Below are 54,969 nucleotides of genomic sequence, written 5' to 3' on the forward strand. Positions count from 1 at the left end.
GGATGACCACAGCACCCCTGCCGCCCCGGCCACCATCGCAGCCGTAAACGCGCCACCCGCGCTGAGTTTCAGAAAGTTGCGGCGCTCTGCCGAGGCCAGTTCGGTTTTGTCGTCGTTCATCAATTGCCCTCCCAAGCAAAAAAGTCAGCTGTCGCTTTCTGCGTCGCGGTCAGCTTCCCTTTTCAGAATTGCGACAACGAACAGGATCGACGCCGCGAACAGGACCAACATCTCACCTACGTCCCCAAGAAATGCGCTGCCCGCAAAGGCACCCATGGCGACATTCGCAAAGTAGATAACGAACACGATGATGGATGCAGTCAGATACATTTCCCGGACTCCCTGTAGATTCGGCCCAAATCCATTTGTAAGCGCTTACATGAAAAATGCAAGCGCTTACATAATTGCTTCCCTAAACCTGTTCTTGCGTTTAAACTTATTGGGAAAACTGAATTGCGGGTTTTAAAATGTCGAAACTGGGATCGGCGCCAACATTGGATGATGTGGCCAAGCTGGCGGGGGTTTCGACAGCGACCGTATCGCGTTGCCTGAACAACCCCGACCGGGTGGTCGAAGCAACACGCTCGCGTGTTCTGTCGGCTGTGGATGCGCTGGGGTACACGCCGAATTTCGCCGCGCGGGTTATGGCGGCCAAGCGGACCTCGACCATTGGTGCGATTATTCCCACGATGGAGAACGCAATCTTTGCGCGCGGGTTGCAAGCTTTTCAGGAAGAGCTTCACCAACACGGTTATACGCTGCTGGTCTCAAGTTCGGCCTACAAACCTGACATCGAGGAAGAACAGATCAGAACTCTGGTCGCGCGCGGGGCGGATGGGCTACTGCTGATCGGACATGACCGTGACCCAAAGATCTATGACTATCTTGAGCAGCGCAAAATTCCGGTTCTGGTCGCGTGGTCCTTTGTGGAAAGCGCAAAACTGCCGTCCATCGGCTTTGACAACCGCGCCGCAATGGCGGAACTGGCGAACCATGTGGTCGGGCTGGGTCACACGCGGATTGGGGTAATTTCAGGCATCAGCACAGGCAACGACCGAGCCCGCCTGAGGATCGAAGGCGTCCGGGACGCTCTGCGTTGCAACGATTTGCCCCCATCGAACCTAACCATCATCGAAACATCGTATGAGATCGAAAACGGGGCCGAAGCGTTTTCCCGGCTTATGTCGCAGGACGTGCCGCCCACTGCGGTATTGTGCGGCAACGACGTCTTGGCTGTAGGGGCGCTGCATCGGGCGCGTGAGACGGGGTTACAAGTGCCTGGCGATGTCTCAATCACCGGGTTTGACGATATCGAGCTGGCCCGGATCGCCTCACCGGCCCTGACGACGGTACATGTTCCGCACCGAGAGATGGGGCGCCGGGCCGCGCTGGAATTGGTCGGGATGCTGGAGAACAAAGCAGAAGGCTCGGGTCTGCGCCTCGATACGCGTATTGTTGAGCGCCAATCCCTCGCGCCACCCGCGACCGGTTAAGCGAAACTTCGAATCTACTTTCTTTTCGCAATGTCACTCCACCACGACCACGTCGACATCATTTGCGGACAACATGTCCCGGATGTCTTTCGCCGGTTGCGTGTCGGTGAATAGAAGGTTGATCCGGTCCGCCTCTTCCAAAGTCACCGGAGCGCGTTTTCCCAACTTCTCACTGTCGGCCACGACAATACGAACCTGCGCCCGATCCATGGCGATATGGGCCAGATTGGCCTCTTGCAAATCATGCAACATGAACCCCTGCTCTGCATTGACCGCCCCAACAGACAGGATCGCAAAACGCACGTTCAGCCGACGGATCAAGTTTTGCGCCTCAACGCCAAAAGCGCCGCCATCATGAGGGCGCAGCTCGCCCCCTGCCATGAACAACTTATTGTTGTTCCGCGTAGCCAGGGTGTGGGCCACAAAGATCGAGTTGGTCACAACAAATAGATCACTGTGATCGCGCAAGGCTTGCGCGACATAGGCTGTTGTCGAGCCGATATCCAAAAACACTGAATCGCCATTGCTGATAGTCTCTGCCACCGCCTTCGCCAGCTTTTCTTTGGCGTCTACCTTCTTGTCCAGACGGCTTTCCAGCGGCGGCTCAAGGATGTCTTCCAGCAGGTGAACACCCCCATGCACCTTGCGCACGATACCGCGCTTTTCAAGCGTGCGCACGTTGCGACGGATGGTTTCCAGCGTGACGCCTAACTCATTGGCAAGAAAGCTGACCCGACAGGACCCTCCGGTTTTGAACAGCGTGCGTACAATCTCTTCTTCGCGCTGGTTGGTTGTCCTTAGGTTCATTTCTTCACTTTACTTTCAGACCCGACAAACTGCCAATAACGGATACCACAATACCCACAAAAAGCAACGCGGCGCAAAACTTAAGCGCCTTCCTGGCTCGCCACATAAGGTATATGTGGTCAAACGTGGTTTTTATTGACACAAAACCCCACAATGTGCTGCACTTTCCGCAATACCACCGATTCACCAAGAAAAACCACGACAGGGAGATGGTATGATGAACCTCAAATTGGGACTCAGTGCGTTAGCTTTAACAGTCGCAACCACGTCGGCCTGGGCCGTTGAATCCACGGACCCGATCAAGCTGACACTGCATGACTGGTCCGGGCAGCTGATCAACACAAAGATCATGGGCTCGATCCTGCAAGAGGCGGGATATAACGTTGAATACCTTCAAGCAGATTACATTGCGCAATTCGCGGGCCTGAAAACCGGCGATCTGCATCTGGCGATGGAAATCTGGGAAACCACCGGGCGCGAAGCGCTGGATGAGGCAACCGCCACCGGCAATGTCGTCAATGTCGGCGAAACCGGCCTGATGGCGATCGAGGAATGGTGGTATCCGTCCTATATGAAGGACCGCTGCCCCGGCCTGCCCAACTGGGAAGCGCTGAAAGACTGCGCCGAGGAATTCGCCACCGCCGAAACCTCTCCGAACGGGCGCTATGTGGGTGGACCGGTAACGTGGGGCGGCTTTGACGAAGAAAGAGTCGAAGCGCTGGAGCTGGAGTTCGAGGTCGTCCACGCGGGTACCGACGCGGCCCTGTTTGCGGAACTGGAGTCCGCCTATCAGCGCGAAGACCCGATCATGCTTTGGGTTTATGTCCCTCACTGGGCGCCTGCGAAATATGACGGCGAGTTTGTGGAGTTCCCCGCATACACGCCCGAATGCTATGCCGACCCATCCGTAGGCGTAAACCCAAGCCTTGCTTATGACTGTGGTAAGCCGCGTGGCCCGATCTGGAAAGCTGCATGGTCCGGCTTGCAGGAAAAGTGGCCCGGCGCTTACGACATCATCGAAGCCTACAACATCAACAATGATGAGATGAGCGCGATGGTCGGCAAAGCTGATCTTGAGGGCGTCGAAATCGACACCGTTGTTGCGGATTGGATGGATGCCAACAAAGACCGCTGGTCGGCCTGGATATCCAAATAATCTGCCCAGCCGGAGCGAGCCCCCCCCTCCTCTCCCGCTCGCTCCGGCATTTTCGATTGCAACACCGGACCCGCCTGATGTCTCCAAAGATCAAACTATCCTGCCGCAATGTGTGGAAACTATATGGGCCCGGCGCCGAAGCTCTGCTGAGTCACAACCCGACCCCATCCGCAGATACCATCCGCAATGCAGGTATCATCGGCGCGGTTCGCAATGCCAATATCGACATCGCAGAGGGTGAGATTTTCATCATCATGGGCCTGTCCGGCTCAGGCAAGTCGACGTTGGTCCGGTGTCTGTCGCGTTTGATTGAACCCACGGGTGGAGAGGTTCTGTTCGACGGCAGTGACCTGCTGCGCGCGAATGACAAGGAACTGATCGAAATTCGCCGCCACAAGATGGGCATGGTGTTCCAACATTTTGCCTTGTTGCCGCACCTGACCGTTTTGCAGAACGTAATGTTCCCGCTGACCATTCAGGCCACGCCAAAGGCGGAAGCCGAAGCCAAGGCCCGCGAAGTGGTGGAACTGGTCGGGCTGAAAGGGCGCGAAGACTACTATCCGCGTGAGCTGTCCGGCGGTCAGCAGCAGCGTGTTGGCATCGCCCGCTCGCTGGTAACAGAGCCTGACCTTTGGTTTCTGGATGAACCGTTCTCGGCCCTCGACCCGCTGATCCGGCGCGAAATGCAGGATGAGTTCCTGCGTCTTCAGGAACGGCTGCACAAAACCATCGTCTTCATCACCCACGACTTTGAAGAAGCCGTGCGTCTGGCCGACCGCATAGCCATCATGAAAGATGGCGAGGTGATCCAGGTCGCCACCCCGGAAGAGCTGGTGATGAACCCGGCCACCGACTATGTCTCTGAATTCACAAAACATATCCCCCGCTCGAAGGTTCTGACCGTCGGCGGTGTCATGACCCCCGGCGCCGCAGGTGAAGGTGAGCCAATTACCCAATCCGCCCGCGTGTCGGACGTGGCTGAACGCATCATTGCCGCTGATGAACCGATCCCTGTTGTGGATGCAGAGGGGCAGATTATCGGCGCAGTTGACCGTAAGGCCATCGCGCATGTGCTGTTCGGAGAAGGGGACGCAGCATGATCCGGCCGAACCGGACTCAGGCCATTGGGCTGACGCTGGTTCTGATCACCATCGTGCTGGGTTACTATGGCCGTGATCTGGGCAAGGCTCTGGATGCGCGCTGGCTGACCAAGTTCCCCTCGGCCTGGGTGATCCCGTTCAAGACCTATATCTCCTCGGCGATGACATGGCTGATCGAGGATGCCGCTATCGGTCCGGTCTCGTTCACTGATGTGACCCGCGCCATCGCGTGGCTGATCGAGCAGCCGTATAATCTGGTTCTGGCCCTGCTGGCCGACGGGTTTGTCAGCGGTCAGGGCAATGACGCGCAGGTCATTCTACCCCCGATTAGCTGGATCGTTGTGATTACCGCCGTGATCGCCTTGGGGCAGTATTGCCGCGATTGGGGTCTGGCCGCGCTGGTCGGGGCCTGTTTCATCTATCTGGCCGTCTTCGGGCAATGGGACAGCGCGATGGTCACGCTCGCCTCGGTCTTGATCGCGGTGCCGATTGGCGCGGGTGGAGGGTTGTTGCTGGGTATTCTCGCCTATCGCCATCCGCTGTTCGAAAAGATCATCTCGCCCATTCTGGACCTGATGCAGACGATCCCGATCTTTGCCTATCTGGTGCCGATCTTGTTCATGTTTGGCTTTGGGCCGATCTCGGCCTTGGTCGCCACGATCATCTACGCCACCCCGCCGATGGTGCGGATCACGACGCTGGCGTTGAAAGGCGTGGACCCCGAGATTCTGGATTTCGGCCGCATGGCGGGCACGACCCAGCGACAGTTGATGTGGCGCGTGCTGGTGCCGTCGGCCAGCCACAGCCTGATGGTCGGGGTCAATCAGGTGATCATGCTGACGCTGAACATGGTCATCATCGCCTCAATGATCGGGGCTGGGGGGCTGGGCTTTGACGTCCTCGCCGCGCTGCGCCGCCTGGACATTGGTGCGGGGTTCGAGGCCGGGATTGCCATCGTGGTTCTTGCCATCGCCGTCGACCGGCTGAGTCAGGCTTTCGCCGAACGCATGGGGCAGGTGCATCACGAACAGCCGGGCTCGTGGATCGCGCGTCATCGCCGCACGATTTTGGTTCTGATCCTGCTGGTCCTGACATGGGTGCTGGGGCAGTTCTCACCGCTGCTGCTGGAGTATCCCGAAGGTCAAACCATCACCACCGGCGCGTTCTGGGACAACACGGTCGAATATCTGAACGTCAATTATTTCGACACGTTCGAGGCGATCAAGGTCTTCTTCCTGACCTGGTTCATGATCCCGATCAAGACGGTCCTGCTGGGCATCCCATGGCCCTGGGCGATTGCGATGCTGACCCTGCTTGGCTGGCACGCAGGCGGCTGGCGGCTGGCGCTGCTGTGCGGCGGCATGGCTTCGCTGATCCTTGTGTCGGGCCTGTGGTCCAAGGCGATGGTGACGGTCTATCTGTGTGGTGCATCGGTGATTTTGGCGACGCTGATCGGGGTGCCTCTGGGCGTGTTTGCTGCGCTGAACAAGCGCGCCGGAACAGTCATCAACCTGCTGATCGACACGCTGCAAACTCTGCCCAGCTTTGTTTATCTGATCCCCGTTGTGATGCTGTTCCGGGTCGGCGATTTCACCGCCCTGATCGCCATCGTCCTGTATGCGCTGGCCCCGGCGGTGCGCTATGCGGCCCACGGCGTGCGGTCCGTCAGTGAGGAATTGATCGAGGCCGGGCTGGTCTCGGGCTGCACCCGCACACAACTGCTGCGCCATATCCGCCTGCCGATGGCGCTCCCCGAGATTCTGTTGGGCATCAACCAGACCATCATGCTGGCCCTGTCGATGCTGGTGATCACGGCCCTCGTCGGCACCCGCGATCTGGGGCAGGAGGTCTATATCGCGCTGACCAAGGCCGACACGGGCCGGGGTTTGGTGGCCGGTCTGTCCATCGCCTTCATTGCCATCATCGCCGACCGACTGATCAACGCCAGCGCCCGTCAGGCCCGCATCCGCTTTGGACTGGAGAATTAACATGAGCCAATCCGATCTGATGACCCGCATCCGCGCTCTGCCGCTCTGGCAGGGAGAAATCGAGGCCACGCCACTGACTGGCGGCATCACCAATGTGAATTACAAAGTCACGGATGGCACCGGGTCATACGTGGTACGAGTAGGCGACGACATCCCATTGCACCAAGTGATGCGGTTCAACGAGCTGGCCGCCAGCAAGGCGGCTCACGCGGCGGGCTTATCGCCTGCGGTGGTGCATTCTTCGGGCGACCTGACAGTGTTGGAGTTCATCGAAAGCCGCACGCTCACCGAAGGAGATATCCGCCACCCCGACATGCTGCCCCGCGTGCTGGATCTAATAAAGCGATGCCATATCGAGGTGCCAAAGCACCTGCGTGGCCCGTCGCTGGTGTTCTGGGTGTTCCACGTCATCCGCGACTATGCCGCCACGCTTGCGGAACGCGGCAGCGCCCACGCGGCCCTGATCCCGGAATTGGTGCAAACAGGAAGCGGTCTGGAAACCGAGGCCGGACCCTATGACATGGTGTTTGGCCACAACGACCTGCTCTGCGGCAACTTTCTGGACGATGGCAACCGCCTCTGGCTGATCGACTTCGACTATGCCGGGTTCAATTCGCCGCTGTTTGATTTGGGGGGGTTGGCCTCGAACAACGGCCTGTCACCCGAACAGGAAGACTGGGTGCTTGAGACCTATTTCGAAACCCCCGTCACCGACGGCCTGCGCCATCGCTATACGGCAATGAAATGCGCCTCGCTGCTGCGCGAAACGATGTGGAGCATGGTGTCCGAGATTACCTCGGATATCGACTTTGATTATGCGGCCTACACGGCTGAAAACCTCGCGCGGTTCCGCGCGGCCCTGACCGATTTCAAAAATACCTGAGGACAGACATGACCGACCTTCCGAAAACAGCCAAAGCCGTCATTATCGGCGGCGGGATCATCGGCTGCTCGACCGCCTATCACCTGGCCAAGCTGGGCTGGACCGACACGGTGCTGCTGGAACGTAAAAAGCTGACCTCGGGCACCACCTTTCACGCCGCGGGTCTGGTGGGGCAGTTGCGCTCGAACGCGAATATCACCCAATTGCTGGGATATTCGGTCGATCTGTATAACAAAATTGAAGAGGAAACCGGCCTCGGTACCGGCTGGAAGATGAATGGCGGTCTGCGTCTGGCCTGCAACGAGGAACGCTGGACCGAGGTCAAACGACAGGCCACCACAGCGCATTCCTTTGGTCTGGACATGCAGCTGCTGACACCGTCCGAGGCGCAGGAGTTGTGGCCGTTGATGGATGTCTCGGACGTGATCGGCGCCGCTTATCTGCCGACCGATGGTCAGGCCAACCCCTCGGACATCACGCAGGCGCTGGCCAAGGGCGCGCGCATGGCTGGGGCAAAGATATTCGAGGACACCAAGGTCACCGATATCGAGATCGAAGATGGCAAGATCCGCGCGGTGATCACCGAACATGGCCGGATCGAGTGCGAAAAGGTGATCTGCTGTGCCGGTCAGTGGACACGCAGCTTTGCCGGGCGCTTTGGCGTGAACGTGCCGCTGGTGCCGATGGAGCATCAGTATATGGTCACCGAACCCTTCGATGTGCCCTCGAACTTGCCCACATTACGCGACCCCGATCGCCTGACCTATTACAAGGAAGAGGTCGGCGGGCTGGTGATGGGCGGGTATGAACCGAACCCGATCCCATGGGCAACGAAGGGCATCCCGCAGGGTTTCCACTACACGCTGCTCGACAGCAATTTCGACCATTTCGAACAGTTGATGGAACTAGCTCTGGGTCGTGTGCCTGCTTTGGAAAACGCAGGCGTCAAAACGCTGACCAACGGGCCCGAGAGTTTTACACCGGATGGCAACTTCATCATCGGTGAAGCGCCCGAACTGAACAACTTCTTCGTCGGCGCTGGCTTCAACGCCTTCGGCATCGCCGCAGGCGGCGGCGCGGGCATGGCGCTGGCGGAATGGGTGCATAAGGGAGAACCGCCGTTCGATCTGTGGTCCGCCGATATCCGCCGCTTTGGCCGACCGCATTTCGACACCGATTGGGTCCGTACCCGTACGGTCGAGGCCTATGGCAAGCACTACACAATGGGCTGGCCGCATGAGGAGCATGACTCGGGGCGTCCTTGCCGCAAGTCGCCGCTCTATGACACCCTGAAATCGCAAGGCGCATGTTTTGGCGAAAAACTGGGCTGGGAGCGTCCGAACTGGTACGCGGATGCCTCGCTGGGTGAGACCGCCAAAGACGAATACAGCTTTGGCCGTCAAAACTGGTTCGATGCGGTGGGTCGCGAACATAAGGCCGCGCGTGAGGCGGCGGTGCTGTTCGATCAGACTTCGTTTGCCAAATTCGCCCTGAAAGGTCCCGATGCCTTGGCAGCGATGAATTGGATTTGCGCCAATGACGTGGAAAAACCCGTGGGTGCGCTGACTTACACTCAGATGCTGAACGATAAGGGCGGGATCGAGTGTGACCTGACCATAGGCCGCGTCGCGCACGATGAGTTCTACATCGTCACTGGCACCGGTTTTGCCACCCATGATTTCGACTGGATCAGCCGTAACATCCCCGAAGGGATGAATTGCCAGCTGTTCGACATCACCTCGTCCAACGCCGTGCTGTCGCTGATGGGTCCAAAAGCGCGGGATATACTGGCGGAAGTCACCCGCGACGATGTCTCGAACGACGGGTTCAAATTCGGCACGATCCGAACCATTGGCATCGCCGGTTGCCCAGTCAAAGCGCTGCGCGTGACCTATGTGGGAGAGCTGGGATGGGAACTGCACCTGCCAGTCGAATATGCCCAAACCGTATATGCCGCGCTGATGGAGGCTGGCCAGCCGCATGGTCTGGTCAACGCAGGCTACCGCGCCATTGAATCATTGCGTCTGGAAAAGGGTTATCGCGCCTGGGGGGCGGATATCGGGCCGGATCACACGCCATATGAAAGCGGGTTGGGCTGGGCCGTGAAGCTGCGCAAGGACGTGGACTTCAAAGGCCGTGCCGCGTCGGAAAAGCAAAAAACCGAAGGCGTAACAAAAATGCTGGCCTGTTTCACCGTCGCCCCGGATGTCGTGCTGCTAGGGCGCGAAACGATTTATCGCGACGGCAAGCGCGTCGGCTGGCTCAGTTCGGGCGGGTATGGCTATACCGTTGGCAAATCCATCGGCTTGGGTTTCGTGCGCAATTCCGACGGGGTCGATGCGGAGTATGTTACCTCGGGCGAGTATGAGCTTGAGGTGGCGACACAGCGCGTTCCTTGCAAGGTGACTCTGAAACCGCTCTACGACCCGCAAATGGAACGGATCAAGGCATAAGGTCACACCATGCTGGACGCGACAACACTTGAGGTGCACGCAAAGGCAATCGCAGACATCGCATCGCAGGTCGCGATGCGGTATTTCCGGGGCAGTCTGGGCATCGAGTTCAAACAGGATGAAAGCCCGGTCACACAGGCCGACAAAGCGGTTGAATCCGAGGTGCGCAGATATCTGCGCCAACACTTCCCCGACCATGGTGTGTTTGGAGAAGAAGAAGGTCAGGATACCGGCGACGGTCGCCACATGTGGGTGATCGACCCGATCGACGGGACGCGGTCATTCCTGTCCGGGCATCCGCTGTTCGGCTTTTTGCTGGCGCATCTTTGCGATGGCCAGACGCAACTGGGTGTTGTCACCATGCCTGCCCTGCAAGAAACCTTTGTCGGGGTGCGTGGAAAAGGGGCGAGCCTGAACGGCAAACCAATTCAGGTTTCAGACGTGTCGCGTCTGGATGAGGCCATCCTCTATGTAAACGAAGGCGACAAAATCCATCGCGACCACGCGCAGGTTTTTAATCGCCTGATGCAGGCAGGGCAAACCCGCCGGTTCGCCTATGACTGCTATCCCCATGCGTTGCTGGCTGCGGGCTATGTGGACGCGGTCGTGGACTATGATTTGCAGCCATATGACTACCTTGCCCTGCACCCCCTGATCGAAGCGGCAGGAGGGGTGATAACAGACTGGAAAGGCCACCCGCTGACCTTACAGTCCGACGGAGCCGTCGTATCAGCCGCAACCCCCGAGCTACACGCCCAAGTATTGGAACTGCTGGCCATCTGAACCACCAAAGATCTCCTCGGAATGACTTTTGAGAACCGGAAGGGCGCATGGGGTTTGACGATATCAAACCCGCTGAAGTTTAAGTGGCCTCGGTCTCCATGGTGCGGAAATCGTTGTTCAGCCAGGAATGGGCCTCACACATCGGATCGGTAAAATGTTGCCGGATCAGCTTTACCATCACCTTTTGGATCAGCTTCGAGGTCGTCTCGGGATAGACCTCGGTCGTGAACAGGGACACCGTGCGCACGAAGTTGCGCCCAGGGAAGGGAAGCGCCCGGACGCTGTTGTGGAACCTTTGTGCGCGGTGGAAACAGGCGGCGGTGGTAATCGCCCAACCGCTGCCCTCGGCAACCAGACCAATGATCGAGTGGTTGCACTCCAGTTCGAACCGATTGGGCAGGCTGTACTTGCTGCGGGTTAGCTGAATTTCGATCTGCTTGCCAATAATGAAGTCACGCGAATAGCGCAGCAGCGGCAAGTCCGCATCCGGCTTCAGCAGGTCTTCGGGTTCACCGCTGAACGTGTTCGGCAGGATCACGATGAACGGATCGCGCATCAGCGGGTATTCGATTAGCCCTTCGGTGCGTTCCGAAGGACGGGTGGCGACTCCGGCGTCCAACTTGTGCTCTTGCAGGTTGGTGATGATCTCGTGGCTGGGGCGCGTGTAGTGGCGAAAACTACAGCGTGGCAAGGCCTGCGCCAGAAACCGAAACAGGTCTGGCGCGATCTGATTGTCGAAATCGTCGATCAGGGCCAGCCTCAGATCAGTTGCGTGTTTCCAGTTACCCGAGCGGATTTCGGTTTCGCCTCGTTTCAACACCGTAAGCCCGTCACGAACATAGCGCGCAAACACCTCTCCCGCCGGGGTCAACCCCATGGGACGCCGCCCATGATCAACCAGATCAACGCCCAGCGCGCTTTCAAGGCTGCGCAGATGGTTCGAGACAGTGCTGATCGACAGCCCGGTTTCTGACGCGACCTGCTGAATAGATCCCGATTTAGCGACCAAACGGAAGACTTCCAGCCAGCGAAGGCTCAGAGTTTTAGACACCACACACCCGTTGTTTCGATTTCTTCGAAACAATCGAAGCAAAGATTGACGCAGGCGGCAATGGTGAAGTTGGCCGGGAGGTCAAGATCTCATGCGTTCGAACCCCGGGTCATAAGGGGACCTAGGGATAACCGTCGCGCGCACGCGATGGCCACAGGAATCCAACTCCATCTCGGCTCCAATACCGGCCAATTCTGGATGCACGAAGCCATGTGCCAGATTCAGGCCGGTACGATGCCCCCAATCACCTGAAGTTATTGTGCCCACAACTTGTTCTCCCTGCATCAACGACGCCCCCGGATGGGCCGGTTGCTGTGTTGCGTGGATTTGCAAAGCAACCAGCTTTTTGCGAGGCCCTTCGGCCTTCTGCCTCAGCACGGCATCCCGCCCGACAAAATCACTCTTGCCCAGTTTCACAAAGCGATCCAAGCCGGTTTCAAACGGGCCAAATTCGGTGATCAGGTCGGCCTTCCAATGCAAAAAGCTCTTCTCCATGCGCATGGACTCCACCGCGCGCGCGCCGAACAGTTTCAGGCCGTGGGCCTCTCCGGCCCGACGCACCGCAAGATAGGCCGCATAAAGCGAGCTGTTGGGGACATGAATTTCATAGGCCAATTCACCCGAGAAACTCACGCCCATCACCGTCGCCGGGGCGATCCCAATGAAACACTCGCGCACACTAAGCCAAGGGAAGGCTTCGGTGGACCAGTCTCCGCGCGCGCAGGCAGACAGGACATCGCGCGCCTTGGGGCCAGCCAGAACCAGAATGGTCTGATCGTTCGTGAGGCTACGCAGTTGGACGTCTTCGTCGGCTCGCTGATGTTGGGTCAGCCAGTCCATGTCGTGGAATTCGCTGGCCGCGGCGGACCCGTACCACAGCCGCTCCGGCCCCCGGTCGGTTGCGGGCAGGTTGGCTATGGTCGCCTCGGCTTTTATCATCCCATGATGGTTCAGCAGATAACCCAACCCAACCCGGCCCTCCCGCCGGGTAACGGCACCGCAGAACATACGATCCAGAAAAGCGTGCCGGTCCGCGCCCGTGATCTCGATTCGATTGAACCCGTTTACCTCGGCCAGCCCGACGCCGTTTTGCACATTTGCCACCTCTGCTGCGACCAAATCGAATGTTTCGTCAAAATCGAAACTGAGTGTCGGTGAAAAATCAGAGACTGGCTTGAGGTATTCGACCCTCTCCCACCCGTTTACTACTGTAAATTCTGCGCCTTCTGCGGCCAGAATGGGGGTCAGAGGCGTTGTCTTCGCCGGTCGCCCGGCGGGTCGGTGTTCGTGCGGGAAGTGAAAACGGAATTCGTTCTGATAATCCTCAATGGCCTTCAGCGCCGTCAATTCTACATTCGCATGACCGGTGAACCGCCGCGGGTCCAGGCACCACGTGTCGAAACAAGCTTCGCCGTGCACAATCTGCTGGGCCAGCAGCCAGCCATGGCCGCCACCTTCGCCCAACCCGGCGCGCAGGCCGATAATGCAAAAGGCGTTGCGCTTGCCCGGGATCGGCCCGACCAGTGGTGCACCGTCGATCGTATATGTGATCGGACCGTTGACGACCGTATGCACCCCGACCTCCATCAGGGCCGGCATCCTCGCAAATGCGCCCTCTAACACGTCGGTCACGCGGTCCAGATCATCAGGACACAGGGCATTGACGAAGTTGGGGTCGATCCCGTCCATGCCCCATGTTTTGCATTCCTGCTCATAGAACCCCAACAGCAACCCGTTCTTTTCCTGTCGGCAATAATAGTCACTGATCGGACACCGCAGCAGAGGCATCCTATGACCCGCATCCCGGATGGCAGGGATTTCTTCGGTCAGAAAGTACTGATGCTCCATGGACGAGACCGGATGATGCACCCCCATCATCGCGCCGACCTCGTTCACGCGGTAGCCGCAGGCATTGACCACGATATCGCAGTCGATATCGCCCTGTTCGGTGTGAACGGTCCAGGTGTCATCACTGTGCTGGGTCAACCCGACGACCGGTGTGTTTCGGTACACCTCAGCCCCGGCCTTGCGCGCCCGACGCGCCAACGCCTGACACAGCTGCGCCGGGTCGATGTCGCCATCCATCGGGTCCCACAAACCGCCGATCAGGTTCTCGGTCGAGATCAGCGGGTGACGGCGGGCGCATTCCTCGGCGTCGATCACCTCGAAATGCACATCCATCCCACGCGCCATCGAGGCGAAATGGCGATAACCCTGCATCTGCGCTTCAGTATTGGCCAAGCGGATACCGCCGTCCCCGTGGTGGTAGTTGATCGGATAGTCCGGGTCGTCAGCCAGTTCCCTGTACAGCCGGATCGAGTGCGATTTCAGTCCAACCATCGTCTGGTTCATGCCGAAATTCGTCACCTGCGCCGCAGAATGCCACGTGGTACCAGACGTAAGCTCGTTGCGTTCGACCAAAACCACATCCGTCCACCCCTCTTGCGTCAGGTGATACAGCGTTGAACAACCGGCGATCCCGCCCCCGATCACAACAACTTTGGTGCGTGACTTCATCGACTTTGCTCCCTCTGATCCGGAACAAGTTGTGCGGAAGAATGGACCGAGCCGACAACAAGGGCGGTGACTGTATTAAAAAATCGAAACAGCGATTGAGGATTCTGATATTCGCCGTTCCTCTTTGCGGCGGGGCAGAGTTGCCGCTTAGTGTGCCGACAGGGCAGCGGGAAAGGAGCGCAATGACATCAGAGGCCAGCAAACGGAGTGGCCGTCGCGCCCGGCACGCGCAGCGGGCTGCAAAACCTGCGTTTGACCCCTGCCCACCCGGTCAGAAAGGGGGCGCGTTCAAACCGCTGACACCGCTCGAGATTGAGCAGATTTATGACACAGCCTTGCGCCTTTTAGAGACACTGGGCATGGGGAACGTGCCGGACAGGCTGGCCGCTGACTTGCGGGCGGCGGGCGCGCAATCCGGAGAACAGGATCGGCTGATCTTCCCACGCGAAATGGTAGAGCGATTGATCAACTCAGCCGCCAAGACATTCACCCTCCACGGTCGGGACAAAAGCCGCTCGATCGGAGTTGGTGGTGATCGCGTATTCTTTGGCACCGGGGGCGCGGCCGTGCAGACACTGGATCTGGACAGCGGACTTTACCGCCCGTCCACACTGGCAGACCTGCACGATTTCACCCGGTTGCAGGATACACTGGCCAATGTCAGCTGGTTCACCCGTTGTTGCGTGGCAACCGACGTCCCCGACATACTTGATCTCGATATCAACACAGCCTACGCGCTGGTGCGCAACACGACCAAACCGGTGGCTACCTCATTTACGCTGGCCGAAAACGTCGCACCGATTGTTGAGATGCTGGACATCGTCGCCGGTGGTTCTGGAGAATTTGCTAAACGCCCCTTTCTGAAGGCCCATATTAGTCCGGTGATTTCTCCATTGCGTTTCGGAGAGGACGCAGTGGATGTGGTTTATGAATGCGCCGCCCACAACATACCTATGTCCTGTATCACCGCCGCGCAGGCCGGCGCGACGGCCCCTGCTACTCTGGCCGGATTTCTGACCCAGTCGCTGGCCGAAACACTGGCCAGCCTTGTCATGGTCAATGCGATCCGGCCGGGTTTTCCGATGGTGTTTTCCAACTGGCCGTTCATCGTGGACCTGCGCACCGGGTCTTTCGCTGGCGGCAGTGGGGAAACCGCCATCCTGAATGCCGCATCGGCACAAATCACCAACTGGCTGGGACTGCCCTCGGGCGTCGCCGCATCAATGACCGACGCCAAGGCGATAGACGCGCAATATGGGGCGGAAAAGGCGATGACCTCTCTGGCCGCCGCGCTGGCCGGGGGTAATCTGATCTACGAAAGCTCGGGCATGACGGCATCACTGCTGGGCGCAAGCTTCGAGGCGTTCATTCTGGACGATGAAATGCACTCGCACACCTATCGGACATTGCGCGGCATCGAGGTGACCGAGGAAAACCTGGGGTTTGACGCCATCTGTCAGTCTGTTTTGGGCGACGGCCACTTTCTTGGCAGCACCCATACCTATCAGGCGATGGAGCGGGACTACTTCTACCCGTCTCTCGCTGACCGGAACGAGCCGCGCACGTGGGAAGAGGAGGGCGCCACCGACGCATGGTCTGCCGCGCGGACGAAGGCCAAAGAGGTTCTGGCCACCCATCACCCGCAATACCTGAGCGACACGCAGGACGCTGAAATCCGCAAACGCTTTCGCATCCTGATCTGAGCGCACCACCCCATTCCCAATTCATGCCCCTGCCGCTAGGTTCGCAGCGGAACCAGTGAGAGGAAGCACATGACCAACTCGTTTTTTCAGCCCGTCTCGGCAATGGAACTTGCCCGGTTCGCTGGTATCCCTACCTTCATGCGCCTGCCCAGCATGACGCTGGACCATGAACGCATTGCCGAGGTTGAACTGGGTCTGGTTGGAATCCCATGGGATGGCGGCACCACCAACCGCCCCGGAGCCCGGCACGGGCCACGACAGCTGCGGGATTATTCAACGATGATCCGCGCTATGAACCCGGTGACCGGGGTTGCGCCTTTTTCGATGGTCAAATGCGCCGATCTGGGAGACGTCGCACCGAACCCGGTGGATATCGAGGATACGCTGGATCGCGTGACCAGCTTTTATGCTGATCTGACCGCGCGCGGCATCACCCCTCTGACCGCCGGAGGGGATCATCTGACCACCCTGCCCGTCCTGCGCGCGCTGGCCAAATCCGGCCCACTGGGCCTTATCCAGTTCGACAGCCATACCGATCTGTTTGACACCTATTTCGGTGGCCACAAATTCACCCACGGCACCCCGTTCCGCCGCGCGGTCGAGGAAGGGCTGGTCGACCCCAAACGCTTTGTGCAGGTCGGCATTCGTGGCACCGCCTATAACACCGAAGACATCGAATGGGGCGAGGCACAGGGCATCCGCATCATCCGTATTGAGGAGTTGTTCGACCGGGGCATCAACGACGTCATGGTCGAAGTGCGCAGCATCGTTGGAACTGCGCCCACCTATTGCACCTATGACATCGACTTTGTCGACCCAACCTATGCCCCCGGCACAGGTACGCCGGAAATTGGCGGCCCCAACAGCTTTCAGGCGCAGCAGGTCATACGTCAGATGGCGGGCGTCAATCTGGTTGGTGCCGATCTGGTCGAGGTCGCGCCGCCCTTTGATCCCGAAGGCGGCACGGCGTGGCTGGGTATCTCGCTGATGTTCGAACTGCTTTGCGTGTTGGCTCAGGCGGTGGATGCGCGGGGCTAACCGACGTTTTCCGCGATCATCGAGATCATCTCGAACATCACCGCCGCTGCGGTCAGGGCGGTGATGTTGTTCGGGCTGTCTTTGGTCGGCATCATGCAGACGACGTCTCCGCCGACGATATTCAACCCGCGCGCGGCACGCAGAATGCCGACAGCCTCATCAATGTCGAACCCTTTTTCACCGGGTTCCAGATTGGATACGGCCGGCGCAACCGTCGGGTCGAGGCAGTCCAAATCGAAGGTGATATAGACTGGACGATCACCCAGAACCTCGCGCGTCTGCGCCACAACATCCTCAAGCCCGCGCTGCCGAAATTCACGCATGGTGACGATGTTGTAGCCATAGTCATAGGACGGTTGCAGCCAATCCAGACTGCGCGGATGCCCCCTCAGCCCGATCTGCATCGACCGTGTCGGATCGACCTGCCCCTGATCGGCCAGATAAGCGCCCCAATGGGCCGCCGATTTCTTGGCGCCCAGAAAATGGTCAACCTTGGTAAACACATCCGTGTGCGCGTCCAAATGCAGAAAGCTGACAGGCCCGCCGCCCGCCAGCTTGCCGTTGCCCAGCGCCTGCACAATCCCACCGGTGATCGAATGATCGCCTCCGACCGAGACAGGCCGCGCGCCCGCCGCATCTATGTCCTTATAAAAGGCCGTAATTTGCTCAATGCAGTCCTCATTGTCATTCGCACGCGGAAACGGCACGTCGCCCACATCGGCAATCCGCGCGCTGTTCCATGGATCAATGCCGAACACCGAATGCACCCTGCGCTGCACAGCCGAGACATGGCGCAGAGCGCGTGGGCCAAGGTGTTGATCCCGCTCGGTCGTGCCATTGCCGGTCGAATGCGGCACGCCCACCAGCGCAATATCTTGTCCCTCGGGGCCTTCATTTGGGCAGCGGAACAACGTCGGCACGCCCCACCAATAGAGATTGTCCATCATGGACTGTTCATAGCGATCGGCCATTATCTTCCCCAATCAAAGAGAAACGCCCCCGGCGACAACCGGGGGCGTGAGCGTTCAGATTTTCTCGTCTTCTCGCCGGAAGGCCCCCTGCACGATCCGGTCGATGACCATCGCACAGAACAGGATGGCAAAACCACCAAGCAGGCCCGGTCCCTTGGCGGCGTATTGCAGCGCCTCGAGGATCTCTTTGCCCAGACCGCCGCCGCCGATCAACGAGATGATCACCACCATCGACAGACACATCAGAATGGTCTGGTTCACGCCGGTCATGATAGACGGCAAGGCCAGCGGGATTTCCACATCCTTCAGCAACTGCCATTTCGAGGCGCCAAATGCGACTGCCGCCTCTTTGATGCTTTCCGGCACGCCCCGCATTCCCAGCGCAGTAAGTCGGATCACTGGCGGCATACCAAAGATGATCGTCGCCAGAATGCCCGGCGGATTCCCTGTACCAAAGAAGGCAATGATCGGGATCAGATAAACGAAGGCCGGAAGCGTTTGCATCAGGTCCAGCACCGGTTCCGCCGCGCGATAGGCGCGCTTGGATTTGCCGAACCAGATTCCCAGCGGGATGCCGAACACCACACACAGCAACACCGCCGCACCGACCAGCGCGACCGTCTCCATTGCCACATCCCAATAGCCCAGCAGAGCGATATAAGCGAGCGATGACGCGGTGAATATCGCCACACGCGGACCCGCCGCACGCCATGCGGTCACGCAAATAACAAGCATGACAACCGGCCACGGCGACCCGATCAGAGCAATCGTCAAAGCATCCAGAACCGAGCGAACTCCGGCGACGATCCCGTCAAAGACATCGCCCCCTGCCGCCGCGGCTGCGTCGATCTGCGCCTCCATCCAACTGGCAACGGCGGAGAACAACGTGCCGTTGTCTTCACCCAGAATGAGTGCGGACACTTCCTTTTCGGGAAAGGCATCCAGCATCGCCAGCGAGGCATTCACGGTAAACTTGTAGACGATAAGCGGCCCGATCGCCGCGATCAGTATGGCGCCCAGAACTGTGTTACGCGTGGAACGCCCGCTTTCGGTGCTGTCAGGGTCAATCCGCCATCTGGAGTATTGTCTTTCGTAGATACGGTCTGCGTAAAACCCCTGAACCAGTTTGAACACCAGTAGCATCAGCAGGCCGGTGATCAGAATGCCCGCCGCCTCGGACTGTGCAGCCGCCGCCCGTTCCAAACTGGTATCCGCTGCTTTTTGTATGTTCTCCGCCAGTTTAGTGAAACGGTCGATGTCTGCCTTTTCCGTGGCTTCCGCCGCACGCGCCAGTAACTCGGCGGCGCGTTCCTGCTGGCGCGCTGCCCGCTCGGCGAAATCCGACCCTGGGTTGCCCCAAGCTCCGCGTCCGATCTGGACCCATGCGATGATTTCAAGGATCAGGAACGCCCAGAACATCCCCCAGATCGCACGAGAGGCTGACCAGAACGGCCCCAACACCGCCGCCCACAGGTTGAACGTGTTCGGCACGGCGCTGGTCGCGTCATGGATTTTGTGGAACGCGTTGACGTAGTAGTCCCCGTTCGGACCCGCAAATTCCTGAATGGAACGGTCCAGAGCGTCGCGGTCCACCTCAATGTCAGAGGCGGCGGTGACCTTCAGTTCTGTCGCTGCATCAGTCATTTTTGCCCCCCTGAATACCACGCAGCAGGCGCGGTTTTGTCACAACACCCACATCGCTACCAGAATCCGTGATGATGACCGGCAGGTCCGTGTTGACCGCCAGATCGATCAACTGATCCAGATCAGCCCCTTCATCGGCGCGTGGAGCGCCCTCGGTCGGGCCGGAGTAGCTGCTAAGGGGCTCCATGATCGAATGGGCCTTTACCAGCTTCAGCTTGGAAATGCCCTGCACAAACTCGCGCACGTAGTCATCCGCCGGGTTCATAACGATGTCTTCTGGCGTACCGATCTGCACGATCACGCCGTCCTTCATGATGGCGATGCGATGGCCGATGCGTATGGCCTCATCCAGATCGTGAGTAATAAACAGCGTCGTCTTTTGCAGCTGCGCCACCAGCGCCTTGAACTGGTCCTGCAACTGTAGTCGGATCAGCGGGTCTAGTGCCGAGAACGGCTCATCCATCAACAGGATTTCCGGGTCCGACGCCAGCGCACGGGCAATCCCGACCCGCTGCTGCATTCCTCCGGACAGTTCCTTGGGCAGGCGATCTTCATACCCAGTCAGGTCAACCAGCCCCAGAGCGTGATCAGACACCGCCCAGCGCTTGGATTTGGACACTTTGCGGATTTCCAGCGGATAAGCCACGTTATCCCGGACTGAGCGGTGCGGCATCAGTGCCATATGCTGGAACACCATCCCGATCTGTTGCGCCCGGATGCGGCGCAGTTCAGACTCGGAAATTTTTGATACGTCATGACCGAGAATCTCGATCTTGCCCGCCGTGGGTTCAATCAGACGGTTCACATGCCGCACCAGAGTAGACTTGCCCGACCCCGAAAGGCCCATGATGCAAAATATCTCACCCCTCGGGACTTCGAAGGTCGCCCCCTGCACGCCGACGACACAGTTGAATCTCTCCAGAACTTCGGGCTTGCCGATGCCCTCGCTCCGGACTGCTGCCATAGCCTCTTCGGCCCGTGCGCCGAAAATCTTCCAGACATTATCAAGTTTTACGACAGGTTCGTCCATTTGCCCCCCATAAGGCGTAGTTTCGCCCGGCAGATATGAAAAAGGCCGCCGCGTTGTGTCGCGACGGCCCCCGGATGCGCAATTTAGTTGGTCAGCCAGCCGACAACGGTGTCTTCGTTATCGTCCACCCATTGCCGAGCAAAATCAGCTGCTTCGACGTTATCCACGGCCAGCGCCTTGCCCATCGCGCTCAGATCGTCGCCCTGCATCTGGTAGTTGCGGAACAGGGCGGCAACCTCGGGGTAGTTGTCTTCCAGTTCCTTGGCGTAGTGCAGGTGAAGAGTTGCGCCATTCCAGGCCGTCGAAGCCTCGGATTTGGACAGCCAGTCCGGGTCATCAGTGGGCTGCACGATGGTCCAGGTGGCCGGATCATGCGCGGGCTCTTCCAGAACGGTCAGGTCTTGCGTCACAAAGATGTAATGCGGGCTATAACAGAAACCGATCCATGGCTCATTGGCCTTGGTGGCATTGGCCAGATTGGCATAGGCGATCGTTTCCTCATACTCGGTCATGTCGAAGATCTGATCGTAGCCGTAGGACTTGGCGCGGATCTTCTCGACTACGGTCGAAGCCCAGCCGGGCGCGCCGATCCAAACTTCCGGGGTGCCATTTCCATCCGTATCAAAGATCGCCACCTTGTCGGGATCGCTCAGATCATCGATGGATTTGATGTTGTGCTCTTCCGCGATATAGGTCGGAACGCACATGCCCTGCTCGGCCTGCACCGGGTTTTCGTTCATGACGACAGTGCCGTTGTCCTTAACATAGGTGTCGTGCAGGTTCTGCTGGTTCGGCATCCAGACCTCGGGATGGACATGCATCGATCCGCTGTCCATCGCCTCGAACACAATCGGGTTCGTGCCGTTTTGCAGTTCGACATCAAGGCCCAGGTTTTCTTCGATAATCAGTTCCAGAATATGCGCCGTGGCATTCACTGAGGCCCAGTTCGGTACACCGATCACGATATCTGCCGCCATTACTGGTCCGGCGACCGCTGTCGATACACCTCCCAATAGCATCGCTAGTTTCTTCATTTGAGATCTCCATGTTGGTCACTTGTTATGCTTGTTTTTTGCGTCTTTATCAGACGTTGGCGAACCTTGCGGACAGTTGCGGGAAGTCACCGCGTCCGGGTCTTCTTGGCCAGCGGCTTGTAGCACCGGATTGGCCAAAAAATTGAACCATGCCAACGCGCCATCCTTCAAGAGCTACGCGCAACAATCTTATCCCTGCGATATTATCGTAAATTAGTTTTGAGTTTTTGCAAATTAACCGCCACTTTACTCGGGTCGGTGCTGATAATGTTCAGGTTTAAAATAACAGTTCGGCAACTGTCGTGTTATCTCACTGAAACCGACCTCAACCAACATCAGCGATGCGACTTACCGCCTGGCAGATCAGTGATGCCCTGAGGAAGCACTCATATCAGCCCACTACGGCTTTCAGCTGATGGCACAGCACGACAGTCGGAAACAGAACACCCAAACAGAGGGTTCCGTTATTTCACAATTAAACGAAGAGAAAACTACCGTCCGTCGGGCTTATCACGGGCTGCTTTTCCACGAAATCCGCATTGATCAGAAGGTAGACCCTAAATGGTGCCCGGGGGCGGCCATGAATACTTGTGCCATGGCGGTTCGCGAAATACCTTAATATTATGATTTTATTATAATTACTAGAAAATACTTGTATCAAAGTGCCCCATCTTAGGTCATAGTAATCCACATATTGTGGGTGGACAGAAAGGTGGATAGATACCACGGACTATCAACCGCCTTACTTCGCTGACCGTAAATGCAGCCAAGCCTGGAAAGTACAATGATGGCGCTGGCTTGTGGTTGCACAAGCGGCCTGACGGTGGAGGACAATGGTTCTTGCGGTTCACCCACCATGGCCGTCGTCGTGAGATGGGACTAGGGGCGCTCCAGCATGTCACCTTGAAGGAGGCACGGGAGGCTGCTGACCAAGCGCAGTCTCTGGTGCGACAGGGTATCGACCCTATCAAAGAAAGACAAAACCGGGAGCGTGAGGCGATCAAGAACCTGCACTGCCTACGCGACGTGGCACTTGATGCATTGGAAAGCCGCAAAGCAGAACTCAAAGATGAGGGAAAGGCGGGCCGGTGGCTTGTCTGACGTCAGCGCCAATGGGACAGTTTAGGTTGATTTGATAAGAGAGGGTTTCTGGCTCATCGTAACCGCCAAGGAGTGGAGATGAGAAAGAAACCCGGAACTAAGCAGAGCCACGGTGAGAAGGTCGTAAAGGACATTCGCCGTGCGACCCGCAAACAGTATTCCGCAGAAGAAAAGATTAGGATCGTTCTGGACGGCCTCAAGGGCGAGGACAGCATTGCGGAGCTCTGCCGCCGTGAAGGCATTGCACAGAGCCTCTACTACAGCTGGTCCAAAGAGTTCCTGGAAGCCGGCAAGAAACGTCTGGCCGGCGACACGGCACGTGCCGCGACATCGACCGAGGTCAAAGACCTGCGCCGTGAAGCCCGCGATCTGAAAGAAGTTGTGGCAGAACAGGCCCTGGAACTGCGGCTTCTCAAAAAAAGCATGATCGCGGATGGGGACGACGAGGAATGAGATATCCTGCATCCGAAAAACTGGAAATCATCCGCTTGGTTGAGCAATCGCATCTGCCGACCAAACGCACTTTGGAAAAGCTGGGCATTCCGAAGACCACCTTCTATCGCTGGTACGACCGATATCTTGTCGGTGGCCCCGAGGCGCTTGAAGATCGTAGACCCACGCCGTCACGGGTCTGGAACCGCATTCCCACACCAGTGCGCGAGAAGATCAAGGATCTGGCCCTGAAGGAAAGCGAGCTGTCTCCGCGTGAGTTGGCTGTCCGCTTCACCGACACGGAAAAGTATTTTGTGTCAGAGGCTTCCGTCTATCGCATCCTCAAATCGTACGACCTGATCACCAGCCCGGCTTATGTGGTTTTGTCCGCAGCGGATGAGTTTCAAGACAAAACGACACGACCGAACCAGCTTTGGCAGACCGACTTTACCTATCTGAAAGTGATCGGCTGGGGGTGGTTCTATCTCAGTACGATCCTGGATGACTTCAGCCGTTACGTCATCGCCTGGAAGCTTTGCACGACGATGAAGACCGAGGATGTGACCGACACTCTGGACCTCGCCTTGCAAAGCTCAGGCTGTGATCAGGCATGCTCCGCAACAAGGCCGGGAAATACGCGACATACACAATCGGCATCTACCCGAACGTTTCACTCAAGACCGCTCGCGCCACAGCCAACCAGCTTCGAACGGAGGTGCAATTTCTCGGGATGGAAAAACCGTCTGCGCCCGCCGTCGCCAAATTCGACAATATAACCCTCCGGGAACTTCTGGACGAAGTGCAGCCAGTATTCGCCAAGACCAAGAAAAGCTGGAGACCCCGTGGCGGGGCTGAATCGTCCGCCTACACACGGAACGCGATTGAGCGGGTCTTTGCCCCGCTACTGGATAAAACCGTCGAGGCGCTGACCGCTGAAGAAATAGCCGTGGTGGCCAATGGCTATAAACCAGTTCGCCCTTTGAAAGGGAAGACCAGTGCGAACGGTCAAGTGTCCCGCGCTTTGTCATACCTTTCTCCGGTGCTCGACTGGGCCGCGCACCGGGGTCGCAAATTCGGTAAGATTGGTGCGGGCCGCCCTACTCGCCTTGATGTGGCCGAGCTTCGCCGCATCCATGATCCCGCGAGCGATGATCCAACAATCAAGGGCAAGCGTGAACGCGTGCTGACAGCCGAAGAACTCGCAGCAATTGTCCCGTTGCTGCGATACCCGGCACCGGAAAAAATCCGCCGTCGGAACATGCTGCCAAAGAACGACTATGGCCCCGCCGCCATGCGTTTTCTCCTGCTGACCTTGGCACGGCGCGAAGAGGTCGCCAATGCCCGCTGGCGGGATTTTGACTTCCTGAATGGCGTCTGGACCAAACCCGAGGTGAAAGACACCAAAGGTGAAGGCCGTAGCCAGCGCCTGCCGCTGTCGCAAGCAGCTTTGGACCTGCTCAAAGTGCTTCCTGGCTACTCGAAGGAGGATGGCTCTGCTTTCGTGTTCCCGAACCGGGATGGTGGCAAGCTCGACAACTGGAACCGGATCGCCGAGCACATCCAGAAGGGCAGCAAAACCTGTGACTGGACACGCCATGACTTGCGCCGCACTGGTGCTACTTTGCTGAACGAATTGCAGGTGCCGATCCAGACTGTCGAGGAAATCCTCGATCACACGGACCGCTCTGCCAAGACCGGCGCAAGTGGATCAGCGGGTCATTACATGGTGGTGACCCGGATCATGAACGATACGGAAGACCCGAAGGTCGTTGCGCTGACCAAATTGAGCACCGCACTGGACCACATCGTTGCGACCGTGAAGCCCTCGAATCCTGCGTAGGACACCGGACGGGCGGACGCCCCTCTTTAGAGGGTGCGTCCGCCCGTCCGGAAAAATGCAGGTTTCTTTGCCGCATTTTCACCATCGGCACAATATCACGCTTGGCTTCCGATTTCCCCCCGCGAAGCCCGCAGAAATCAACCAATCATATGAGGTAAACAGTAGTGAAAGACATCAACGAAACCAAACCGATGGCCACCAAGGAAGCCCCAACATTCAAGGGCCATTCGACGGTTTCCGCCAACAAGTATAAGATCAACCCGAACCGCCCATACATCGTGAAAAATCTGCTGTTGGCAGGTCAGGTTGGTATGATCGCAGGTGAATCCAACTTGGGAAAATCCGCCGTCATGTCCAGCATCGCGTCCAGCGTCGCAATGGAACAAGACATGGGATACCTGAAGGTGAAACAAGCCGCCGTTCTGTATGTTGCCGTGGAAGACCCAGAGGGCATTCTGGAAAGGGCGTATCCGTTCATGCAGACAGCGCCGGACGACGCGGCGGCGTTTGAAGTGTTGGACGAAGGCCCGGACCTGAGCGATCTCAACGAAGTTGTCGCCTTCCGCGACTACGCCCAAGAATTCCAGAAATACCACTACTGCGAAAAACTGTTGATTGTCTTCGATACGCTTAATCTGAGTATCGGCGATGCCGACGAAAACTCTGCGAAAGATATGAGTAGAGTATTCAAAAATGCCCAATTCATTGCGAAAACGACTGGCGCACATGTTCTTTTCATCCACCATGTCGGCACCGGAGACAAAGGCAGGCCGCGTGGCTCGTCGGCTATGAAAGCGACACTCGACACATTGCTTACACTCGAAAAGGCAGAAGACGATACCGGGCGCGCATCGATGCTTCTGCAAAAGAAACAAAAGCGTATTCCGGTCGGGAAAACATGGTTTTTATCCACGCCAAGCCTATCATGCAAACAACGGTGAGCGCGCGATTTGGAAGAAGAAATGGCGAGCAGATGGTCTACAGGACTTACGCGACTGGACCGGTCTAAGGAAGGCGGTGAACCGTCAGGGGCGCACAAGGTGGATAGAGGAAGAATTTTCCAACCGATCCAAAGTGCCGCCACTGTTGTCTCGGGTAGAGTTTGATTACATCCCCGCCATTCGTGGGAAGGACTACCTTCGCAATTTGCGTGGGCGTATCTATCGAGTAATATCTGAGGTTTCTGAGCAATCTTTCCGTGACAGCAGCACCGAGTTTGAGAACGCTATCGGGAACAATGTGACCGCTCTGATCGACGACATTTCGAGCGAAATCCACGATACGACCCTATTGAAGCTCCCCAATGACCTGAGCCACATTTTCGAGACTTTGGACTTTTTGAATGGCGAACAGCGAATCTCGCTTGACCAAAGGGGAGACGGCGTCAAAGGCAGATACGTCCCTCTCATTCTAAAGTTCATCGCCGACAAAAAAAGCTCCCTTTTGGAAAGAGGCGGCACACCCTACACCTTTATCTGGGCCTACGAAGAACCTGAAAACAACTTGGAGATGCGCCGTGCGCGTGAGACGTCTCAGCTGTTTCAACGTCTGGCAGCAGGAAACACAACGCAGATCCTGCTGACTACTCATTCTCCGATATTCTTCAACGTGTCGCCTTCAGAAGATCTGACTGTTTCAACAACATTTGTATCAAAATCAGACGACATCGCAGGAAGCCAAGCACAGAAAGTTCCTCCATCTATCAACGAGCTTGATGCAAGAATGGGAGTGATGCCGATTGTCGCCCCCCACATGGCCAACGCAATGGCGCAGTTAGAGGCATCAGATCGCGAGCGCGCCGACATGCAGCGAACCATTGCTGAACTCGAAGCCACAACTCCGACAATCTACGTGGAAGGCGAATCTGACTTCATTGTTCTGAGTGCTCTAATAACTGCAATGAATGTCTCTGAAGAAACGCCTATTTCAATTACGCGCCCTCCTCAGAGGGCAGGAGTAAATTACGTGGCGAACATGCTTCGGGCATGGGAGTTCAAAACCAAGCACCATGATGGTGACAGGCGGCGTTCAATTGGTTTTGTCGATTGCGACGAGGAAGGGGAACGAGCATTCAAGCAGTTCTCCGAAGAGCTAAAGCGTCCTAAGCACGTGAAGCTTCTAAAGTTGCCTTCGTCGGGAATCGTAACTGAAGCTCAAAATCTGGGCCTATTGTTCTCCAACTGTCTGGAAGAGCTTTTTCCACAAGCTTGGTGGGAGCATGCAAACGGCCAAGGGTGGCTGGGAGAGCGGGATATGGACAGGGTTCTTTCCCACACCGCGCTGCTTGAAATCGCCAATGGACGAACGACCCGAGACGACCTCTATGCTGGGATGAACTGGGAGCTTCACACGACATTAAGCGTGCTCGACGATCACAAAGTTGAATTTGCAAATTGGGTCGCCGCTCTGGATCCTGCAGACTTGTTGAATGGTCTCGGTTTCTTTGCAGACGTGCTGCGAGAAGAACTCGACTGGATGGGGATTCAATTTGTTCAACCGGAACCGGTTGAGTAGCGTATTGGATACCTTCCACGATCAGGCCAAGTTGCTGACGGCCTGATCGATCTTTCCGGACAAAGCCATCTTCCTTGCAATCGAATAAATGGAAAGTAAGGTGCGAATTCGCAGTCCCGGTGCAGTCCCGGGCAATCAACCAACGAGGTGCAACCGCGGCCACACCGTCAACACATTGCTTTTCTTGGAGAAAAGTGGTGCCCGGGGGCGGAATCGAACCACCGACACGAGGATTTTCAATCCACTGCTCTACCCCTGAGCTACCCGGGCACGGGAACGATCATCATCGTTGGGTGAGGGCCTTCTATGACTTGCATCACGCAGTGTCCAGAGGCTTTCTTACATTTTTTCAATGCGGGCGTGATTGCGTTTGCTCGCTGTCCAAAACATCGGCGTCCGGGTCCTCTTCGCGCTGCGACGGGACGGCATATGAGCCGTTCAGCCACTTGGCCAGATCAATGTCTGCGCAGCGTTTTGAGCAGAAGGGGCGGAACTTGGTCACGGTACCTTCGCCGCAAATCGGGCAGCTCATTTCAACACCACAGCCAGTGGAATACGGCTGCGCTTGCGTTGCAACTCGTAGTGCCCCAAAGGGGTCCAGCCGGCCAGTGTCGTCTCAATTCCGTCCGCTTTGAATGCGGAGCGCAGGGCCGATTCAAAGCCACGGCGATCTTTTTTGGGCATGGGGGCCAGATCCAGCGTGATTTGCCCGCCAAGGCCGCGAATACGCAGCGCACGCGCCAGTGTTTTAGCGCAGGCAAAATTGGCTTTGGTTCCCGCGGCCAGCGATGTATCTGAGCCGGTATTCACATCCACAGCGACCAAGGCCCGCGTCGGCTGGATGTATAGGTGGCCACCGCCCGGCAAAGGTTCGGAAATGCCGCGCGCCTCATCCAAAGCGTCAAGCACCGCTTGCGCTTCAAACCCTCCGGCCTGGGTCACGATCTCAGCAGGGTCGGTCCAATCACGCCAGGCCAGCACATGAGGGCCGTCACCTTCAAGCAAAACGTCCGGCTCGGTCCCCTGATCGTTCAGGACCTGCTCGGCATGGGCCAGCATGGCGCTGATGTCTTCGGCAATCTCACCCGCATCCTCGCCTGCACAGCATGACCGCAGGATCAGGCCGTGGGCACAGCCATCCATGCATTCATGCGCAATCTCTAGCAGTCGGTCACGCTCATCCTCATCGCGGATCGAGCGTGAGATATTCAGGCCGGGCGCATCGGGCGTGACGATCGCATAACGGCTTTTGAACAGAACCCGGTCCGTGACCGGCAGCGCCTTGCCCGGCTCGGCAAAGCCTGTGACCTGCACCAGCAACATTGCACCCGGCGCCAACCCTTTGACCTGGCGCAAAAAGGCCGGGCCATCGGGCGTTGTCAGGAACATGCCGCCCTGCCCTTTCACGGGTCGGTCGGCGCGGGCGCGATAGATTGTTCCCGGCGCAGGAGCGTCCGAGGCAATCAGGAAATCGTCCAACTTGCCATCCACCATCAGAGCAGCGGCTTCGCGGTTGTCGATATGGTCCAGAACGATGGTGCGACCCTTCATGATGCCTCACGATACAGGGGATAGCCGATGCCTTGCAAAAGGGCGGCAGTTTCAGACAGGGGCAGGCCCACAATGCCGGTAAATGACCCCGAAATCCACGGGATGAACGCGCCAGCCGGGCCTTGGATGGCGTAGGCACCGGCTTTGCCCTGCCAATCTCCGGTCGCCAGATAGGCGTTGATCTCAACGTCCGAGAGGCGCTTGACCTTGACCTGAGATACCACGTCCCGTTGCAGCACACGTTCCCCGCGCCGCACCGCGACCGATGTGATCACGCGATGCCGACGACCGGACAGAGCGTGCAGGAATTCAGCCGCTTGGCCTTCGCCTTCGGGTTTGCCCAGAATGCGGCGGCCCAGAGCCACGGTTGTGTCTGCACAGAGGGTGACATCGTCGCTATCCGCCTGAACCGCTTGTACTTTTGCCCGCGTGATGCGGTTGCAATAGGGCACTGGCAACTCGCCCTTCAAAGGCGTCTCGTCGATATCGGGCGCGCGGATGGCATCGGGCTGCACGCCAAGCTGGGCCAGCAGGTCCAGCCGCCGTGGGCTGCCCGATCCTAAGATAAACGCCATTGCGGCAGGCGTTACTTGAAGCGGTAGTTGATCCGACCCTTGGTCAGATCATAGGGGGTCATTTCGACCTGAACTTTATCGCCGGCCAGAACACGGATGCGGTTCTTGCGCATCTTGCCTGCCGTATGTGCGATGATCTCATGGCCGTTTTCCAGCTCGACCCGAAACGTCGCATTAGGCAGGAGTTCCTTCACGACACCGGGAAATTCGAGCGTATCTTCCTTGGCCATGTTGTCTCCACATTTACGTTGCACTCGCAGAATCTGCGAGGATGTGCGCTTAAATGAGCCTATTTCTAGCTCATTTCAAGGCCAGAATCACCTAAAGCGGGGATATTGTGACTGAATTGACTCTGGGGGATTGCTCCTCCCAATGGGTGCGGTTCAGTACATGACCGTCGGCGCGAACCTCAGCAATGGCCGAGGTGTCAACCTCAGCATAGGTCCACCCGGGCTGGTTCAGGGTGCCTTCGGCCAGCACTCCGGTGGGCGGAAACCCTTTGTCGGGCGGGCCGAAAATGCCGCCCGTTCCGGTGTTCATATCCACCGCCTCGGACCAGTCGTTGTTGCCCACCAAGGACGCCATCACCGTAACACATTGATTTTCCAGCGCCCGTGACATGGCTCCGATGCGCACGCGCCAATAGCCCGAGAGCGCCTCGGTACAGGACGGCACTAGGATCAGATCGGCTTCTTGCAACGCGCGACCCAGCAAGGGGAATTCGCTGTCATAGCAGATCAGGACGCCGATCTTGCCCAGCGCCGTATCGAACAGTTTCAGCGGCCCGCCCGGTGCAATATCCCAGGCCTCACGCTCGAACCGTGTCATGATTTGCTTGTCCTGATGGTCTGCCCGACCGTCGGGCGCATAGAATGCAGCCCGGTTGACCGGACGACCCGGACCGTCCACGATAGGGGCTGAGGCCCCCATAATGTAAACGTTATGCGCCTGCGCCAGACGCTGATGCAGCGCTTGCGCCTCTTCCATCCGGTTTGACACCGCGTGGATCGAACGCTCAAGATCGCCGGCCACCTCTGGCCCGTCCAAAGTCGACAATTCCATCGCGCCGTATTCGGGGAAAACCAGCAGTTCCGCCCCCTGCCCCGCGGCATCGCGAACCCAATGATCCAGCTTGTCCTCGTATTGCGCCCAACTGTCGAGCCAGTCGAGGTTGTAAGCGGCGGTTGCGATTTTCATGGCAGCGTCCCTGTACGGTCAAATTCGCCAGACCTTAGTCGGGGATACCGGCCAGAGTACAGCCCCCGTTATCCTGCGGTTGTCGGATCAATGATGGTGGAAACCTCGGTGACCGTGTTGGCAGGAAACCCGCTTAGCTCTGCATGTTTGTGGATCGCATCTTCGTTCTCGGCCAGATAGACGCAAAATGTTTTGTCACCGGCCACATAGGAATGCTCCCATTGTACGCCCGGTATTTGAGCCAGTGCTTCGTTTGATTTCGCAGACGCGCCGCACAGCTCTTCACCAGACATAGAGCCTACACCCGGCAGATCGCGTTCAATAACATAGCGTTTCATTGCACTTCCCCCAACAGAAAGCCCAACAATAACACAATTCGAGCAACTTTTCTGCGCCCTTTGATCAGAGGTCTCTGATCCAGAACTGCAGGGGCTTTAGCGTCTCGCCCTCTTCGCCGATGTCTTTCCACGAGAACTGCGCAACCACGCCGGGCAAAGGTTCGTAGCCCCGCGCGCGCCAGAAGGCGTCCAGTGGGCGATAGTGCTCCGGTCGCATCGGATGATCCGCCGGGCGTTGTACGCCGCAGAACGCGCATTTGCGGAAGCCCTGCGCGCGGGCATGAGCTTCGCGCAGATCGAAAAATTTGTGACCAACCCCCTGCCCCCGGTAGTCGGGCAACAGGACGGATTCGGCGCAATAGAAGATCTCGGACAGGTCCAGCCCTGTGCCCTCGAAGGCGGCCGCAAAATCGTCGGCGTGATCGACTAGTGGCGCGCCAGTTGAGGCACCGATCAAACGGTCGCCGTCAAATGCGCCAACCACAATGGCCTTGTCACTGTTGCGATAGGATTGCAGGTATTTGCGTTCGTAGTCGAGGTCACCGTCATAAAGGTACGGCCACGCATGAAACACCTCAATCCGCAGGCGGGCCACATCGTCCAAGGCAGCCTCAAGCGCCGCCCCGGTCAGGGGACGGACGGCGCTGACCTCAGGCACTGGACACCTGTTTGGTCCAGTCGGCAAGGTTGTAGAAAGTGGTCACGCGGGTAATTTTGCCGTCCTTGAGGTCAAAGAACGACCCGGCAGGCAGGCGATAGGTCTGGCCGTGCGCTTCGGGCAGACCCTCGTCGGTTTCGAGATAGGTGCCGTTCACGATGAATTCCGCCGCCGCGCGGGTGCCGCCTTCGGCCTCGAACACGACGATATCGGTCAGGTTCTCACGGTAGCAGCGGTTCATGTGATCACAGAAGGCAAGAAACTTTTCTTTGCCAACGCGGATCTGGCCTTCGTTCACGTGATGGGCCACATCGTCGGACAGGCAGGCCAACATGCCATCCACATCACCCGCGTTGAAGGCCTCGAAATAGGTTTTGACGGTCTGGTTCATGATCACTCCGTTGGTTCACCCCAGCGGTCCTTCAGATGCTGAACGATCTGATCGCGGGTCTGTCGGTAGTGGTGTAGCTTCTGTTCGCGGCTTTCGCCCAGTCCGGTAGGGTCCATTATTGGCCAATAATCGACATCCAGATGAAAAATCCGGGTCAGCTCCAACGCTTTTCGCTGACTGGCCGGGGACAGGGCCACCACCAGATCAAACGAACTGAGGTCATCCCCCCATTCCTCCATCTCGTCGAACGAGCGTGACCGGTGGCGCGAAAGCTCAACGTCGATCTCATGACAGACCGCGATACAGAAACCGTCAATCTCCAGATCGTTGTGTACTCCGGCGGATTGCACATAGGTGCCGGTGCCGTAGAACTTCTTCATGATGCCTTCGGCCATCGGCGACCGAACCGAGTTGTGGTCGCAACAAAACAGGACCGACTGCGGCAGCGGCTTCACCCGTCAGCCCCCGAAATGCAGCACGCAGATCAGCGTGAACAGGCGGCGGGCGGTGTCGGTGTCGATCTCGGCCTTGCCTTCCAGTCGTTCCTGCAAGACCCGGCTGCCTTCGTTGTGGATGCCACGACGGGCCATGTCGATGGTTTCGATCTGGCTGGGAGGCAGGGATTTCACCGCGTTGAAATAGCTTTCACAGATCTGGAAATAGTCTTTGACCACCTGCCGGAACGGACCCAGTGAAAGGTGGAACTCAGCCGCTTTCTCTTCGGCCTCGGTGGCGATGTCAAAAACCAGACGCTTGTCGCGGATCGACAGTTGCACGTGGTACGGCCCGTCCGGAATTGCACGCTCTTCCCGCTGCGGCAGGGTAAAGCTGTTATCTTCCAGCAAATCATAGATCGCGACCTTGCGCTCCTGCTCGATCTCAGGGGTCGGTGGGGGCAGGTTACTGTCGTCCAGTTCGATATGCGAAATGCGGGTCATTTTAGGGTCACAATCCTTCACGTCAGCACAGACCTATAACAACGCATTTCATTGAGCAACGGACAGAAGCGCCACATTTCATAGGTCTTTGCGTCACATCAGCCGTTCAAGCGGTTCAGACGCGCCGTCACCGACAAACCGTGCGCCTCAAGGCTCTCTGATTGCGCCAACTGTTCGGCCGCCGGGCCGATGGCGCGCAAAGCTTCGGGTGTCATCTGGCTGAGCGTGGTGCGTTTGAGAAAATCCATCACGCTGAGGCCAGACGAAAACCGTGCCGACCGCGCCGTAGGCAGCACGTGGTTGGGGCCGCCGACATAGTCGCCAATGGCCTCAGGCGTGTATTGACCAAGAAAGATGGCCCCGGCGTGGATGGTGTTCTGGCTCAACGCGACGGGGTCAGCGACGCAAAGCTCAAGATGTTCCGGCGCAATGCGATTAGACAGGGCGGCGGCTTCGTCCAGATCGCGGACCGTTATGATTGCGCCAAAGTCACGCCAACTTGCCCCGGCAATGGCGCGGCGCTGCAAGGTTTCCAGCCGCTTCTCGACCGCCTGCGCCACAGCCTGACCAAAGCCTGCGTCATCGGTAATCAGGATCGACTGCGCACTTTCGTCATGCTCGGCCTGGCTGAGCAAATCCAAAGCGATCCAGTCGGGGTCATTGTCCTTATCCGCAATCACAAGGATTTCGGACGGGCCAGCAATCATGTCGATGCCAACCTTGCCGAACACGCGGCGTTTGGCGGCGGCGACAAAGGCGTTGCCGGGGCCGGTAATTTTGTCGACCGGAGCAATCGTCTCAGTGCCATAAGCCAAAGCGGCAACCGCCTGCGCGCCGCCGATACGATAGACTTCATCCACACCAGACAGCTGTGCCGCCAGCAGGACCAGAGGGTTCACTTGCCCGTCCGGCGTAGGAACGACGATGGCCAAACGCTCGACACCGGCAACCTTGGCAGGGATGGCATTCATCAGCACTGAGGACGGATAAGACGCCAGCCCGCCCGGCACATAGAGCCCCGCCGCCGAAACCGCAGACCAACGCCAGCCCAAGGTCGCGCCAGCCGCATCTGTCCACTGACGATCCTCGGGCATCTGCTTTTCGTGATAGTCACGAATACGTGCCGCAGCCAGCTCCAGTGCGGCCCGATCCTCGTCCGAGACTTGTGCAACCGCCGCCGAGATTTCGTCGGCGGAAAAGGCCAAGGTTTCAGGCGTCAATTCCAGCCGGTCGAATTTTGCGGTCAGCTCAATGACGGCCGCATCCCCTCGGGTTCGCACATCGTCGATGATCTGCGCCACAGTTGCATCGACGTCCGGGCTGTCTTCGCGCTTGGTAGACAACAGGGTTTGAAAGGCAGCTTCAAACTCGGACGATGTAGTGTCGAGGAAAACGGGCATGATCTGGCACTCCGGGGCGTTTCAGGGGGACATATCGCCGGGACAGGCCGTCCTCAACCCTTAGTCCTTGGGGTGCAGCGATTTGTGCATGCCAAAACAGGACACATCGCCCCGCGCGCCGCATAGGCCCGTGGGTTGCCAGCCATGCCGCCGATAGAACTCTTGCGCTGTCCGAGTGGCCTCGAGCCGGGCTTCAAGGTGTCCGGCAAAGGCCAGTTCCTGCTCCAAACGGTGCAGCAGGGCGGCACCGATACCCTGCCCAACAAACTCCGGGTCGATATAGAGCAGCGTGATCTCTGCCTCGCGCAGCCCACCCACCGCCGCCACTTGCCCGGCTTCCTCGGCCACCCAAAGCTGCGATCCCGACGTGATCCATTCGCGGATCGACGCCGGGGTCTTGTTCGCCGTCCATTTTGCGATCGCCTGAGGATCATCGTGATGATCCGCCCGACACAGCTGCGTGATCGAGCGGGTTAAAACCCGGCTCATATCGAAGACGTCAAAAACCGTGGCGGGACGCATTATCAAACCCGCCTTAGGCCCCGGGAAAGCCTGCGATATGCCGCGCTTATTCCGGATGGTTTGGAGCCTGACCCGACGGAGCCTGATAGGGCCGCGTCACGTCCTTGAGGGTCGCATCCAGCGCTTCGACGGACAGTCGGATTGCCCCGTCGCCGGCCAGCGTCAGCATGATTTTACCTGCGCCATCTTCGCTTGCTTCGAAGTCGACGGAAAGCAGAGACATCACCATGTCCTTGTCGCTGCGGTCGATCCCCTGACTGGCCACGGATAGCACCGAATCGAACACCAGCACGGACTGCACCCGCTCAAACGGGCGATCCCGGCGGGTCGCTGCGTCCTTATCCTCCCACCGGAAGCGGTTCAGCAGCAGACCAAAGCGGCGTTGCGAAGGGTGCCACGTCATTTCGGTGATCGGAAATACCGCGTCCTGCGTCAGGGTCGAGATCACCTGAAGGTCATCTGCATCCTCGGCACCCAGATTCAAAGGGGCCTCGCGCCCGTCGTGAAAACTCGCGTCTGTCATTGGCCCTTGATCCGTTCGATTTTAGCACCCACACCTTCCAGCTTGCGCACTACTTGCTCATATCCGCGGTCCAAATGATAGACCCGGCTGACAGTGGTTTCCCCTTCTGCCGCCAAGCCCGCCAGAATCAACGAGACCGAGGCACGCAGGTCCGTCGCCATCACCGGCGCGCCCTTCAACTGCTCAACGCCGGTCACGGTAGCCGTGCCGCCATGAACCTCGATATTCGCGCCCATCCGCACCAATTCAGGGGCGTGCATAAAACGGTTCTCGAATATGCGCTCTTCCAGCACCGAGGTGCCTTCTGCCGTACACATCAGCGCCATCATCTGTGCTTGCAGGTCAGTCGGGAAGCCGGGGAAGGGTTCGGTCACCACGTCCACTGCGGCCACACGCCCATTCTTGCGCGCAACCTTCAGACCCGCCTGGGTTTCAGTGACACTGACACCCGCCGCGTCCAGCTTGGCCGCGAACGAGTCGACCAATGACATCCGACCGCCCAACAGCTCTACCTCGCCGCCGCAAATGGCCGGGGCCAGCATATAAGTGCCCAATTCGATCCGGTCCGTGACGACCTGATGCGTCGCGCCATGCAGACGATCAACGCCCTGAATTTCGATGGTCGAGGTCCCCTCACCCGAAATCTGAGCACCCATTTTGCGCAGGCACTCGACCAGATCCACAATCTCAGGTTCACGGGCTGCGTTCTTTAAAACCGTAGTGCCCTTGGCGAGTGTGGCTGCCATGACAATGTTCTCAGTCGCACCCACAGACGCAAAACGCATCTCATGCACCGCGCCTTTCAAGCCGCCCGGAGCATGCGCGTGCAAATACCCGTCTTTCAGCTCAATCTCAGCGCCCAGCGCCTCAAGCCCTTCGACATGCAGGTCCATCGGCCGCGCGCCGATCGCGCAACCGCCGGGCAGCGACACAACCGCCTGACCAAACCGCGCCAGCAATGGGCCGAGCACAAGGTTCGAGGCACGCATCTTACGCACGATGTCATAATCAGCTGTCTGACTGGTCAGGTTGTGGCTCGACATTGCGATCACCTGCCCGTCCTGCAACGACGACACTTCGGCCCCCAGCGATTGCAGCAGGGCAGTCATGGTTTTGATGTCGCTCAGCCGCGGCGCATTGGTCAGCGTCAGCGGTTCTTCGCTCAGCAAAGTTGCGGGCATCAGCGTCAAACACGCGTTTTTGGCCCCCGCGATCGGTATCTGACCGTTCAGCGGGCCGTTGCCCGTCACCAGAATCGAATCCATCTGCTCTTATCCCTCGTCCTTGTCGGCCTTATCCCCGGATGCTGCGCGCGCCTTGGCCTGCGCCTTGCGCCGCGCCATATTTGCCTTGAGCGCAGCCTTCAGCCGCTCTTCGCGCGCATCCCCGGATTTGCCTTGTTTTGTAGGTGAGTTTTTATCTGTCATGATCTTTCTCTACAGGAGGCGAAAAAAACCGTCCAGACACCCTTGCGCCCCGTTTCGTTTGAGTCTAATCACCCGCCCACAGCGCTGCTGTAGCTCAGAGGTAGAGCACTCCCTTGGTAAGGGAGAGGTCGAGAGTTCAATTCTCTCCAGCAGCACCATGATTTCCTTATAAAAACAAATATTTAGGCCAGAATTCCTCGTGGTCTGATCACGTAACTCGCAGAAACTTGCAGGAACAAACCGTGCATTGCTGACAAGGTTTCGTACAAAACCCGTACAGAGTTTCCCTAAACGTTCTCCGGAATCAATATCGAACTGAATCCACCTCTGGCTACTCCGGCAGTTTTTCCGGCGCTGGCACATCGTGACGCTCCAGCCATTCTTTGATCGCCATCCAGTGATCCTGCGGCTTGACCACATACCTACGCGAATGCAGATCAGCGATGGTGATCTCTAACTGCCGCCACCATTGGATTTTGAGCTTCAGACCGTGCGCCTTCGCCCAGACGCGCAGCGCGGCTTGCCAGCCATCAATCGGGCGGGCCTCAAGTTGTTTGTGCAGATCGAAGGGGATTCGGTTGGGCCAGTCTGGATTGCTCATCTGTCTCAATTTTGCGATACTTTTGGCGTTTTTGTCTTATTTTTGGTTGCATTGCTGCCCTCTTTGTCTTATATTTAAGACATGGAAGGCAATGAGGCCAACCTGCCCACCCGATCAGGGCAAGATGATCGAAACGGAGGTTAAGGATGGATTACATATCCTTAGCGCTTCAAACCCTCCAACTAGCGGTCTCGGTGGCCATACTGATAACCGCTAGAAGGAAGTAAGAAGCGGGTCGGGGGCGAAAGCTCCCGGCCACTCCGCCAACATAACCACAAGGGAAGGCCAGATCAATGACAGCGGACGATTTCAACGCTTGGCTTGAGCACATGGGTATCAGCGGTCGAGAGGCTGCAAGACGCCTTGGAACTGCTGACAACACCATCACAAAATACAAGCGTGACGGTGCGCCAGCATATATCGGACTTGCGTGCGCTGCGATGGCGTTTGGCCTTCCCGCGTGGAGAAAGGTAACTAATGATTGAGGTTTTTTCGCTCATCATCGGGGCCGCCAATCTGGCCCTTCTGATTTTGATCTACCGAAACCTAAGGTGATCCGGGCGGCTTAGGCCGCCCCTCCCTTATCTGAGCTTCCAATTCCCACAACAGTCACAATACCGAACCGGCAGCATCGGCAGCTTGAGCCAAGAGTGTCCATAACGGTAACATACGTTGGCGCGCTTCGGGTCCAACCGCTTCCTAAAACTCACAGTCGTCGCTCCTTTAAGTGATAATTTTCTGTCTATGCATTTCGGCCAGCGCGCCTTTCATCGCCGACAGATCAACGACCGATTTCCCGCGCCACAATACACCGAATTGACGCCCCCTCTCGTATGCCAACTGGGCGCTGCGCAGGTGAGGGTTCGGACCCTTGGCGCTAGGATAGCTGAACGGCAGATCATTGCGCCCGTCGCGAAACCCAATCACGAACGCGGGAGAATAGAACAAACGCTCAGTACTAGCGCTAATACGCCCTGTCAGGTTCCCGTAATTCCGCACCAGCCCGCCTCCTATTCGTCATCTACAACATCAAAGAATAACCACAGCACGACCATTGAACCAAACGGTGACCAGCAAAGGGATATAATCCACCACGGCCAAGGGCTGTGACCTCGGGCCCGTGCCATTTCGCCAACAGTCCAAAAGATCAGCCAGAACAGCAGAACCGCTACCAGCAGAACGATAAGTGGCAGGCTAAATTCCATCCTGTGCGCCTTCCTCAATCTTGTCTTCGTCGCGCAGCTTCAAGCCAGGACAACCCTCTTCCAGCCACCGTGTGATGGTCAACGTGTTCTGGATTGGCTTTTCCTTTTTCGTGCAGTCGTTCAGCACCTTGAGGATCTGCGCCAGCTTAACACCGATACCGGGTTTGATCCGGTAGCCGATCCGTTTTCCCTTGTCGGGGCCGCGCTGCTTGTATTTGGGGGCCAATTCGAACTGCTTCCCATCATACAGCACCTGCAACTGCTCAAGCCGCACAGGCACATCAGCAATGCTGCGCTTGGCACCGGCGCGAAATTCGGGGTCTGCGAGTTTCTTAGCGAGCATACCGGCCTTCGTCCTTTCCGAAGTCAGGTTGCGTTCGAACTCCGCCATCGCTGCCATGAAGTGGAAATACAGCCGCCCGGCTGGTGTGGTCGTGTCGATCTGGTCGGTGATGCTGACGAAATCCGCCCCGGCCTCTTCGATCATTTCCACGATCTGGATCAGCTCTTTCATCGAGCGCCCAAGCCGGTCCAGTTTCCAGACCACCAGCCGTTCGCCCTTGCCGATGCCGCGCCTCAACAGGTCGTAAAGCTTGCGGCCTTTCAGCTTCGCGCCCGATTTCTTTTCGGTGATGATACGGCTTTCCGGGACGCCGTAACGCTTGAGCGCTTCGATTTGCAGGCGCAAATCCTGATCTTCCGTCGAAACCCGCGCATAGCCAATGAGATACCGATTTTCCATGACAGCCAGTCATGCGCCGATTCCACTCATCATGTCGAGTTTCAATGTGAAGTTTCATTATTCCCTACAGCGTGTCGATTTTTATTTGTTAAGTTTATTTGTAAAGTTTCTATTGTCATGCGTCAACGCATTGTGTTAAGTTTTTAAGTGAAGTTTTTTCTTAACAGAATGGAACGAAGCGATGCAGACCGCACACGTCATCAACTACGCAGACCCGGCCATCAAAGGTGACGGCGCGAAGTCGTGCCAGTGTGAGATTGTCCGCTTTGTGCGCGGCGTTCGCGGCCCGCGCAAAAGCCCGGTGACCGCCACCCAAATCAAGAAATGGCTGCGGGCGACGCCGGATGAGTTTGTTGAAGAGCAGATCGACGCGGCCTGCGCGGCTGGGAAAATCATCATTCGCCGAAAGTCGCTGTCCAGCGGGCGGCGATTCAACGGCTCTTACGTTTACGAGGTGGCACAATGAGTACAAATCTAAGCGAAATGGCGTCGGAAATCGCTAACGCCCTCAACGGCGCAATAGATGGTTGTGACGCATTCCACATGGCTGACCTAGACGCGGACGATGTTGCGGAAATCTCAGTTGAGATGTCAGACGGTCGCCGCTGCATGATTTCCGTGGTCGCCCACTGGGAAGACGATTGAAAGGAATACCCGTGCGCTGCCGTTACTGCCAAACCAGCTACAACCTAGTCCACGAAACGTGGCGGGATGAGGACGGCTTCTTAAGCGAAGACCCGATCAACCTGTGTGAAGACTGCGTTGAGCATGACGCAGAGCGGTCACGGGCTCGTCGAGAATGGGCGCATTTCCACCCCGGCGAACCTTGTCCAGAAGGGGAACTTCCACAACCAGCGCCACAACACAACTAAAAGGAACCGAGCAGTGACCGCCACCGTTACAGCCAGCGACGTAAACCGCGCGATCAAAGCCAAATACTCCGATCAACAGTGGCGTGTTTGGTTCGAGGTCTCGCAGGGCACAGGCCACCATCCAGGCAGGCGCGCCGACGCAGTTGTGATGAATATCTGGCCGTCCAAAGCGTACCAACTGCATGTGTTTGAGGTGAAGGTTTCGCGGGCTGATTTCAAAAACGAAATGGCCGATCTGACCAAGTGGCAGGCAGTTGGAAAATATGCTGATTTCTTCTGGCTGGCCTGCCCTGTTGGGCTGGTGAAACCTGACGAAGTTCCAGAGGCTTGGGGCCTTATGGAACTGACCAAAGGCGGCTTGCGCATTAAGAAACAGGCACCCGCCCGCGAAGATCCAACGCCACTAGACCGCAGTTTTGCAGCCAGCCTGCTGCGGTCTGGTGAAGACCTGACCGAAGCCGAGATTGAAAAGCGCGTGAACGAACGCGCCGAGGCGGCTACTGCCGACATCAAGGAGGCGGCAGAACGTGGCTACAATCGCAGTTTGGCAAGCCTACAAAGCAAGCTGGAACGGATGGAAAAGTGGAAGTCAGAGTTTGAGAAAACCTTCAAGGTTGAGCCTAATATCCACTCCTACCCCGAAGACATGGCCGCCCGCCTTACGCTGGCCTCACAGCTTGAGCGAAAGAGTTTTGATGGCCTCGCGCGACAGGCAAAGGCGCTGGCCGAACTGATCGAACAAATCGAAGCAACATAAGGGAACGAACAGATGCTGGAACCGCTGCCTGCCGACATCACCGTCAAGAACCCGAAGCTGGGAACTGTTGAGCTTGATCTTGTGGAATTTGGTCGCGGGCGCTGGTCGTACCACCTTGTTTCTGTGGGCGGTGAAAAGGTTCACGACCTTTGCAACGCCGAGCCAATGCCGAAGAAACAGGCGGAAAAACACGCCCGCTATTTTGGTCGGACATGCCGCAAAGACCCGCAATGGGGATACGTGATCTGATGAAGAACCTATCAGCAATACAAAAGGCTGCGCTTAGGTTTTCGCGCTATAGCGACCTTGGTGATTGTTTTTACATTGAGCGGGATGACTACACTGCGGCAACTATTCGAAAGCTGACAGGGGAAGGCTACCTGCACCCTCAGCGAGTGCTTAGTGAAAAGTTGTTTTTGACCCCTACCGGCGTGGAAGCTCGGACCGCAATCCACTTCACCTGCGTGACGTGCGGCAAAGAAACAACCGTCGCCTGCCCGACAGGTCATACCAAGTGCCCAGATCACTGTGAGGATCATGAGTTCGAGTGGATGTCTGAGGCCGGAGCCGCTCAGTGCATTCATTGTCACGCGCATGCGCCTGACGATTTCTACGACGAGTCTGGCGGGCTCGAACCCGGCCAAACCGAAATCTACTGAAAGGAACCAGCATGGCCGTTTATGTCGACAACATGCGCGCAAATTTCGGGCGGATGAAGATGTGCCACATGATGGCAGATACGACCCAAGAGTTGCTGGAAATGGCTGATCGCATCGGAGTGCAGCGCAAGTGGTTGCAGAAGGCCGGAACGGCTTACGAACACTTCGATATCGCACTATCCAAACGCGCTCTAGCGGTCAACGCAGGCGCTCAGGAAGTGACCATGCGGGACATGGGAATGTTGATCAGAAAACGCTCGGGCAAATCCTTCGATGAATCTTGCCCGACATGTCAAACATAAAGGAACGGCAGGCTCATGTCAGAGAAAACGGTCACTGTCGAAGTGAAGATTTCACGCAAGACACCCTTTGCGGCAGCAGCGGCGCTTGAGGCTATCGCAGAGGCAATCCGCAAGGACGATGTGTCAACGATTCCAGCCCGCTTCACGTTTGGAATGGGCTTAGACCTGACAGTTACGAAACACGATTAAGAGGAACCTGGAATTTTGAAAATTGATCTTTCTAGACAGGTTACTGTCAGAGATTTACTCATTTACGTGATCGCAATGTCAACGTTGCGGGCTTATGAGCCGCTGTGGCTTCCAAAAGTCCTTGCGTGGATAACGTCACTTTAAATAGGTATTGGGCTAATTCGCCCATTTACGAGGTGGGCGCATGGCGCGCCAAATCTGATCAACTCTCGGCAATCCCAATAGCACAAAGCACAAGCCTATGAGGCCGTAGACCAGCGGCCAGGGCGCACCCTGATTAACAACGACCTGTTCAACTGCATCCGCCTGTACGCTGTTTGTATCATTGTGCTGCCTGATCGTGCGCGCCTGCGGTCGCACAATCTTTTGATCGGTGTTGTGGGTGGTTCCGATTGTTTGGCTGTTGGTCTTTCCCGCCTGCACGTTGGCAGCAACATTCGGACCTCCGCCCGTTAGGAGGTTCAGGGCCTGCCCTGCCGAACAGGACGACAGGGCGACACACAGGAACAGTGCGCACCCAAACCGGATCAAGTGAACACCTGCTGAGTTGCCCGCAGAATGGCGCGCGCCAATGACCGCATTTCGTGCGGCTCATCGGTGGCTTGTTGACCATTGGGCGACGAACCGAAGAAGGGTTCAATCAGGGCAGCGGGCGCGCGGCCTGAAATCAGGCTTGCAGATCCACGACCTGTCCGCACTATCTTTTCACCTCGATCCCGGAGACCAAGAGCCTCCAGCATTTCATCCTGCAACGCCTCGGCGTAGCGCAGGGACAACTTGCTGCCACTGGTCAGAGTTTCCGTGCCGGTTGCGCCCGGATTGTGGTGACTGTTGAAGTGCAGCTCATTGGTCGCAGTCGCCCCCCAAGCGTCCGTGCGTCGGTAGACATCGCGGATTTCTGCCGTGGTTGACCGCAATGCAGGGTTTCGGAAGAAGGTCTTGACCTCGATCCCCGGATATTCGTCGGCCAGGTCTTCGATCATTCCGGCAAGGCGAGTATTCCATGCCCACTCGGTTTCACCTGTATCTGGGCGCACAGCACCTTGGGCGCGGGCGTTGTGACCCACGACAATAGCCAATTTCATGGCATTTCTCCTAGATTTTATGGGGTTTGGGTCAGGCCATCAGAATGATGGCGACGACGATGGCGGCCCAGAGAAGAGCCGAGATCGTCCACCTTGTTGATTTGTACCAACGGGACCGGGTTAGGCGCTTGAACGACTGGTAAACACGGCTCATTTCCCGGCCCTCTTCATCCAACGCAGGAACCAGTCCATAACCACCTCACGGGCGTCCGTAATGATGGAATGAGCGGCCCAACCCAGAAGAAAGGATATCAGCAACATACCACCAGGTCCGGCCTCGAAACTGATCATGGCAAGTAGCAGCGGCCCGCCAAAGGTGCCCACTATGGTGTTGAACACCACAATCATTCCCGCCTTTTTGGGTTGCCAACCATCCAACTCAAGAATCGCCACCACCGCGCCAAGCAATGCGATGATCATAAACTCCCAAGCTGATCCCCTTGCCGCCAGCCACGACCCGGCCACAGCAAAAAGGCCCGCCGAAGCGGACCCGAGCATTTCCAGTTTCATTTTACTGCCCTACTTTTTTGATTTTCGCCGCACCCGAGGCCGTGGTTTCTTAAAGACCGATCACCTGAAACCGATCGTTCCCGGCGTCGTACCAGAGCTTGACGGCTTCACCGGACGCGAGATCAGAAGCGGCCAACGCGGCCCCGCCTGCCTTCACGACGGATTTCGCGCCGAGGCTGTCGATATTGAGCGTTACGGCTCCGGTATTGGCCCCTGCCGTCACCAGCAGTACTTCAACCAACTCGCTGTATGCGGAGAGCGCTGGCGTCAGGCTGGCCGTAATTGTGTCAACCCCCGCGACGGAACCCAGAACCGGTGTACCGCTGCCATGGGTGAACTGGTTTTTTCGACCGGTCACAATAATCGTCCCGCCGGAGATATTGTTCGAACTGCCCGAAATGATCCGCATGCGGTTCACGGGACCGGCGAAATCCGTCCAGCCGCCGCGCACCCGAGCAGACGCAGCCCCACCTCTGTTTGCAGATCTGACGTGATGACCGCCCATCGTGTAGTAGGACGGACGCCCGACCTGCAGCCCCCAGAACCGCGCCGCGATTTGCTCCCCGTCCGTGTCCGCTCCGAAGCCGAGCGGAAAACTGCCTGCCGAATACGCCGCGACCGCGCTGACAGCATCGAAATAGCTTTGAACGTAGTCGGTGTTTGCGGCCTCCCAGGTCGAACCACCATCCGTCGAAAACTGCACTTCCAGACGATCCGCCGCCGCAAAGGTGACATCGATTGCGGTAATTTCGACTTCCTGAAATCCAGTGATATCAATTTCGTAACTACTGACCGTGTTGTTGGGCGAAATGGTCTGCATGCCCTCGGTGAGCGTCAGGGTGCCGCCCCCACCGCCCCCGCCGCCGGTGCCGATGTTGCTCATCAGCGCCTTGCGGCTTTCCCATTTCGAGATCGTCACACTGTCGCCCGCCGCCTCATCGACAATAACGTCCCCTTCCGTGCCGCCGATGGTCATCTTGGCAACTGTCAGAGCCGTGATTTCAGCAACCGTGATATTGTTGACGGCATTGCCCGAGAAGCCCGCAACAACCACCCGGTTTCCGACCGCAAACCCCGCCGTAACAAACCCGGAACCGGAATCGTTGTAGCTGTTGTCGGACGCCTGCGCGCTGATCGTCGTGGCGGTGATTTTCGTGGTCGTGGACGGCTGCGAGGTCTCGACAAACTCGTCGCCGTTCAGGGTGCCCGCGTCAGGGAGTTGGGTAATGGTTGTCATTCCAGTGTCCTCGTTGTGCCGTCCTCAGTGGTACGATCCACGCCTGCCTCGGTGGTGCGGATGGTTGTTATCATTTTGATGGTGGGAACCTGCCAGCACTCGTAGCCGTCCCGCAGAGACGCGACTTCGAATGTCAGATACGCCGCTGTTGCCGATGGCGTGGGTGCGGCAGTGTAGCTGGTGGCGGTACCGACATTGGTATCGATCAGCGTGGAAATCAGCGTGTCGCCGGAATCGTATTCCTTGACGCGGACCTGATACGTGGTGCCCGCCTCGGGACCGATATTGCCGTGCGTGTGATCTTCGATACTGCCCGTGGTCTGTTGCGTCCGGTCGGAGTGCGTCCAGGCCAGATCGACCGAGCCGTCGAACAACCTGTCATCGGTGTATTCCCCGTCTGCAGTAAACGCACCCGGGGGATAAGGACGGACGGCGCGGCTGTTGAAGGTGATCTGGTCGTTGGGGGCTTCGCTGAGATTCAGCGTCTCGTCAAAGGTTTGCCCAAGCAGACGAATGTCGACCTGTTCTGATACAAGATAGGTAACCTGATCCGACTCTGCGTTGCCCTGCCAGAAGATTATGTCTGTCCCGACACCATGTTTAACTGGCGCTGTATCGAGGCACGCCCGGCCAAGAGTGACAGTGACAACGTCACCAACTCTCGTCATGTTGTCGATGCGGACATACTCTCCGCCGATATAGGCCAGTGACCCCGCCTGGACGGTTTCAAGACCATCCATCCAGGCAATATCGACAGAGGTATCGTCAGCAGCTCTTGTCAACGCGGTGAGGGTCGTCGAGGCAGGGGAATAGCGCGCAACACCGGAACGACCCCAGCCGCTACCGCTGTCTACCGCAAGCCCCATATCCAGATGCGTGTCCGTTGGCCGGTTGCCCGTTGCATGGAACAACCCACCATCTGGCTCGCCGGAAAGCGTGTCATCAATGCTGCTTTGCCCCAGACGCTGAACAAGTTCGTAATACGGCGCTTCCTCAACCAGTCGGATTGTCGAAGCCTGCGCATAGTCCGGTATGACGTTGTCGGAAACACCGGCAACCGGAATGTCCGTGCGCTGATCAAAACGCTCCTGCTCTACCGTCAGAAGCGTTTCGTAATTCTCCATGCCTTCGCCGCCGATCTCCTTGATCCGAAAGACGACATCGTTGATCCCAAGTTCGGGTTGGTTGATCCGGATTGGAGATCCGACGTGGTATTGGGGTTCGAGATAGGCCACGTAAAAGGCGCCGCGGATACCCGGAACCGTCCGCGAGATCTTCTCCCGCTCACAAACCTGTGTGGCCAATGGTTCATAGCTGAACCCCGGCCTCTCAATCGTGACCGGGTTAATTTTACCCGCCAGTTGGATACCGACGATGTTGAAGCTGGTGACGGACGCCTTCTCACCATTGTCCCGGCGCGTGTATTGCAGCGTTACCTGGTTGGGCAAATCGCGCTGCCATGGCTTGACCGGCCCCTCTGCCCAATCGCCTTTTTTGATGATCGTCTTGTCAAAAACCGGGAGATTGGCTTTCACATAGTTTTTGCGGATGGGATATAGCTCCCATTTGCCGGTCTGGCGGCTACGATACAGGCGACTGTTTGTATGTTCCTCTAACTGGCGTCGGTACTCTGCCCGCGTACCGCCCTTCCAAAAGAAGTTAACCCCCATCCCTTCGTTGAAGTAGAGATCGGCAGAGGTGGTGAAACTGTCTCCGATTGAGGCAGGGTCGTCATTGCCACCGATAACGGGATCAACCACCAGAGCGCGAAACGCATGCGCCGGGTTGATATCCGACCAATAGGAAAACGCATTTGCCAGAGCGACTGACAGGTCGTCCGGATCCGCGCCGGAGACCACCGGAACCCCATCCCCCGGGGTGTTGTCCAGCATATCCGTGTAGGTCGTGTCAGTCAGTTCGATGTTGAAGCAATGCACCCGCACATCCGCGATAGTGGCGAGAGTAGCGACGGCATCGGTTGCCGAAGAGGTCGGCACCGGCTCGCCGTCCGTGACGAAAACAACCACCCGCTGCTTTTCGGTCTGGCCATTGTCAAACAGACCGCCAACGGCCTCCGAAATCAGCCCGGAAAACGAAGTGTCAGTGTAGGAATCAACCCCCTCGGCCCGGCTGAAAAACCCAGGCGCTGAAGACACCGCCGCGTCATAATCCGTTCCAAACGCGGTAGTAGTCTGCGTATCCAGCCAATCCTTGATGTCATCGTAATCGCTGTCTGTGCAGTTCAGCCGTTCGATTGCTGCCCGCTCTGTTGCGGCGTAGGATACGATCCGCACGTCGTTCCGGAAGCCTTTCAGGCTGTCGATGAAGGTCTTGATCGCGTCACGCTGGGTGGCCAACCGGCTGCCGATGGCCATCGAGTCTGACGTGTCCATCGCGATGTAGAGCGCTGCGTTGCTGATCCGGCCCTCTGCATTGACCCGGGCTTTTTCCGGATACCAGTTGTCATACTTCGAATTGATGGCAACCGACTTGTGGCGCAATGGCTTAAGGATTGGCCTGTTGCCGATATAGACACGACGCCAGACATAAGTAACGGCGCCCCGAAACGCAGGGATGGCTGTCGTGTTCCAGACCTTCTGCAGATAGTCGTTCGCGCCTTGCGTATTGCCGCCTAGCAAAACATCGACATAGCCGGAAACGCCCCCCTCCTTTTCGTCGCCGCCGAAAATGTTGGGCTTTCTAATCCGCAACCGCCCTTGGCCCTGATATCCCTCCCAGACAATCTTATCGTCCATCCGGATCGCCAGCAGCGCGTCCGCATCGGTTGGGCCAATAAAGTGAAAGCCGCGAAAATGCTTGTGGCCGATGACCTGGTCGTCGTTTTTACCGCCCACCTTTGGCCTCCCGTTCTATCGCGGTTCTTTCGAGTTCATCGATCTTGTCGAGTTGATCACCGGCCTTGCGCAGTTGATCGGCCGTCGCGCCATTGCGCAGGAAGTCCCGCCAGGTGATGTCCAGCTGATCCGCATAACGTTTGAAAAACAGGATCCGGGAATCCTTGCAGACTTCCGCAGCCCGGAAGTCACAGAACCTGATGCGAACCGTCATTTTTTGCCCGTATCGGATTTGATTTCTATCTTCCTGGGGTTCCCGTCCCAATGCGGCTGCACCGGGTGCCATGCGGTGCCGACGAGATAGCCGATATCGGCCCCCTCTTCCTTGGTGACGCTGTTTTCGTCAAAGCTCTGGGGCTTTACGCCCTCTGGCCGGTCCACGAAGAACGAGGCGATGACCGAGAAAATCAGCCCGATGGCGAAATTCAGCAGAAAGTTCATCCGTCGATCCTCCGTCCGTCGAAGGGGTTCTCACTCAGTTTCGAAAAGCCGCCAAAGTTAAGGAGATTGTTGAACTTGTTGTGACAATCGCCCGTCGTTAGGTCGTCAGACAGGTTGCAGCCCGGCGCGATCTGCACCGACGCAGAGCCGTTGGTGGTGATTTCGTCCGCCAGACCAGGAAGAACCCCCAGGATGGTCAGCTGGGTGCCCGCATGTGCCCGGATCATCGCCATGCCGGTTCCAAACTGGATGACCCCGCTCGAATAATAGCCATCCGGCTGCAACGCCGCCTCGGTGACCGTGACAACATCTTCTGAGAGCGCCGTGGCTGTCCCTGGAACCTGCCAGTCAGCCAGATTCAGGGTGCAGCCGGTGTGGTAATGCGCCCAACGACAGGGACGCTGCACTACCTGACCCAGTGCCTTTGCATTGAACGCCGTGAAGTCGTTCTCGCAAATCAGCTCGTAGCGGGCCCATTTCTGCTCGATGCCGCGAATCCGCCCGACAAACACCCGCACCAACTCCCCGTCAGGATCGTTTGAAAAGGTCTTGTAGATGGTGACTTCGGTTTCCGAGAACCCCTCATCGGCGGCGATGTTCTGCGCCATCACGTTGTTGCGCGACACAAGTAAACGCGTCTCTGCCCGTTCCTCGGCGGAGGTTTACCTGATTTGGGTGTGCCGGGTCGGAGAACCCGCCCAGGTTCGATTTGTCAGTGCCGGATCACCAAAGCCGCCGGGGGCGTGGGTGAAATCCGCAGCCCGCGAGGTCAGGAACTCTTCCGTGCTCCCCAGCCGGATGCGGTAAAGCCAGATCGGGCGCTTGCCGCTGATCCACTGCAACAGGGCGTCATAACTCATGCCGGCACCTCTTTGAGGACGATCTGGCCAAAGGACCGAATACCCTCGTGCTCGATTTCAATGGCGTCCTGATCGAAGCGGAATTTGCGCAGAAAGCAGATTTCCGGATCCGTGAAAGCCTGGCTCGTTGGTGAAATCGTCAGGTCGTGGTTGGCACCATTCACAACCGCATCAGCAATGGTGCGGTAGATGGAGCCGCCGATGGAAATCACCCGGCCGATATAGTCGGTGATATTCGGCAAAGCGGGCTTCACCGAGATCACATTGTCTGTTGCACCGATTGGGCTTGCCGCGAGGATTTCGCGTGACCGGGTCGCCATGTAGAACGCCTGGTCGCGACCACGAACGATGTTCAGCCACTCGCGCCGGCGCTTTTTGGCGGCCAGCCCCTCGTCCTGAAAGTTCATGCCATAGGCTTTTTCCGAGATATCCCGGATAGCCGTGATGTCGATCGTGCCGAAGCCATTGTCGAGGATCTCCACCTCGTGACGCACACCGCCGCTGATCGGCTGGATGGCCAGGGAGATGTCACTGACCACGTCCAAACCGTTGAACTGTGCAAACGGGCTTGCCGCAGTCTCGTCGCGACCCCGCACCCACCAGCGCATCGAGGACACCACGTCGTTGTGATAGCGGCGCTCGAATTCCAGCCCCGCCGGGGCAAATCCCGTCACCACCGGCGCAATCACCGGGTTGGTATATGCAGCGCCAACCGCGGCGGTCAGACCCAGAGACCCGGCGTTTACCGCGTCGATCTCGACAACGCTGAAGGTTTCCCGGTCCTGGTAGATGACGGCGCGACCACCGGCTTTATAAGACCCGTCCGTGTCGCAGGTGATGGTCGTGTCGGTCGGAGAGATCGTCCCACCAAGGCTTTCCTCGAACCACAGCGGCACGTACCAGTCCGCCGCCGGGTTGGCGTCGATCAGCCCTTCGGCAATCACCAACTCATTCGCGGTCATCCGGTACTGCTTGGCCAGGAACTGCCGTCCCTCTGACAAGGAATTGCGAAACTCCCCGGTCTGCGTCGGCTGGATGTCCGTCACCCAGACCAGTTCTTCCCCGATCCGGTGTTCCGGCATGAAAGGCCACAACTCAGCCACGGCGGAACCCCGCTTCTTCCATGGTGCGGATCATCACCGATTTCGCCCGGTGCTTACGCACCCAGGCCTCGAACAGGTTTTCATCCATGAAGAAACCAAAGGCTGGCTGCTGCTGTTGCCCACCCTCTGCCTTGACCCCGAGCGCGCCATCGGAACCGCGCTGCAGCGGCATTATCGCCTCTTTTCCGGCTTCACCCATGAGGCCCGTCCGGCCATCCTTGAGGGGGAAAAACGTGGGACGATCGACAACTCCACCATTCGCGAAGGGGACGACGTTTCCGCCTTGGAACGCGGCACCATTCGCAAAGGGCACCGGGTTGCCGCCGGAAAACACGTTGCCGTTGGCCGAGGGGAGGATGTTGCCGAGGAAGGAAAACAGGCCGGAGCCTCCACCACTACCGCCTCCTGCGAAGAGCGGCCCCGTTCCGAACAGGGAAGCCTGAATATACGCCTCCGCAATACGGGACGCCAAGTTGCCGAAGGCAGAAGACAGGCTGTCGATATCGCTTACCGAGCCGACGATTGCCGACGAGATGCTTTGATGCGTTGAGCCCCATATCCCGGTGGCTTGTCCTGCTTCGTCCTGCTTCTGGCGTAGTCGATCAACCGCCCCGGTATACTGGTCGATGTCGATAATGCCGTTGGCCAGCGCGTCGTTCAGCGTCTCAATACCCCGCGCAAGCGGGCTGTTTGCCAACAACTCGTCGCCAATGGTTTCCCGAAGGAAGGCAACAGCAGAATTGTAAGTCTGGGTGGAGATTTCGCCTTGTGCCAGGACGACGTTCAGCGCGCTTGTAGAATCCCTCAGTGCAAGCTCTGCTGCAATTGCGGGGTCAATGCTGGTGATCAGCTTGTCATAGGCGCCTGACAGGCGCTCAAGTTCACGCTGTTCCTTTTTGAGGTCGCTGGCACCGGAGCGCTCGCCCTTTCTTAACAGACGTTCCCGCTCTCTTGCCGCCTCGCGTTCAATATCGAGGGTCTTGTCGACCTCGCGACCGTATTCCCGAGCGCCGCGCACCAAAGATCCGAATACTTCACCGGCACGACCGAAGCGGCTTTCAATCCCCGTGACCAATGCATCTGTCTCGGTCTCGAACTTGAAATCCGCCGCGGCCTGAGACGCTTCTTTGATGGATTTGCCTGCGCGCAACGCGTCGATCTCGACCTGAGCGGCCGCGGTGCTGAGTGCCGAGTTGGAAATGCCCGACAGCGACGACAGGATCGCGTTGATTTCATCGGCAACACCGCCCATGGCGGCGGCCCAAGAGTTGGTTTCCCCAACCGCGTCTTGTGTCAGCCCCAGCGCGCCGCGGATCGAGTTCGAGAACTCCTCCATGCGCTGATTGCGCCGGTCGGCCTCGTCAACGATTTCCTGATCAAGACCAAGCTCATCCGCAATCGTGGCAAGCAGGGTCTTTGCCTCGGTATTCAGCAAGCCACGCAGACGCAGCCGTTCCGTGGTAGCCTCAACAGATTGGAGGATTTCCCGCCGTGTTTCGCCTTCAATGTCCTTGATCGCATTCAGAACGAACAAAGCTTCGTTCAGACTGTCCAACCCGAAGAACTCGAACTCCGGCGCTGCGGCACCCAGTTGCCCGGCAATTGATTCCTGGAAGATCTGACCCTGAATTGCATCCTGAAGGCCAGTCTGATCCCGCAGTGTCTGCAGCGCACTTTCGAGGGATTTAGCCTGCACCTCGTCAATAACCGCCAGAATGCCTACAAACTCATCGCGAATGTCGACAGCCGAGGCGTGCATGCCATCGAGAACGGTATCGAAGTCGTAGCGCTCGATGCCACCAAGCGCGGAATTCACATCTCCGATCGCATCCGCAAGGGCATCGACCGGATCTTTTGCGCTCTCCGCGTCATGCCCCACGCCCAAAAGAGCCGCACCCACAGCGACAGCCGTACCTGCCAGAGATCCAAACAGGGCGAGCTGTCCAGAAAAACCCAAGGCGCCAAGGAATTGTGGAGCCTGCTGCGCGAACGCGACTGACGCAGAGGTACCAGCCGCCATCTGAATTGCAAAGTCTTGCACCTGAAACGAAGCGTTGCTGATGGCCGGTGTAAAGTTTCGCGTCGACGCCCCGGCTCTTGCCTGTGCATTAGCCAGCAACTCTGCGGCGGCAGCGGTGGCGTCATATCTACCTTTTGCCTGCGCCAGTACACGGTTCGCCTCTTCCTGGGTGGTGATCCCAAGACGAACGGCGCGGGTTATTTCCTGCTCCTGTTTCTCAAACCGAACCTTGGCCGCATAGACCGGATCAAGGGATGCCTTGAGGGCATCAAACGCATTTTCTTCCTTCGCTATGGCACTTGCGAAGTTGTTGGCTGAATCCGCCGCGCTTTTCGACTGTCGGCCAACGCCGGTTAGAGTGTTGACGTAATCGGAAAGCTGTCGTTCTCCGGCCAAAGCCTCGCGCTTGACCTTTGCCAAGGCAGTTTCGGCACGTTGCGAACCGGTCTCTGCACTGGTTGGTTCGACGTTGAGTTCGAGTGTCGCCAAATCAACCTCCTGTTGACATTTTTGGAGGCACGTCGTTGCATCCCCTTACTGGAAAGAGGAATTTCGAATGCCGATACTGACCGTGATTGCTTTTCTGCACTGGCTGGTTGCCTTGGGCGTGCTGGTGTGGGGCCTCAGTGAAGAAAGCCCGTTTCTTATTGCCCTAGCCATCGCTACAGCGATTGCAGGCATTTTGTTCTTGGCGTTTGAGCGGGTGATTTCCCTGCTCACTGACATCCGGGATGCCGTGGGGCCGAAGATCCACCCAGATAAGAAGTCGAAAGCTGAAAGGATTGGCGGAGACGAAGAAAACTTCGATCCTGCAACTCAAAGCCTTAAGGATGACCTAGATCGCATTCGCGCCGGGCTCCCCCCAATCGAGAAGCCCAGCTAGCCTTCCTCTTCCTTCCCCCATCCCAGGAACACTTCATCCATCTTGTCGATCGCCATGGCGAGCCGGATGCGCTGCGCCTGATCGGTGATCCCGAACAGGTTGCAGTATTCGGAGATGGCCCCGGGCTGGATGGGTTCTGACCCGTTGAAACCAGCCTGACGGCGTCGGCTCAGATAGGCAAAAGCCTCCCAGAACAAGGGGTTGTCCGGCCATGTGATCTTGGCTAGTTCGGCTTGCGCGGACACGTTGCCCGCATCGGCCTTTCGTTTCAGGTATTCGTAGCGCCCATCCAGCCTAAGCTGAGACCGAAGGGCTTCTACGAGTTTCCCACCTCTTGCTCCTGCGCCTCTTCGGCGGCGTCGAGGCTGAACTTTTCGTGGTCGGACAGGTCCGCCTGAATCTTGGCGAAGAGATCGGCGATGACCGGGTGCTCGTATTCGGCCAATCCCACAAAATTCTCGCGCGTCGGTTCCAGGTCCTTGCCACCATTCTGGATATCGGTCTGCCAGGACAGAATGCAGTGATCATAGTTCAGGACTGCGATGGATTTCTGCACCCATTTGGCACCTTCGGTGCGTGCTTTGACAAACGCATCAGCATCTTCGCTGGCCTTGTATGCCTTGTCGGATTTCAGGTCATGGACCTTGGCCTCGTGCATGATTGCTTCCAAACCCGCGCGAAACTCTGCGTTCACAGAAGCGGCGGGTCTGGCGACGATCTTGAGTGTGGCCGGGCCCCGATCCGGGCCAAAGGGTGCAGGAATATCGTAGGTGAATTCCTTGCCGTCCATTTCGAGAGCGGCACCGTCGAGAGTAGCCGGTATAGGCACATTCGTTGGTGGACTGATCCCCGGCCTCGCCAGGACTCGCCGAGTGCAGCGACAGGTACAGGTTGGTCGCGGGTGACGTGCTGTCATTCTCCGCCAGATCGGCAATCGCCGTGGCGTTGAAGATCAGGTCGAGATAGTCGTTTTCCAGCGCGTCCGCCTTGGACTGCGCCAGAGCGGCCATGGGAAGCAGAAGCAGCGCAAAAAGCGCCGCTGCGAAGCGGGTAAAAAGTTTCATGGGATTTCCTTTCGAAGGAGTAGAGATCACACCACGCCGAAACCAATCGGGTGGCTGATGATGCGGGAGAGGATGTTTTCGACGGAGGTCAGCAGCGGCTGTAGGTCGCTGACATCACCTTTCAGGGCGCCCGTCTCGTAAGACACGGAGGCCGGGCCAGCCTTGGCGCTTTTCAGGTTGGAGACCTTGGCACGCACATAGTCCGGCGTCAGGCTGTTGGGCACGGTCAACTCGCGATAAGCCGCCTCGCATTGGGCGTGAAATACGGCCACCGGGATTGAGGCGTCATCGATCGCGTTGCCGTAGAAGTCGGTGGCACCTGATGCAGGCCAATGAAGCCGCTGATCGGTATCCGCCGGATTGCCAGGGAAACGCGGCCGGTACTGGCCTTCCAGCCAATCCGTAGCGCGCCGGGCCGCCTTTTCGATCTCTGTGTCGGTCTTGCCGGTATAGTCGTAGCCAACTGCATCCCAGCGCGCCTTGATCGCGTTGAGATCGCCGTAACTGTCGGAAGTTGTTCCGCTGA

The 54,969-nt window shown here is 57.8% G+C and carries 62 protein-coding genes, 2 tRNA genes and 1 pseudogene (2 of these 65 only partly in view); 22 read left to right on the plus strand and 43 right to left on the minus strand.

Going from position 1 to position 54,969, the window contains the following annotated elements:
- Both ACOQOY_RS07545 and ACOQOY_RS07550 read right to left on the minus strand, forming a co-directional pair.
- A protein-coding gene (locus tag ACOQOY_RS07545; protein ID WP_420584847.1) for a TRAP transporter substrate-binding protein crosses the window boundary here: on the minus strand, positions 1-120 show its 5' portion. The gene continues 1,026 nt to the left of window position 1, outside the view; 120 of the gene's 1,146 nt are visible here — the first part of the coding sequence; the start codon lies at positions 118-120; the stop codon falls past the left edge of the window.
- A gap of 24 nt (positions 121-144) precedes the next feature.
- Positions 145-330, minus strand: coding sequence for a hypothetical protein (locus ACOQOY_RS07550; RefSeq protein ID WP_420584848.1), 186 nt, complete (start codon positions 328-330; stop codon positions 145-147).
- 137 nt (positions 331-467) lie between these two features.
- On the opposite strand from ACOQOY_RS07550, the gene ACOQOY_RS07555 reads away from it, so the two are divergent.
- On the plus strand, positions 468-1,493 hold the full coding sequence (locus tag ACOQOY_RS07555) for a LacI family DNA-binding transcriptional regulator (RefSeq protein ID WP_420584849.1): 1,026 nt from the start codon (positions 468-470) through the stop codon (positions 1,491-1,493).
- Positions 1,494-1,526: 33 nt separating this feature from the next.
- Here ACOQOY_RS07555 and ACOQOY_RS07560 read toward each other — a convergent pair whose 3' ends face one another.
- Positions 1,527-2,300: a DeoR/GlpR family DNA-binding transcription regulator gene (locus ACOQOY_RS07560; RefSeq protein WP_420584850.1), complete on the minus strand. Its 774-nt coding sequence runs from the start codon at positions 2,298-2,300 to the stop codon at positions 1,527-1,529.
- 214 nt (positions 2,301-2,514) lie between these two features.
- Between ACOQOY_RS07560 and ACOQOY_RS07565 the strand changes: the two genes are divergently transcribed.
- The 6 genes from ACOQOY_RS07565 (at position 2,515) to ACOQOY_RS07590 (ending at position 10,663) form a co-directional block, all read left to right on the plus strand.
- Positions 2,515-3,456 carry an ABC transporter substrate-binding protein gene (locus tag ACOQOY_RS07565; RefSeq protein ID WP_420584851.1) on the plus strand — a complete coding sequence of 314 codons (942 nt, stop codon included), beginning with the start codon at positions 2,515-2,517 and terminating at the stop codon, positions 3,454-3,456.
- A 77-nt stretch (positions 3,457-3,533) separates the two neighbouring features.
- Positions 3,534-4,556, plus strand: coding sequence for a quaternary amine ABC transporter ATP-binding protein (locus ACOQOY_RS07570; RefSeq protein WP_420584852.1), 1,023 nt, complete (start codon positions 3,534-3,536; stop codon positions 4,554-4,556).
- A complete protein-coding gene (locus tag ACOQOY_RS07575) occupies positions 4,553-6,544 on the plus strand; it encodes an ABC transporter permease (protein WP_420584853.1) in 1,992 nt (663 codons plus the stop codon). Before ACOQOY_RS07570 ends, ACOQOY_RS07575 begins: the two co-directional genes overlap by 4 nt.
- Position 6,545: 1 nt before the next feature.
- On the plus strand, positions 6,546-7,427 hold the full coding sequence (locus ACOQOY_RS07580) for a phosphotransferase (RefSeq protein ID WP_420584854.1): 882 nt from the start codon (positions 6,546-6,548) through the stop codon (positions 7,425-7,427).
- A gap of 8 nt (positions 7,428-7,435) precedes the next feature.
- Positions 7,436-9,880, plus strand: coding sequence for a GcvT family protein (locus ACOQOY_RS07585; RefSeq protein ID WP_420584855.1), 2,445 nt, complete (start codon positions 7,436-7,438; stop codon positions 9,878-9,880).
- 9 nt (positions 9,881-9,889) lie between these two features.
- Positions 9,890-10,663 carry an inositol monophosphatase family protein gene (locus tag ACOQOY_RS07590; protein ID WP_420584856.1) on the plus strand — a complete coding sequence of 258 codons (774 nt, stop codon included), beginning with the start codon at positions 9,890-9,892 and terminating at the stop codon, positions 10,661-10,663.
- 79 nt (positions 10,664-10,742) lie between these two features.
- On the opposite strand, the gene ACOQOY_RS07595 is transcribed toward ACOQOY_RS07590, so the two are convergent.
- Positions 10,743-11,714 carry a LysR family transcriptional regulator gene (locus ACOQOY_RS07595; protein WP_420584857.1) on the minus strand — a complete coding sequence of 324 codons (972 nt, stop codon included), beginning with the start codon at positions 11,712-11,714 and terminating at the stop codon, positions 10,743-10,745.
- Positions 11,715-11,795: 81 nt separating this feature from the next.
- Positions 11,796-14,231: a GcvT family protein gene (locus tag ACOQOY_RS07600; protein WP_420584858.1), complete on the minus strand. Its 2,436-nt coding sequence runs from the start codon at positions 14,229-14,231 to the stop codon at positions 11,796-11,798.
- Between the two features lie 182 nt (positions 14,232-14,413).
- Between ACOQOY_RS07600 and ACOQOY_RS07605 the strand changes: the two genes are divergently transcribed.
- Both ACOQOY_RS07605 and ACOQOY_RS07610 read left to right on the plus strand, forming a co-directional pair.
- A complete protein-coding gene (locus ACOQOY_RS07605; protein WP_420584859.1) occupies positions 14,414-15,934 on the plus strand; it encodes a trimethylamine methyltransferase family protein in 1,521 nt (506 codons plus the stop codon).
- A 69-nt stretch (positions 15,935-16,003) separates the two neighbouring features.
- Positions 16,004-16,972 carry an agmatinase gene (locus tag ACOQOY_RS07610; RefSeq protein ID WP_420584860.1) on the plus strand — a complete coding sequence of 323 codons (969 nt, stop codon included), beginning with the start codon at positions 16,004-16,006 and terminating at the stop codon, positions 16,970-16,972.
- On the opposite strand, the gene ACOQOY_RS07615 is transcribed toward ACOQOY_RS07610, so the two are convergent.
- The 4 genes from ACOQOY_RS07615 to ACOQOY_RS07630 form a co-directional block, all read right to left on the minus strand.
- Entirely contained in the window at positions 16,969-17,943 is a 975-nt protein-coding gene (locus tag ACOQOY_RS07615) for an arginase family protein (RefSeq protein ID WP_420584861.1), read from the minus strand. The two genes, ACOQOY_RS07610 and ACOQOY_RS07615, sit on opposite strands and share 4 nt — an antisense overlap.
- 54 nt (positions 17,944-17,997) lie before the next feature.
- Positions 17,998-19,587, minus strand: coding sequence for an ABC transporter permease (locus ACOQOY_RS07620; RefSeq protein ID WP_420584862.1), 1,590 nt, complete (start codon positions 19,585-19,587; stop codon positions 17,998-18,000).
- The gene (locus ACOQOY_RS07625) at positions 19,580-20,617 is read right to left on the minus strand and encodes a quaternary amine ABC transporter ATP-binding protein (protein WP_420584863.1); all 1,038 of its coding nucleotides are present in this window, start codon (positions 20,615-20,617) and stop codon (positions 19,580-19,582) included. The genes ACOQOY_RS07620 and ACOQOY_RS07625 overlap by 8 nt, the downstream gene beginning before the upstream one ends.
- 83 nt (positions 20,618-20,700) lie before the next feature.
- Positions 20,701-21,651 carry a glycine betaine ABC transporter substrate-binding protein gene (locus ACOQOY_RS07630; protein WP_420584864.1) on the minus strand — a complete coding sequence of 317 codons (951 nt, stop codon included), beginning with the start codon at positions 21,649-21,651 and terminating at the stop codon, positions 20,701-20,703.
- Between the two features lie 750 nt (positions 21,652-22,401).
- Here ACOQOY_RS07630 and ACOQOY_RS07635 point away from each other — a divergent pair.
- The 5 genes and pseudogenes from ACOQOY_RS07635 (at position 22,402) to ACOQOY_RS07655 (ending at position 27,538) form a co-directional block, all read left to right on the plus strand.
- On the plus strand, positions 22,402-22,752 hold the full coding sequence (locus ACOQOY_RS07635; RefSeq protein ID WP_420587223.1) for an Arm DNA-binding domain-containing protein: 351 nt from the start codon (positions 22,402-22,404) through the stop codon (positions 22,750-22,752).
- A 78-nt stretch (positions 22,753-22,830) separates the two neighbouring features.
- Positions 22,831-23,813: pseudogene (locus ACOQOY_RS07640) on the plus strand (transposase); the annotation flags it as partial.
- A gap of 101 nt (positions 23,814-23,914) precedes the next feature.
- Entirely contained in the window at positions 23,915-25,024 is a 1,110-nt protein-coding gene (locus ACOQOY_RS07645) for a tyrosine-type recombinase/integrase (protein ID WP_420584865.1), read from the plus strand.
- Positions 25,025-25,188: 164 nt separating this feature from the next.
- On the plus strand, positions 25,189-25,965 hold the full coding sequence (locus tag ACOQOY_RS07650; protein WP_420584866.1) for an AAA family ATPase: 777 nt from the start codon (positions 25,189-25,191) through the stop codon (positions 25,963-25,965).
- A 76-nt stretch (positions 25,966-26,041) separates the two neighbouring features.
- On the plus strand, positions 26,042-27,538 hold the full coding sequence (locus ACOQOY_RS07655) for an ATP-dependent nuclease (protein ID WP_420584867.1): 1,497 nt from the start codon (positions 26,042-26,044) through the stop codon (positions 27,536-27,538).
- 195 nt (positions 27,539-27,733) lie between these two features.
- Here the strand turns inward: ACOQOY_RS07655 and ACOQOY_RS07660 are convergent.
- The 16 genes from ACOQOY_RS07660 to ACOQOY_RS07735 all read right to left on the minus strand — a co-directional run bounded on the left by ACOQOY_RS07660 (position 27,734) and on the right by ACOQOY_RS07735 (position 37,058).
- A tRNA-Phe gene (locus ACOQOY_RS07660) sits at positions 27,734-27,808 on the minus strand.
- 79 nt (positions 27,809-27,887) lie between these two features.
- The gene (locus ACOQOY_RS07665; RefSeq protein ID WP_420584868.1) at positions 27,888-28,070 is read right to left on the minus strand and encodes a DNA gyrase inhibitor YacG; all 183 of its coding nucleotides are present in this window, start codon (positions 28,068-28,070) and stop codon (positions 27,888-27,890) included.
- Complete coding sequence (locus ACOQOY_RS07670; protein ID WP_420584869.1) at positions 28,067-29,089, minus strand: ribonuclease E/G; 1,023 nt, start codon at positions 29,087-29,089, stop codon at positions 28,067-28,069. Before ACOQOY_RS07670 ends, ACOQOY_RS07665 begins: the two co-directional genes overlap by 4 nt.
- Complete coding sequence (locus tag ACOQOY_RS07675) at positions 29,086-29,664, minus strand: Maf family protein (RefSeq protein ID WP_420584870.1); 579 nt, start codon at positions 29,662-29,664, stop codon at positions 29,086-29,088. The genes ACOQOY_RS07670 and ACOQOY_RS07675 overlap by 4 nt, the downstream gene beginning before the upstream one ends.
- Positions 29,665-29,675: 11 nt before the next feature.
- Positions 29,676-29,894, minus strand: a complete 219-nt coding sequence (gene infA / locus ACOQOY_RS07680) for a translation initiation factor IF-1 (protein ID WP_005978431.1) — start codon at positions 29,892-29,894, stop codon at positions 29,676-29,678.
- 91 nt (positions 29,895-29,985) lie between these two features.
- On the minus strand, positions 29,986-30,861 hold the full coding sequence (locus ACOQOY_RS07685) for a carbon-nitrogen hydrolase family protein (protein WP_420584871.1): 876 nt from the start codon (positions 30,859-30,861) through the stop codon (positions 29,986-29,988).
- 68 nt (positions 30,862-30,929) lie between these two features.
- Positions 30,930-31,199 (minus strand): DUF4242 domain-containing protein, encoded by a 270-nt coding sequence (locus ACOQOY_RS07690; RefSeq protein ID WP_420584872.1) that lies wholly within the window; start codon positions 31,197-31,199, stop codon positions 30,930-30,932.
- Positions 31,200-31,263: 64 nt separating this feature from the next.
- On the minus strand, positions 31,264-31,857 hold the full coding sequence (locus ACOQOY_RS07695) for a GNAT family N-acetyltransferase (RefSeq protein ID WP_420584873.1): 594 nt from the start codon (positions 31,855-31,857) through the stop codon (positions 31,264-31,266).
- The gene (locus tag ACOQOY_RS07700) at positions 31,850-32,248 is read right to left on the minus strand and encodes a ketosteroid isomerase-related protein (protein ID WP_420584874.1); all 399 of its coding nucleotides are present in this window, start codon (positions 32,246-32,248) and stop codon (positions 31,850-31,852) included. The genes ACOQOY_RS07695 and ACOQOY_RS07700 overlap by 8 nt, the downstream gene beginning before the upstream one ends.
- 2 nt (positions 32,249-32,250) lie before the next feature.
- On the minus strand, positions 32,251-32,703 hold the full coding sequence (locus ACOQOY_RS07705; RefSeq protein WP_420584875.1) for a low molecular weight phosphatase family protein: 453 nt from the start codon (positions 32,701-32,703) through the stop codon (positions 32,251-32,253).
- 3 nt (positions 32,704-32,706) lie between these two features.
- A complete protein-coding gene (locus tag ACOQOY_RS07710; RefSeq protein WP_420584876.1) occupies positions 32,707-33,186 on the minus strand; it encodes a UPF0262 family protein in 480 nt (159 codons plus the stop codon).
- 98 nt (positions 33,187-33,284) lie between these two features.
- Positions 33,285-34,586 (minus strand): histidinol dehydrogenase, encoded by a 1,302-nt coding sequence (hisD, locus tag ACOQOY_RS07715; protein ID WP_420584877.1) that lies wholly within the window; start codon positions 34,584-34,586, stop codon positions 33,285-33,287.
- Between the two features lie 60 nt (positions 34,587-34,646).
- Positions 34,647-35,108 (minus strand): GNAT family N-acetyltransferase, encoded by a 462-nt coding sequence (locus ACOQOY_RS07720; RefSeq protein ID WP_420584878.1) that lies wholly within the window; start codon positions 35,106-35,108, stop codon positions 34,647-34,649.
- A 46-nt stretch (positions 35,109-35,154) separates the two neighbouring features.
- Entirely contained in the window at positions 35,155-35,631 is a 477-nt protein-coding gene (locus ACOQOY_RS07725; RefSeq protein ID WP_420584879.1) for a DUF2948 family protein, read from the minus strand.
- Positions 35,628-36,896 (minus strand): UDP-N-acetylglucosamine 1-carboxyvinyltransferase, encoded by a 1,269-nt coding sequence (murA, locus tag ACOQOY_RS07730; protein WP_420584880.1) that lies wholly within the window; start codon positions 36,894-36,896, stop codon positions 35,628-35,630. The genes ACOQOY_RS07725 and murA overlap by 4 nt, the downstream gene beginning before the upstream one ends.
- A gap of 6 nt (positions 36,897-36,902) precedes the next feature.
- A complete protein-coding gene (locus tag ACOQOY_RS07735; RefSeq protein WP_420584881.1) occupies positions 36,903-37,058 on the minus strand; it encodes a hypothetical protein in 156 nt (51 codons plus the stop codon).
- Positions 37,059-37,141: 83 nt separating this feature from the next.
- On the opposite strand from ACOQOY_RS07735, the gene ACOQOY_RS07740 reads away from it, so the two are divergent.
- Positions 37,142-37,216 (plus strand) — tRNA-Thr (locus ACOQOY_RS07740).
- Between the two features lie 173 nt (positions 37,217-37,389).
- Here the strand turns inward: ACOQOY_RS07740 and ACOQOY_RS07745 are convergent.
- Complete coding sequence (locus ACOQOY_RS07745; protein ID WP_420584882.1) at positions 37,390-37,659, minus strand: hypothetical protein; 270 nt, start codon at positions 37,657-37,659, stop codon at positions 37,390-37,392.
- Between the two features lie 1,194 nt (positions 37,660-38,853).
- A complete protein-coding gene (locus ACOQOY_RS07750) occupies positions 38,854-39,606 on the minus strand; it encodes a recombinase family protein (RefSeq protein WP_420584883.1) in 753 nt (250 codons plus the stop codon).
- Positions 39,607-39,787: 181 nt separating this feature from the next.
- Here ACOQOY_RS07750 and ACOQOY_RS07755 point away from each other — a divergent pair, with 181 nt between their 5' ends.
- The 6 genes from ACOQOY_RS07755 to ACOQOY_RS07780 all read left to right on the plus strand — a co-directional run bounded on the left by ACOQOY_RS07755 (position 39,788) and on the right by ACOQOY_RS07780 (position 42,385).
- Complete coding sequence (locus tag ACOQOY_RS07755; RefSeq protein WP_420584884.1) at positions 39,788-40,072, plus strand: hypothetical protein; 285 nt, start codon at positions 39,788-39,790, stop codon at positions 40,070-40,072.
- Positions 40,069-40,251, plus strand: coding sequence for a hypothetical protein (locus ACOQOY_RS07760; RefSeq protein WP_420584885.1), 183 nt, complete (start codon positions 40,069-40,071; stop codon positions 40,249-40,251). Before ACOQOY_RS07755 ends, ACOQOY_RS07760 begins: the two co-directional genes overlap by 4 nt.
- Before the next feature lie 240 nt (positions 40,252-40,491).
- Complete coding sequence (locus ACOQOY_RS07765; protein ID WP_420584886.1) at positions 40,492-41,235, plus strand: hypothetical protein; 744 nt, start codon at positions 40,492-40,494, stop codon at positions 41,233-41,235.
- Between the two features lie 12 nt (positions 41,236-41,247).
- A complete protein-coding gene (locus ACOQOY_RS07770) occupies positions 41,248-41,484 on the plus strand; it encodes a hypothetical protein (RefSeq protein ID WP_420584887.1) in 237 nt (78 codons plus the stop codon).
- Positions 41,485-41,905: 421 nt separating this feature from the next.
- Positions 41,906-42,196: a DUF4031 domain-containing protein gene (locus ACOQOY_RS07775; protein ID WP_420584888.1), complete on the plus strand. Its 291-nt coding sequence runs from the start codon at positions 41,906-41,908 to the stop codon at positions 42,194-42,196.
- 15 nt (positions 42,197-42,211) lie between these two features.
- Entirely contained in the window at positions 42,212-42,385 is a 174-nt protein-coding gene (locus ACOQOY_RS07780; protein WP_420584889.1) for a hypothetical protein, read from the plus strand.
- Between the two features lie 156 nt (positions 42,386-42,541).
- On the opposite strand, the gene ACOQOY_RS07785 is transcribed toward ACOQOY_RS07780, so the two are convergent.
- Genes ACOQOY_RS07785 through ACOQOY_RS07840 form a run of 12 tightly spaced genes read right to left on the minus strand, consistent with a single transcriptional unit; the run spans position 42,542 to position 52,985 of the window.
- A complete protein-coding gene (locus ACOQOY_RS07785; protein ID WP_420584890.1) occupies positions 42,542-42,916 on the minus strand; it encodes a bacteriophage spanin2 family protein in 375 nt (124 codons plus the stop codon).
- Positions 42,913-43,470: an N-acetylmuramoyl-L-alanine amidase gene (locus tag ACOQOY_RS07790; RefSeq protein ID WP_420584891.1), complete on the minus strand. Its 558-nt coding sequence runs from the start codon at positions 43,468-43,470 to the stop codon at positions 42,913-42,915. Before ACOQOY_RS07790 ends, ACOQOY_RS07785 begins: the two co-directional genes overlap by 4 nt.
- A gap of 31 nt (positions 43,471-43,501) precedes the next feature.
- Positions 43,502-43,624 carry a hypothetical protein gene (locus tag ACOQOY_RS07795; RefSeq protein ID WP_420584892.1) on the minus strand — a complete coding sequence of 41 codons (123 nt, stop codon included), beginning with the start codon at positions 43,622-43,624 and terminating at the stop codon, positions 43,502-43,504.
- Positions 43,621-43,980, minus strand: coding sequence for a hypothetical protein (locus ACOQOY_RS07800; protein ID WP_420584893.1), 360 nt, complete (start codon positions 43,978-43,980; stop codon positions 43,621-43,623). The genes ACOQOY_RS07795 and ACOQOY_RS07800 overlap by 4 nt, the downstream gene beginning before the upstream one ends.
- A gap of 49 nt (positions 43,981-44,029) precedes the next feature.
- Positions 44,030-45,217 carry a hypothetical protein gene (locus ACOQOY_RS07805; protein ID WP_420584894.1) on the minus strand — a complete coding sequence of 396 codons (1,188 nt, stop codon included), beginning with the start codon at positions 45,215-45,217 and terminating at the stop codon, positions 44,030-44,032.
- Entirely contained in the window at positions 45,214-48,072 is a 2,859-nt protein-coding gene (locus tag ACOQOY_RS07810; protein WP_420584895.1) for a VWA domain-containing protein, read from the minus strand. Before ACOQOY_RS07810 ends, ACOQOY_RS07805 begins: the two co-directional genes overlap by 4 nt.
- Entirely contained in the window at positions 48,062-48,286 is a 225-nt protein-coding gene (locus ACOQOY_RS07815; RefSeq protein WP_420584896.1) for a hypothetical protein, read from the minus strand. Before ACOQOY_RS07815 ends, ACOQOY_RS07810 begins: the two co-directional genes overlap by 11 nt.
- Positions 48,283-48,513: a hypothetical protein gene (locus ACOQOY_RS07820; RefSeq protein WP_420584897.1), complete on the minus strand. Its 231-nt coding sequence runs from the start codon at positions 48,511-48,513 to the stop codon at positions 48,283-48,285. The genes ACOQOY_RS07815 and ACOQOY_RS07820 overlap by 4 nt, the downstream gene beginning before the upstream one ends.
- Positions 48,510-49,121, minus strand: coding sequence for a phage BR0599 family protein (locus ACOQOY_RS07825; protein WP_420584898.1), 612 nt, complete (start codon positions 49,119-49,121; stop codon positions 48,510-48,512). The genes ACOQOY_RS07820 and ACOQOY_RS07825 overlap by 4 nt, the downstream gene beginning before the upstream one ends.
- Positions 49,122-49,175: 54 nt before the next feature.
- Positions 49,176-49,373: a hypothetical protein gene (locus tag ACOQOY_RS07830; protein ID WP_420584899.1), complete on the minus strand. Its 198-nt coding sequence runs from the start codon at positions 49,371-49,373 to the stop codon at positions 49,176-49,178.
- The gene (locus ACOQOY_RS07835; RefSeq protein ID WP_420584900.1) at positions 49,370-50,476 is read right to left on the minus strand and encodes a hypothetical protein; all 1,107 of its coding nucleotides are present in this window, start codon (positions 50,474-50,476) and stop codon (positions 49,370-49,372) included. Before ACOQOY_RS07835 ends, ACOQOY_RS07830 begins: the two co-directional genes overlap by 4 nt.
- Positions 50,469-52,985, minus strand: a complete 2,517-nt coding sequence (locus ACOQOY_RS07840) for a phage tail tape measure protein (RefSeq protein ID WP_420584901.1) — start codon at positions 52,983-52,985, stop codon at positions 50,469-50,471. The genes ACOQOY_RS07835 and ACOQOY_RS07840 overlap by 8 nt, the downstream gene beginning before the upstream one ends.
- 67 nt (positions 52,986-53,052) lie before the next feature.
- Here ACOQOY_RS07840 and ACOQOY_RS07845 point away from each other — a divergent pair, with 67 nt between their 5' ends.
- Positions 53,053-53,379 (plus strand): hypothetical protein, encoded by a 327-nt coding sequence (locus tag ACOQOY_RS07845; RefSeq protein WP_420584902.1) that lies wholly within the window; start codon positions 53,053-53,055, stop codon positions 53,377-53,379.
- Here the strand turns inward: ACOQOY_RS07845 and ACOQOY_RS07850 are convergent.
- From ACOQOY_RS07850 to ACOQOY_RS07865, 4 genes are all read right to left on the minus strand, one after another.
- The gene (locus tag ACOQOY_RS07850) at positions 53,376-53,624 is read right to left on the minus strand and encodes a phage tail assembly chaperone (protein WP_420584903.1); all 249 of its coding nucleotides are present in this window, start codon (positions 53,622-53,624) and stop codon (positions 53,376-53,378) included. The genes ACOQOY_RS07845 and ACOQOY_RS07850 overlap by 4 nt on opposite strands.
- Positions 53,625-53,695: 71 nt before the next feature.
- Entirely contained in the window at positions 53,696-54,037 is a 342-nt protein-coding gene (locus tag ACOQOY_RS07855; protein ID WP_420584904.1) for a hypothetical protein, read from the minus strand.
- Positions 54,015-54,443, minus strand: a complete 429-nt coding sequence (locus ACOQOY_RS07860) for a hypothetical protein (RefSeq protein WP_420584905.1) — start codon at positions 54,441-54,443, stop codon at positions 54,015-54,017. The genes ACOQOY_RS07855 and ACOQOY_RS07860 overlap by 23 nt, the downstream gene beginning before the upstream one ends.
- 26 nt (positions 54,444-54,469) lie before the next feature.
- Positions 54,470-54,969, minus strand: the 3' portion of a protein-coding gene (locus tag ACOQOY_RS07865; protein WP_420584906.1) for a DnaT-like ssDNA-binding protein. Its footprint extends 19 nt past the window's final position; the window shows 500 of its 519 coding nt (coding positions 20-519); its start codon lies beyond the right edge, outside the window; it ends in the stop codon at positions 54,470-54,472.

Origin of the sequence: Ruegeria sp. (genome assembly GCF_965221235.1) — a bacterium.
Lineage (GTDB): Bacteria > Pseudomonadota > Alphaproteobacteria > Rhodobacterales > Rhodobacteraceae > Ruegeria.

Bases quoted from the DNA above. Each gene is read 5' to 3' on its own strand.
- ACOQOY_RS07580 (WP_420584854.1), top strand. From the start codon at position 6,546: ATGAGCCAATCCGATCTGATGACCCGCATCCGCGCTCTGCCGCTCTGG.
- ACOQOY_RS07760 (WP_420584885.1), top strand. From the start codon at position 40,069: ATGAGTACAAATCTAAGCGAAATGGCGTCGGAAATCGCTAACGCCCTC.
- ACOQOY_RS07805 (WP_420584894.1), bottom strand. From the start codon at position 45,217: ATGACAACCATTACCCAACTCCCTGACGCGGGCACCCTGAACGGCGAC.
- infA (WP_005978431.1), bottom strand. From the start codon at position 29,894: ATGGCCAAGGAAGATACGCTCGAATTTCCCGGTGTCGTGAAGGAACTC.
- ACOQOY_RS07560 (WP_420584850.1), bottom strand. From the start codon at position 2,300: ATGAACCTAAGGACAACCAACCAGCGCGAAGAAGAGATTGTACGCACG.
- ACOQOY_RS07685 (WP_420584871.1), bottom strand. From the start codon at position 30,861: ATGAAAATCGCAACCGCCGCTTACAACCTCGACTGGCTCGACAGTTGG.
- ACOQOY_RS07750 (WP_420584883.1), bottom strand. From the start codon at position 39,606: ATGGAAAATCGGTATCTCATTGGCTATGCGCGGGTTTCGACGGAAGAT.
- ACOQOY_RS07775 (WP_420584888.1), top strand. From the start codon at position 41,906: ATGGCCGTTTATGTCGACAACATGCGCGCAAATTTCGGGCGGATGAAG.
- ACOQOY_RS07735 (WP_420584881.1), bottom strand. From the start codon at position 37,058: ATGACAGATAAAAACTCACCTACAAAACAAGGCAAATCCGGGGATGCG.
- ACOQOY_RS07780 (WP_420584889.1), top strand. From the start codon at position 42,212: ATGTCAGAGAAAACGGTCACTGTCGAAGTGAAGATTTCACGCAAGACA.
- ACOQOY_RS07555 (WP_420584849.1), top strand. From the start codon at position 468: ATGTCGAAACTGGGATCGGCGCCAACATTGGATGATGTGGCCAAGCTG.
- ACOQOY_RS07605 (WP_420584859.1), top strand. From the start codon at position 14,414: ATGACATCAGAGGCCAGCAAACGGAGTGGCCGTCGCGCCCGGCACGCG.
- ACOQOY_RS07825 (WP_420584898.1), bottom strand. From the start codon at position 49,121: ATGGCGCAGAACATCGCCGCCGATGAGGGGTTCTCGGAAACCGAAGTC.
- ACOQOY_RS07845 (WP_420584902.1), top strand. From the start codon at position 53,053: ATGCCGATACTGACCGTGATTGCTTTTCTGCACTGGCTGGTTGCCTTG.
- ACOQOY_RS07570 (WP_420584852.1), top strand. From the start codon at position 3,534: ATGTCTCCAAAGATCAAACTATCCTGCCGCAATGTGTGGAAACTATAT.
- ACOQOY_RS07790 (WP_420584891.1), bottom strand. From the start codon at position 43,470: ATGAAATTGGCTATTGTCGTGGGTCACAACGCCCGCGCCCAAGGTGCT.
- murA (WP_420584880.1), bottom strand. From the start codon at position 36,896: ATGGATTCGATTCTGGTGACGGGCAACGGCCCGCTGAACGGTCAGATA.
- ACOQOY_RS07830 (WP_420584899.1), bottom strand. From the start codon at position 49,373: ATGAGTTATGACGCCCTGTTGCAGTGGATCAGCGGCAAGCGCCCGATC.
- ACOQOY_RS07675 (WP_420584870.1), bottom strand. From the start codon at position 29,664: ATGGCGTTTATCTTAGGATCGGGCAGCCCACGGCGGCTGGACCTGCTG.
- ACOQOY_RS07725 (WP_420584879.1), bottom strand. From the start codon at position 35,631: ATGACAGACGCGAGTTTTCACGACGGGCGCGAGGCCCCTTTGAATCTG.
- ACOQOY_RS07550 (WP_420584848.1), bottom strand. From the start codon at position 330: ATGTATCTGACTGCATCCATCATCGTGTTCGTTATCTACTTTGCGAAT.
- ACOQOY_RS07770 (WP_420584887.1), top strand. From the start codon at position 41,248: ATGCTGGAACCGCTGCCTGCCGACATCACCGTCAAGAACCCGAAGCTG.
- ACOQOY_RS07820 (WP_420584897.1), bottom strand. From the start codon at position 48,513: ATGAACTTTCTGCTGAATTTCGCCATCGGGCTGATTTTCTCGGTCATC.
- ACOQOY_RS07630 (WP_420584864.1), bottom strand. From the start codon at position 21,651: ATGAAGAAACTAGCGATGCTATTGGGAGGTGTATCGACAGCGGTCGCC.
- ACOQOY_RS07625 (WP_420584863.1), bottom strand. From the start codon at position 20,617: ATGGACGAACCTGTCGTAAAACTTGATAATGTCTGGAAGATTTTCGGC.
- ACOQOY_RS07585 (WP_420584855.1), top strand. From the start codon at position 7,436: ATGACCGACCTTCCGAAAACAGCCAAAGCCGTCATTATCGGCGGCGGG.
- ACOQOY_RS07855 (WP_420584904.1), bottom strand. From the start codon at position 54,037: ATGCACGAGGCCAAGGTCCATGACCTGAAATCCGACAAGGCATACAAG.
- ACOQOY_RS07620 (WP_420584862.1), bottom strand. From the start codon at position 19,587: ATGACTGATGCAGCGACAGAACTGAAGGTCACCGCCGCCTCTGACATT.
- ACOQOY_RS07610 (WP_420584860.1), top strand. From the start codon at position 16,004: ATGACCAACTCGTTTTTTCAGCCCGTCTCGGCAATGGAACTTGCCCGG.
- ACOQOY_RS07700 (WP_420584874.1), bottom strand. From the start codon at position 32,248: ATGAACCAGACCGTCAAAACCTATTTCGAGGCCTTCAACGCGGGTGAT.
- ACOQOY_RS07615 (WP_420584861.1), bottom strand. From the start codon at position 17,943: ATGGCCGATCGCTATGAACAGTCCATGATGGACAATCTCTATTGGTGG.
- ACOQOY_RS07670 (WP_420584869.1), bottom strand. From the start codon at position 29,089: ATGAAGGGTCGCACCATCGTTCTGGACCATATCGACAACCGCGAAGCC.
- ACOQOY_RS07720 (WP_420584878.1), bottom strand. From the start codon at position 35,108: ATGCGTCCCGCCACGGTTTTTGACGTCTTCGATATGAGCCGGGTTTTA.
- ACOQOY_RS07710 (WP_420584876.1), bottom strand. From the start codon at position 33,186: ATGACCCGCATTTCGCATATCGAACTGGACGACAGTAACCTGCCCCCA.
- ACOQOY_RS07795 (WP_420584892.1), bottom strand. From the start codon at position 43,624: ATGAGCCGTGTTTACCAGTCGTTCAAGCGCCTAACCCGGTCCCGTTGG.
- ACOQOY_RS07815 (WP_420584896.1), bottom strand. From the start codon at position 48,286: ATGACGGTTCGCATCAGGTTCTGTGACTTCCGGGCTGCGGAAGTCTGC.
- ACOQOY_RS07665 (WP_420584868.1), bottom strand. From the start codon at position 28,070: ATGAGCTGCCCGATTTGCGGCGAAGGTACCGTGACCAAGTTCCGCCCC.
- ACOQOY_RS07690 (WP_420584872.1), bottom strand. From the start codon at position 31,199: ATGAAACGCTATGTTATTGAACGCGATCTGCCGGGTGTAGGCTCTATG.
- ACOQOY_RS07755 (WP_420584884.1), top strand. From the start codon at position 39,788: ATGCAGACCGCACACGTCATCAACTACGCAGACCCGGCCATCAAAGGT.
- ACOQOY_RS07575 (WP_420584853.1), top strand. From the start codon at position 4,553: ATGATCCGGCCGAACCGGACTCAGGCCATTGGGCTGACGCTGGTTCTG.
- ACOQOY_RS07800 (WP_420584893.1), bottom strand. From the start codon at position 43,980: ATGAAACTGGAAATGCTCGGGTCCGCTTCGGCGGGCCTTTTTGCTGTG.
- ACOQOY_RS07600 (WP_420584858.1), bottom strand. From the start codon at position 14,231: ATGAAGTCACGCACCAAAGTTGTTGTGATCGGGGGCGGGATCGCCGGT.
- ACOQOY_RS07745 (WP_420584882.1), bottom strand. From the start codon at position 37,659: ATGAGCAATCCAGACTGGCCCAACCGAATCCCCTTCGATCTGCACAAA.
- ACOQOY_RS07645 (WP_420584865.1), top strand. From the start codon at position 23,915: ATGGAAAAACCGTCTGCGCCCGCCGTCGCCAAATTCGACAATATAACC.
- hisD (WP_420584877.1), bottom strand. From the start codon at position 34,586: ATGCCCGTTTTCCTCGACACTACATCGTCCGAGTTTGAAGCTGCCTTT.
- ACOQOY_RS07565 (WP_420584851.1), top strand. From the start codon at position 2,515: ATGATGAACCTCAAATTGGGACTCAGTGCGTTAGCTTTAACAGTCGCA.
- ACOQOY_RS07860 (WP_420584905.1), bottom strand. From the start codon at position 54,443: ATGAAACTTTTTACCCGCTTCGCAGCGGCGCTTTTTGCGCTGCTTCTG.
- ACOQOY_RS07590 (WP_420584856.1), top strand. From the start codon at position 9,890: ATGCTGGACGCGACAACACTTGAGGTGCACGCAAAGGCAATCGCAGAC.